The 56,973-nt window shown below is 56.5% G+C and carries 57 protein-coding genes and 3 pseudogenes (1 of these 60 only partly in view); 37 read left to right on the forward strand and 23 right to left on the reverse strand.

The features are described from left to right. From topA to tldD, 3 genes are all read right to left on the reverse strand, one after another. A partial coding sequence (gene topA, locus ABJF76_RS03440; RefSeq protein WP_413822509.1) for a type I DNA topoisomerase occupies positions 1-1,521 on the reverse strand: 1,521 nt, incomplete at its 3' end. A gap of 99 nt (positions 1,522-1,620) precedes the next feature. After that, positions 1,621-2,769: a DNA-processing protein DprA gene (gene dprA / locus ABJF76_RS03445; protein WP_413822325.1), complete on the reverse strand. Its 1,149-nt coding sequence runs from the start codon at positions 2,767-2,769 to the stop codon at positions 1,621-1,623. 257 nt (positions 2,770-3,026) lie between these two features. Continuing rightward, positions 3,027-4,448 carry a metalloprotease TldD gene (gene tldD / locus ABJF76_RS03450; protein WP_413822326.1) on the reverse strand — a complete coding sequence of 474 codons (1,422 nt, stop codon included), beginning with the start codon at positions 4,446-4,448 and terminating at the stop codon, positions 3,027-3,029. Positions 4,449-4,611: 163 nt separating this feature from the next. Here tldD and coxB point away from each other — a divergent pair, with 163 nt between their 5' ends. The 11 genes from coxB (at position 4,612) to ABJF76_RS03505 (ending at position 14,490) form a co-directional block, all read left to right on the forward strand. Further along, positions 4,612-5,514, forward strand: coding sequence for a cytochrome c oxidase subunit II (gene coxB / locus ABJF76_RS03455; RefSeq protein WP_413822327.1), 903 nt, complete (start codon positions 4,612-4,614; stop codon positions 5,512-5,514). Between the two features lie 57 nt (positions 5,515-5,571). Then, positions 5,572-6,510, forward strand: a complete 939-nt coding sequence (locus ABJF76_RS03460; RefSeq protein WP_413822328.1) for a heme o synthase — start codon at positions 5,572-5,574, stop codon at positions 6,508-6,510. Beyond that, the gene (locus ABJF76_RS03465) at positions 6,507-6,668 is read left to right on the forward strand and encodes a cytochrome C oxidase assembly protein (protein ID WP_413822329.1); all 162 of its coding nucleotides are present in this window, start codon (positions 6,507-6,509) and stop codon (positions 6,666-6,668) included. Before ABJF76_RS03460 ends, ABJF76_RS03465 begins: the two co-directional genes overlap by 4 nt. Next, complete coding sequence (locus tag ABJF76_RS03470) at positions 6,668-7,243, forward strand: cytochrome c oxidase assembly protein (protein WP_413822330.1); 576 nt, start codon at positions 6,668-6,670, stop codon at positions 7,241-7,243. The genes ABJF76_RS03465 and ABJF76_RS03470 overlap by 1 nt, the downstream gene beginning before the upstream one ends. A gap of 13 nt (positions 7,244-7,256) precedes the next feature. Then, entirely contained in the window at positions 7,257-8,111 is an 855-nt protein-coding gene (locus ABJF76_RS03475) for a cytochrome c oxidase subunit 3 (protein WP_413822331.1), read from the forward strand. Positions 8,112-8,186: 75 nt separating this feature from the next. After that, on the forward strand, positions 8,187-8,861 hold the full coding sequence (locus tag ABJF76_RS03480; RefSeq protein ID WP_413822332.1) for an SURF1 family protein: 675 nt from the start codon (positions 8,187-8,189) through the stop codon (positions 8,859-8,861). 6 nt (positions 8,862-8,867) lie between these two features. Beyond that, positions 8,868-10,256 (forward strand): threonine synthase, encoded by a 1,389-nt coding sequence (gene thrC / locus ABJF76_RS03485; RefSeq protein ID WP_413822333.1) that lies wholly within the window; start codon positions 8,868-8,870, stop codon positions 10,254-10,256. A 10-nt stretch (positions 10,257-10,266) separates the two neighbouring features. After that, positions 10,267-11,529: a M16 family metallopeptidase gene (locus ABJF76_RS03490; RefSeq protein ID WP_413822334.1), complete on the forward strand. Its 1,263-nt coding sequence runs from the start codon at positions 10,267-10,269 to the stop codon at positions 11,527-11,529. Further along, positions 11,529-12,113, forward strand: coding sequence for a GNAT family N-acetyltransferase (locus tag ABJF76_RS03495; RefSeq protein ID WP_413822335.1), 585 nt, complete (start codon positions 11,529-11,531; stop codon positions 12,111-12,113). Before ABJF76_RS03490 ends, ABJF76_RS03495 begins: the two co-directional genes overlap by 1 nt. A 64-nt stretch (positions 12,114-12,177) precedes the next feature. After that, positions 12,178-13,008 (forward strand): MBL fold metallo-hydrolase, encoded by an 831-nt coding sequence (locus ABJF76_RS03500; RefSeq protein ID WP_413822336.1) that lies wholly within the window; start codon positions 12,178-12,180, stop codon positions 13,006-13,008. A 66-nt stretch (positions 13,009-13,074) separates the two neighbouring features. Then, entirely contained in the window at positions 13,075-14,490 is a 1,416-nt protein-coding gene (locus tag ABJF76_RS03505; protein WP_413822337.1) for an FAD-binding oxidoreductase, read from the forward strand. A 4-nt stretch (positions 14,491-14,494) separates the two neighbouring features. On the opposite strand, the gene ABJF76_RS03510 is transcribed toward ABJF76_RS03505, so the two are convergent. The 6 genes from ABJF76_RS03510 to ABJF76_RS03535 form a co-directional block, all read right to left on the reverse strand. Beyond that, on the reverse strand, positions 14,495-15,337 hold the full coding sequence (locus ABJF76_RS03510; RefSeq protein ID WP_413822338.1) for a hypothetical protein: 843 nt from the start codon (positions 15,335-15,337) through the stop codon (positions 14,495-14,497). Beyond that, positions 15,334-15,864, reverse strand: a complete 531-nt coding sequence (locus ABJF76_RS03515; RefSeq protein ID WP_413822339.1) for an adenine phosphoribosyltransferase — start codon at positions 15,862-15,864, stop codon at positions 15,334-15,336. Before ABJF76_RS03515 ends, ABJF76_RS03510 begins: the two co-directional genes overlap by 4 nt. Then, positions 15,861-16,496, reverse strand: a complete 636-nt coding sequence (locus tag ABJF76_RS03520) for a LysE family translocator (protein WP_413822340.1) — start codon at positions 16,494-16,496, stop codon at positions 15,861-15,863. Before ABJF76_RS03520 ends, ABJF76_RS03515 begins: the two co-directional genes overlap by 4 nt. 3 nt (positions 16,497-16,499) lie before the next feature. Beyond that, a complete protein-coding gene (locus tag ABJF76_RS03525; protein ID WP_413822341.1) occupies positions 16,500-16,859 on the reverse strand; it encodes a hypothetical protein in 360 nt (119 codons plus the stop codon). Beyond that, on the reverse strand, positions 16,856-17,728 hold the full coding sequence (locus ABJF76_RS03530; RefSeq protein ID WP_413822342.1) for an S-methyl-5'-thioadenosine phosphorylase: 873 nt from the start codon (positions 17,726-17,728) through the stop codon (positions 16,856-16,858). Before ABJF76_RS03530 ends, ABJF76_RS03525 begins: the two co-directional genes overlap by 4 nt. A gap of 92 nt (positions 17,729-17,820) precedes the next feature. After that, positions 17,821-19,683: a hypothetical protein gene (locus ABJF76_RS03535; protein ID WP_413822343.1), complete on the reverse strand. Its 1,863-nt coding sequence runs from the start codon at positions 19,681-19,683 to the stop codon at positions 17,821-17,823. 238 nt (positions 19,684-19,921) lie between these two features. On the opposite strand from ABJF76_RS03535, the gene ABJF76_RS03540 reads away from it, so the two are divergent. Further along, entirely contained in the window at positions 19,922-21,529 is a 1,608-nt protein-coding gene (locus ABJF76_RS03540; RefSeq protein ID WP_413822385.1) for a SulP family inorganic anion transporter, read from the forward strand. A 132-nt stretch (positions 21,530-21,661) separates the two neighbouring features. Beyond that, positions 21,662-22,018: a hypothetical protein gene (locus ABJF76_RS03545; RefSeq protein ID WP_413822344.1), complete on the forward strand. Its 357-nt coding sequence runs from the start codon at positions 21,662-21,664 to the stop codon at positions 22,016-22,018. A gap of 41 nt (positions 22,019-22,059) precedes the next feature. Here the strand turns inward: ABJF76_RS03545 and ABJF76_RS03550 are convergent, their stop codons facing one another. Next, positions 22,060-22,665, reverse strand: coding sequence for a flavin reductase family protein (locus tag ABJF76_RS03550; RefSeq protein ID WP_413822345.1), 606 nt, complete (start codon positions 22,663-22,665; stop codon positions 22,060-22,062). 95 nt (positions 22,666-22,760) lie between these two features. On the opposite strand from ABJF76_RS03550, the gene ABJF76_RS03555 reads away from it, so the two are divergent. Together ABJF76_RS03555 and ABJF76_RS03560 are read left to right on the forward strand one after the other, a co-directional pair. Next, complete coding sequence (locus ABJF76_RS03555) at positions 22,761-23,246, forward strand: GNAT family N-acetyltransferase (RefSeq protein WP_413822346.1); 486 nt, start codon at positions 22,761-22,763, stop codon at positions 23,244-23,246. 43 nt (positions 23,247-23,289) lie between these two features. After that, positions 23,290-24,036 (forward strand): EcsC family protein, encoded by a 747-nt coding sequence (locus ABJF76_RS03560; protein WP_413822347.1) that lies wholly within the window; start codon positions 23,290-23,292, stop codon positions 24,034-24,036. Here ABJF76_RS03560 and modC read toward each other — a convergent pair. From modC to modA, 3 genes are read right to left on the reverse strand one after another with little or no spacing between them, the layout of a single operon-like run. Further along, positions 24,008-25,108, reverse strand: a complete 1,101-nt coding sequence (gene modC, locus ABJF76_RS03565) for a molybdenum ABC transporter ATP-binding protein (protein WP_413822348.1) — start codon at positions 25,106-25,108, stop codon at positions 24,008-24,010. The two genes, ABJF76_RS03560 and modC, sit on opposite strands and share 29 nt — an antisense overlap. Continuing rightward, positions 25,105-25,797, reverse strand: a complete 693-nt coding sequence (modB, locus tag ABJF76_RS03570; protein WP_413822349.1) for a molybdate ABC transporter permease subunit — start codon at positions 25,795-25,797, stop codon at positions 25,105-25,107. Before modB ends, modC begins: the two co-directional genes overlap by 4 nt. Next, complete coding sequence (modA, locus tag ABJF76_RS03575; RefSeq protein ID WP_413822350.1) at positions 25,794-26,525, reverse strand: molybdate ABC transporter substrate-binding protein; 732 nt, start codon at positions 26,523-26,525, stop codon at positions 25,794-25,796. Before modA ends, modB begins: the two co-directional genes overlap by 4 nt. A 180-nt stretch (positions 26,526-26,705) precedes the next feature. Here modA and ABJF76_RS03580 point away from each other — a divergent pair, with 180 nt between their 5' ends. The 5 genes from ABJF76_RS03580 (at position 26,706) to ptsP (ending at position 32,118) form a co-directional block, all read left to right on the forward strand. Continuing rightward, positions 26,706-27,179: an NUDIX hydrolase gene (locus ABJF76_RS03580; protein WP_413822351.1), complete on the forward strand. Its 474-nt coding sequence runs from the start codon at positions 26,706-26,708 to the stop codon at positions 27,177-27,179. A 47-nt stretch (positions 27,180-27,226) separates the two neighbouring features. After that, complete coding sequence (locus ABJF76_RS03585) at positions 27,227-27,664, forward strand: DUF1178 family protein (RefSeq protein ID WP_413822352.1); 438 nt, start codon at positions 27,227-27,229, stop codon at positions 27,662-27,664. Positions 27,665-27,668: 4 nt separating this feature from the next. Then, entirely contained in the window at positions 27,669-28,310 is a 642-nt protein-coding gene (locus tag ABJF76_RS03590; protein WP_413822353.1) for an SDR family NAD(P)-dependent oxidoreductase, read from the forward strand. A gap of 169 nt (positions 28,311-28,479) precedes the next feature. Further along, positions 28,480-29,718, forward strand: coding sequence for an aspartate kinase (locus tag ABJF76_RS03595; RefSeq protein WP_413822354.1), 1,239 nt, complete (start codon positions 28,480-28,482; stop codon positions 29,716-29,718). 159 nt (positions 29,719-29,877) lie between these two features. After that, entirely contained in the window at positions 29,878-32,118 is a 2,241-nt protein-coding gene (gene ptsP / locus ABJF76_RS03600) for a phosphoenolpyruvate--protein phosphotransferase (protein ID WP_413822355.1), read from the forward strand. 262 nt (positions 32,119-32,380) lie between these two features. On the opposite strand, the gene ABJF76_RS03605 is transcribed toward ptsP, so the two are convergent. Both ABJF76_RS03605 and ABJF76_RS03610 read right to left on the reverse strand, forming a co-directional pair. Further along, a complete protein-coding gene (locus ABJF76_RS03605) occupies positions 32,381-33,442 on the reverse strand; it encodes an ABC transporter ATP-binding protein (RefSeq protein WP_413822356.1) in 1,062 nt (353 codons plus the stop codon). A gap of 21 nt (positions 33,443-33,463) precedes the next feature. Beyond that, positions 33,464-34,252, reverse strand: a complete 789-nt coding sequence (locus ABJF76_RS03610; RefSeq protein ID WP_413822357.1) for an IclR family transcriptional regulator — start codon at positions 34,250-34,252, stop codon at positions 33,464-33,466. Between the two features lie 200 nt (positions 34,253-34,452). Between ABJF76_RS03610 and ABJF76_RS03615 the strand changes: the two genes are divergently transcribed. The 9 genes from ABJF76_RS03615 (at position 34,453) to ABJF76_RS03655 (ending at position 44,727) form a co-directional block, all read left to right on the forward strand. Beyond that, positions 34,453-35,685 carry an ABC transporter substrate-binding protein gene (locus ABJF76_RS03615; RefSeq protein ID WP_413822358.1) on the forward strand — a complete coding sequence of 411 codons (1,233 nt, stop codon included), beginning with the start codon at positions 34,453-34,455 and terminating at the stop codon, positions 35,683-35,685. Between the two features lie 101 nt (positions 35,686-35,786). Beyond that, positions 35,787-36,770: a carbohydrate ABC transporter permease gene (locus ABJF76_RS03620; RefSeq protein WP_413822359.1), complete on the forward strand. Its 984-nt coding sequence runs from the start codon at positions 35,787-35,789 to the stop codon at positions 36,768-36,770. Then, positions 36,770-37,618, forward strand: a complete 849-nt coding sequence (locus ABJF76_RS03625) for a carbohydrate ABC transporter permease (protein WP_413822360.1) — start codon at positions 36,770-36,772, stop codon at positions 37,616-37,618. Before ABJF76_RS03620 ends, ABJF76_RS03625 begins: the two co-directional genes overlap by 1 nt. Further along, positions 37,615-39,699, forward strand: a complete 2,085-nt coding sequence (locus tag ABJF76_RS03630) for an alpha-galactosidase (protein WP_413822361.1) — start codon at positions 37,615-37,617, stop codon at positions 39,697-39,699. The genes ABJF76_RS03625 and ABJF76_RS03630 overlap by 4 nt, the downstream gene beginning before the upstream one ends. Positions 39,700-39,721: 22 nt before the next feature. Further along, entirely contained in the window at positions 39,722-40,492 is a 771-nt protein-coding gene (locus ABJF76_RS03635) for an SDR family NAD(P)-dependent oxidoreductase (RefSeq protein ID WP_413822362.1), read from the forward strand. Next, entirely contained in the window at positions 40,492-41,376 is an 885-nt protein-coding gene (locus ABJF76_RS03640; protein ID WP_413822363.1) for a 2-dehydro-3-deoxygalactonokinase, read from the forward strand. The genes ABJF76_RS03635 and ABJF76_RS03640 overlap by 1 nt, the downstream gene beginning before the upstream one ends. Next, the gene (locus tag ABJF76_RS03645) at positions 41,373-41,975 is read left to right on the forward strand and encodes a 2-dehydro-3-deoxy-6-phosphogalactonate aldolase (RefSeq protein ID WP_413822364.1); all 603 of its coding nucleotides are present in this window, start codon (positions 41,373-41,375) and stop codon (positions 41,973-41,975) included. The genes ABJF76_RS03640 and ABJF76_RS03645 overlap by 4 nt, the downstream gene beginning before the upstream one ends. Continuing rightward, positions 41,975-42,802, forward strand: coding sequence for an SMP-30/gluconolactonase/LRE family protein (locus tag ABJF76_RS03650; RefSeq protein ID WP_413822365.1), 828 nt, complete (start codon positions 41,975-41,977; stop codon positions 42,800-42,802). The genes ABJF76_RS03645 and ABJF76_RS03650 overlap by 1 nt, the downstream gene beginning before the upstream one ends. After that, positions 42,799-44,727 carry a beta-galactosidase gene (locus ABJF76_RS03655; protein ID WP_413822366.1) on the forward strand — a complete coding sequence of 643 codons (1,929 nt, stop codon included), beginning with the start codon at positions 42,799-42,801 and terminating at the stop codon, positions 44,725-44,727. The genes ABJF76_RS03650 and ABJF76_RS03655 overlap by 4 nt, the downstream gene beginning before the upstream one ends. 189 nt (positions 44,728-44,916) lie before the next feature. Here ABJF76_RS03655 and ABJF76_RS03660 read toward each other — a convergent pair whose 3' ends face one another. Together ABJF76_RS03660 and ltnD are read right to left on the reverse strand one after the other, a co-directional pair. Next, the gene (locus ABJF76_RS03660; protein WP_413822367.1) at positions 44,917-45,666 is read right to left on the reverse strand and encodes a hydroxypyruvate isomerase family protein; all 750 of its coding nucleotides are present in this window, start codon (positions 45,664-45,666) and stop codon (positions 44,917-44,919) included. After that, entirely contained in the window at positions 45,663-46,568 is a 906-nt protein-coding gene (ltnD, locus tag ABJF76_RS03665; RefSeq protein ID WP_413822368.1) for an L-threonate dehydrogenase, read from the reverse strand. Before ltnD ends, ABJF76_RS03660 begins: the two co-directional genes overlap by 4 nt. A gap of 126 nt (positions 46,569-46,694) precedes the next feature. On the opposite strand from ltnD, the gene ABJF76_RS03670 reads away from it, so the two are divergent. Continuing rightward, the gene (locus ABJF76_RS03670) at positions 46,695-47,645 is read left to right on the forward strand and encodes a formylglycine-generating enzyme family protein (protein WP_413822369.1); all 951 of its coding nucleotides are present in this window, start codon (positions 46,695-46,697) and stop codon (positions 47,643-47,645) included. A gap of 8 nt (positions 47,646-47,653) precedes the next feature. Here ABJF76_RS03670 and ABJF76_RS03675 read toward each other — a convergent pair. The 6 genes and pseudogenes from ABJF76_RS03675 to ABJF76_RS03700 form a co-directional block, all read right to left on the reverse strand. Continuing rightward, positions 47,654-47,812: pseudogene (locus ABJF76_RS03675) on the reverse strand (tricarballylate dehydrogenase); the annotation flags it as partial. Positions 47,813-48,048: 236 nt separating this feature from the next. After that, positions 48,049-48,291, reverse strand: coding sequence for a hypothetical protein (locus ABJF76_RS03680; RefSeq protein WP_413822370.1), 243 nt, complete (start codon positions 48,289-48,291; stop codon positions 48,049-48,051). A 339-nt stretch (positions 48,292-48,630) separates the two neighbouring features. Continuing rightward, a complete protein-coding gene (locus tag ABJF76_RS03685; RefSeq protein WP_413822371.1) occupies positions 48,631-48,813 on the reverse strand; it encodes a hypothetical protein in 183 nt (60 codons plus the stop codon). Between the two features lie 29 nt (positions 48,814-48,842). After that, positions 48,843-49,937 (reverse strand): annotated as a pseudogene (locus ABJF76_RS03690) (tripartite tricarboxylate transporter permease). Between the two features lie 16 nt (positions 49,938-49,953). Further along, a pseudogene (locus tag ABJF76_RS03695) lies at positions 49,954-50,193 on the reverse strand (tripartite tricarboxylate transporter permease); the annotation flags it as partial. Between the two features lie 70 nt (positions 50,194-50,263). Beyond that, on the reverse strand, positions 50,264-50,623 hold the full coding sequence (locus ABJF76_RS03700) for a hypothetical protein (protein ID WP_413822372.1): 360 nt from the start codon (positions 50,621-50,623) through the stop codon (positions 50,264-50,266). A 136-nt stretch (positions 50,624-50,759) separates the two neighbouring features. Between ABJF76_RS03700 and ABJF76_RS03705 the strand changes: the two genes are divergently transcribed. The 7 genes from ABJF76_RS03705 to ABJF76_RS03735 all read left to right on the forward strand — a co-directional run. Next, complete coding sequence (locus ABJF76_RS03705; RefSeq protein ID WP_413822373.1) at positions 50,760-51,107, forward strand: histidine kinase dimerization/phospho-acceptor domain-containing protein; 348 nt, start codon at positions 50,760-50,762, stop codon at positions 51,105-51,107. A 6-nt stretch (positions 51,108-51,113) separates the two neighbouring features. Beyond that, positions 51,114-51,401, forward strand: coding sequence for an ATP-binding protein (locus ABJF76_RS03710; RefSeq protein WP_413822374.1), 288 nt, complete (start codon positions 51,114-51,116; stop codon positions 51,399-51,401). A 381-nt stretch (positions 51,402-51,782) separates the two neighbouring features. Further along, on the forward strand, positions 51,783-52,838 hold the full coding sequence (locus ABJF76_RS03715; protein WP_413822375.1) for a LacI family DNA-binding transcriptional regulator: 1,056 nt from the start codon (positions 51,783-51,785) through the stop codon (positions 52,836-52,838). A gap of 114 nt (positions 52,839-52,952) precedes the next feature. Next, a complete protein-coding gene (locus ABJF76_RS03720) occupies positions 52,953-54,236 on the forward strand; it encodes an ABC transporter substrate-binding protein (RefSeq protein WP_413822386.1) in 1,284 nt (427 codons plus the stop codon). Between the two features lie 411 nt (positions 54,237-54,647). Continuing rightward, the gene (locus ABJF76_RS03725; protein WP_413822376.1) at positions 54,648-55,355 is read left to right on the forward strand and encodes a carbohydrate ABC transporter permease; all 708 of its coding nucleotides are present in this window, start codon (positions 54,648-54,650) and stop codon (positions 55,353-55,355) included. 10 nt (positions 55,356-55,365) lie between these two features. Continuing rightward, the gene (locus tag ABJF76_RS03730; protein ID WP_413822377.1) at positions 55,366-56,199 is read left to right on the forward strand and encodes a carbohydrate ABC transporter permease; all 834 of its coding nucleotides are present in this window, start codon (positions 55,366-55,368) and stop codon (positions 56,197-56,199) included. 12 nt (positions 56,200-56,211) lie between these two features. Beyond that, on the forward strand, positions 56,212-56,973 hold the 5' portion of the coding sequence (locus ABJF76_RS03735) for an ABC transporter ATP-binding protein (protein ID WP_413822378.1). It continues 243 nt past the right edge of the window; 762 of the gene's 1,005 nt are visible here — the first part of the coding sequence; its start codon is at positions 56,212-56,214; its stop codon lies off the right edge, out of view.

Below are 56,973 nucleotides of genomic sequence, written 5' to 3' on the forward strand. Positions count from 1 at the left end.
CCCTTTGTCTTCGGGAATCAGACGGTTGCGGTCTTTGCGCACATATTCGCGGTCCTGAATAGTGGTCACGATGCTGGCATAGGTCGAGGGGCGGCCAATGCCCAGCTCTTCCATACGCTTCACCAACGTCGCTTCGGTGTAGCGCGGGGGCGGCTGGGTAAAGTGTTGTTCAGGTTTAACAATGCGTTTGTCGGCCGGTTCGCCTTGGCTCAATTGCGGCAGGCGTTTGTCGTCGTCATCGACCACAACATCGTCGCGACCTTCTTCATAGATCTTGAGGAAACCGTCGAACAAGACAACCTGGCCACTGGCGCGCAGGGTCACTTGGCCATCTTCGCTGCCGATTTCGACCGTTGTGCGTTCTAAACGTGCGCCTTCCATCTGGCTTGCCAGTGTGCGTTTCCAAATCAAATCATACAGCTTGCGCTGGTCAACATCCGTGACAGGCAGATCATCTGGTTTGATGGTCATGTCGGTTGGGCGCACACATTCGTGGGCTTCCTGCGCGTTTTTGGCTTTGTTTTTATAGATGCGCGGCTTGGCGGGCACATAGTCCGCACCATAAAACCCTTTGATCGCATCACGGGCGGCCGCGACGGCCTCGGGGGCCATATCGATGCCGTCGGTCCGCATATAAGTAATGTAGCCCGCTTCATAAAGCCGCTGCGCCGTGCTCATGGCGGCACGCGCGCCCATGCCAAACTTGCGGCTGGCCTCTTGTTGCAGGGTCGAGGTCATAAATGGCGCCGACGGGTTGCGAGAGGCGGGCTTGGCCTCGACCGACTGGACTTTCAGGTCGCGGCTGGTGATGGCTTGTTCGGCCATTTCAGCCTGCGTTTGATTTTCGAGGTCGTATTTGTCCAGCTTCTTGCCTGCAAGGCTGACAAGGCGTGCTTCGTATTCTTGCCCACGGGGGGAGGCGAGCACGGCTTTGACTGACCAATATTCGCGGTTGCGGAACGCTTCGATTTCCATTTCGCGTTCGGTCAGAATGCGCAGGCAAACCGATTGCACGCGGCCGGCGGATTTTGCACCGGGTAATTTGCGCCATAGGACTGGCGACAGGTTGAAGCCGACCAAATAATCCAACGCGCGGCGGGCCAGATAGGCCTCAACCAAGGGCATATCGACTTGGCGCGCGTTTGCCATGGCTTCGGTCACGGCTGATTTGGTGATGGCGTTAAAGGTGACGCGGCTGACGGGGGTGTCTTTTTTGATCGATTTGCGGGCCGTCAGCGCCTCTTGTAGGTGCCAACTGATCGCTTCGCCTTCGCGGTCGGGGTCAGTCGCGAGGATCAGTGCGTTGTCTTCTTTTAGCGCGTCTGCAATCGCCTTCATGTGCTTTTTGCTGGAGCTTGCGACCTCCCACAACATCTCGAATCCGTTGTCGGGGTCGACCGAACCGTCTTTGGGCGGCAGGTCGCGCACGTGGCCGTAGCTGGCTAAAACGGTATAATCATTCCCCAAATATTTGTTGATTGTCTTAGCTTTAGCGGGGGATTCGACAACGACGACAGGCATCTAACGGATCAACCTTATAACGGAAAAATTGCGTGCTCTATGGCGGTGCACAGATTGGGGCGCAAGGGGGGAATGTCAACCGACGCCATAATGGTGCGCCTAACTGGCGCGGGTCAGCAAGCCGCCGGGGCCGCGATTAATGCTTCCTTCGAGTTCTAGTTCGACAAGTAAGGGCATCACGGATTCGGATGGTGCATCAAGATCGCGGATCAGCTGATCCTCGGGCAAAGGGGCGGGACCAAGGCGGTTCAGGATCTGTCCATGAAGGTCTGCGGTTTCGCGCAAACTGCGTCGATCAGGCGGTGGGACCGGGGGGGCGGTCAATGGCAATTCGGGCGCGCGCGGTACAAATGGTGCGATGGCTTCAATAACGTCAGCAGAATTGCGCACCAGCACAGCACCATCGCGGATCAACATGTTGCAGCCCGACGCACGTGCATCCATCGGATGCCCGGGCACGGCCAACACATCACGCCCTAAATCAAGTGCGTCGCGCGCTGTGATTAAACTGCCTGACTTTGCCGCCGCTTCGACCACCACAGTTGCCTGTGCCAATCCAGAGATCAGGCGATTGCGCGCAGGAAAATGGCGCGCCATAGGTTGCAAGCCCATGGGCTGTTCGCTCAACCTTAGGCCTTGTTTGGCGATGTTAAGTGCCAATTCGGTATTTTCGGCCGGGTATATAGTATCAACTCCGCCAGCTTGCACCGCAATTGTTCCTGTGTCCAAAGCGGCAAGGTGCGCTGCCGCATCAACGCCGCGTGCCAGTCCGGACACCACGGTGTAACCCGCGTTTCCCAAATCGCGCGCCAGTCCGCGTGCCATGCGTGTTCCAAGTGAAGACGCATTTCGTGCCCCCACAAGCGCGATGGCGGGTTTGTGTAACAATGACGTGTCACCGATCACCCAAAGAAAGGGCGGGGCGTCGGGCAGGTCGTTTAACGGCGCGGGATAATCTGGTGTGCCTTGCGCAATCAATCGTGCGCTCGCAAGGCGGCCTGCCTTGAGTTCTGCGTGGATCACACCTTCGGGGCAAATCTCATAGCGTGAAACGCCGGCGGCACGCGCTACCTCTGGTAGCGCGGCCAGCGCGTTTTGCGCAGTGCCGTGTTCAATTAGCAAACGTTGATACGTCGATATGCCAACCCGGCGAGAACGCAACAGACGGAGACACGCAAAACGGTCATCTTCCGAGGTGGGTGGGAGTGGGGGGTGAGTGGAAGAAGGATGGGTATCCTTTTCAGTCATCCGTGGCTCCGTCCGTTGCTTGACTTGTTATAGATTCGGCAAGGTTAACAACGCATGAACGCGCGAGTTCCAATGCAATGCGAACTTGTTAGCTTCTGAAAAGACGCCATTTTTTGTTTCAAATTACGTGGATTGAAACGAAAGGGGAACAGGTGTTTGCGTTAAGCCTCCCCCCAAATAGCGAAGACGCGCGAGGGGGGTATCCCGCGCGCGCCTGTCTTTTTGGTTTGAGTGCCGAATCTAACCCGAAGCTGTATCTAGGAGGCAGAGCCGCCCACCGTGAGCCCGCCAATCATCAAAGTCGGTTGTCCGACTCCAACAGGCACCCATTGCCCGGCCTTGCCGCAATTTCCCATACCGGGATCCAACGCCATATCGTTTCCGATCGCCCGGATGTGTTTCAGCGCCGTTGCGCCATCACCGATAAGAGTGGCCCCTTTGACAGGCGCTCCGACACGGCCATTTTCGACGCGATAAGCTTCGGTACAGGAAAACACGAACTTACCATTGGTAATATCCACCTGTCCGCCGCCAAAACCGACGGCATAAATACCGTCCTTTAGGTCAGCGACGATGTCGCCGGGCGCGACGTCTCCGCCCAACATGTAGGTGTTGGTCATGCGTGGCATCGGCGTGTGCGCATAGCTTTCGCGCCGCCCATTGCCGGTCGCTTTGACGCCCATCAACCGTGCGTTTTGACGGTCTTGCATGTAGCCGACCAATACGCCGTCTTCGATCAGGACGTTCTTGGCGCTGGGTGTGCCTTCGTCATCCACTGTGATGGAGCCTCGACGATCCGGGATTGTGCCGTCATCCAGCACGGTCACGCCGCGCGCTGCGATTTGCTGCCCCATAAGCCCAGCAAAGGCCGAACTGCCTTTGCGATTAAAGTCGCCCTCAAGGCCATGGCCGATGGCTTCGTGTAACAAAATACCAGGCCAACCGGGGCCAAGCACCACATCCATCACGCCTGCAGGTGCCGGGACCGCATCAAGGTTCACAACAGCCACGCGCAACGCTTCGCGCGCCTTGGCCTGCCAGTCGGCGCGATCAATCAGCCCATCAAGGCCAACACGTCCGCCGCCACCCGCGCTTCCACTTTCGCGCCGCCCATTCTGTTCGACGATGACCGAGATGTTAAGGCGGCTCATCGGACGCACATCGCGCACAGAATGCCCGTCGGGGCGCAGGATTTCGATCTCTTGCAAGGACGCCGCAAGCGAAGCCGAGACTTGCACAACTCGCGAATCAAGATCGCGCAGGAAGGCGTCGACTTCTTTCAGTGTTTCAAGCTTGACCGGAAAACTGGCCCCTGCGATGGGATCGTTGTCGGTATAAAGCTGTTGGTTGGTGGCTTGGGGCGCATCTGCCAAGGTGCCTCCGCCGTCGCCCACGGCCAATCGCGCGGTTTCGGCGGCACGGCGCAACGCAGATTCGCTGATCTCGGTGGAATGCGCATACCCCGCCACTTCGCCGCGCACAGCGCGCAGGCCAAAGCCTGTTGAGGCGTCATAGCTTGCAGTTTTCAGGCGTCCATCGTCATAAACCAAGGCTTCAGAGCGGCGTTGTTCGAAAAACAGTTCTCCATCATCGGCCCCGGCAGTTGCAGCGCGCAACACGTCAAGGGCGGTGTCGCGGTCCACGCTGGTGTCCAGCGGGGCGAAGGGGGCGTCGGTCATGGTAGGCTCCTGTTCGTTTTTGGGGGTGAAGCGTCCGTTTGACGCGCCCCTTAAGTCTTTATCTTGCGTTCAAGATATGATTGTAAGCACGAGACAATACAACGGGCAGCAGTGCGCGGCCTTTCTACGCAGATCAATGATCCAACAAGATCAGGACGACATAATGAAAACGCTTTTCTCGATTTCGGGCGCTGCTGCTGCCCTTGCCGCTGTTCCAGCATGGGCCCAAGACGGGCTTGAAGTGATCGGGCGCCCGGTTAACGGCGCCACGGGCTTTCAGCCTGCCGCGACCGAAGTTGCGCGCCGCCTTCAGTGGCTTGATGGGATGATGTTGATCATCATTACGCTGATTACTTTGTTTGTAACGGGCCTGCTGGCGTGGGTCGTCATCCGCTACAACCGCAAGCGCAACCCCGAGCCTGCGACCTTCACGCACCATACGACTGTCGAAATCGCGTGGACCATCATTCCGGTTCTGATTTTGGTGTTCATTGGTGCGTTTTCGCTGCCAACTCTGTTCCACCAACAGGAAATTCCCGAAGCCGACGTTACGATTAAGGCGACAGGATACCAGTGGTTCTGGGGTTATGAATATGTGGATGAAGGGATTGAATTTGATTCCTACATGATCGGGTCCGCCGCCACGACGCCATTGGATTCGGACGAGGATTTTGTGAATGCTTTGACGCCAGGTGTGGAAAAAGCACTGGTTGACGCAGGTTACAGCCGTGAAGACTTCCTTTTGGCCACTGACAACGCTGTCGTGATCCCTGTAAACAAGACCGTTGTTGTTCAGGTGACAGGCGCGGACGTGATCCATGCTTGGACTGTGCCTGCCTTTGGTGTGAAGCAAGATGCAGTTCCGGGTCGTTTGACCGAGCTGTGGTTCGAGGCCGAAAAAGAAGGCATTTATTTTGGTCAGTGTTCTGAGCTGTGTGGCATTGCCCACGCTTACATGCCCATCACCGTAAAAGTGGTGAGCCAAGAAGCATACGACGCATGGCTTGTTGAGGCTAAAGAAGAATTTGCAGGCACGACTGCTCCTTTGACTGTCGCTTCTAACTAATCTGGTAGGGCGGAGGACACCTCCGCCTTACGATCTAACCAAACGGCAGGGGCTTTGATGACCGACGTCAGCTATCAAAACCAAACGCATGAGGCCGAGGCTTCATTGGGTGATTATTTCGCCCTGATGAAGCCGCGTGTCATGCAGCTGGTGGTATTCACTGCCGTGGTAGGTTTGCTGGCTGCACCCATCGGCGTGCACCCTGTCATCGCATTCGCGTCGATCCTATTTGTCGCGATCGGGGCAGGGGCGTCTGGGGCGCTGAACATGTGGTGGGATGCTGACATCGATGGCATCATGCATCGCACCGCCAAGCGCCCGATCCCCGCAGGTAAGGTGACCGCAGACGAGGCCAAAGTGCTGGGCTTTGCCCTGTCAGGCATGGCGGTGATCATGCTGGCGCTAAGCGCGAACCTTTTGGCCGCGGGCCTGCTGGCGTTTACGATTTTTTTCTACGTTGTGATCTATTCCATGTGGCTGAAACGTTCGACGCCGCAGAACATCGTTATTGGTGGTGCTGCTGGTGCCTTCCCTCCGGTGATCGGTTGGGCGGTTGCCACGGGTTCTATGGCGCTTGAGCCGTGGTTGATGTTTGCGCTGATCTTTATGTGGACTCCGCCGCACTTCTGGGCGCTGGCCCTGTTTATGAAGGCCGATTACCACGATGCAGGCGTGCCGATGTTGACGGTCACCCACGGGCGCACGTCGACGCGCAAACATATCCTTGCATATACTGTACCTTTGGCTTTGCTTGCTGTGGGAACGGCATTCACCAGCATTGGCGGCCCAGTCTATTTGGTCATTGCGCTGGTTCTGAATGCGCTGTTCCTTAAAGGCGCATACGACATCTGGAAACGCGAAGAGGCGCAAGCCGAAGCTGACGAATATAAGGTCGAGAAGTCCTTTTTCCGGCTGTCTTTGTGGTACTTGTTCCTGCACTTCGGTGCGATATTGGCCGAGGCTTTGTTGCCCGCCGCATGGGGGATTTGGGCATGAGCATTCGCGCTGAACATGAAATTCACCAACGCCGCAAAGGCCGCAACATGGGGGTGGGCCTGATGCTGGCCTCTTTTGTTGTGCTGGTATTGGCGCTGACATTTGTGAAAATCACCGGTGGTGAATTCGAATTGCCCCGCGCCGAGGAGAGCCAGTAATGGCGATGTCCGGACCCGCAAAAACTGTCACGCAGACTGTCAGCCTTGTGGTTGTGATGGGCGGACTGGCGTGGGCATCAGTGCCGTTTTATGACTGGTTTTGCCGGGTCACAGGCTTTGGTGGTACGCCGGGCATCAGCGAAGTGGCCAGTGATGAAATTCTAGATCAGACGATCAAAATTCGCTTCGACGCGTCCCAAGAACGCGGCATGCCATGGGAATTCAAGCCCGTGGTGCGCGAAATGGAATTGCGGATCGGCGAAACCGGTTTGGCCTTCTACGAGGCCTATAACCCAACAGATCGACCCATTGCAGGCTCTGCCAGCTATAATGTTGCCCCCTATGAAGCGGGCGGGTTCTTCAGCAAAATCGACTGTTTCTGCTTTGAAGAACAAGTGCTGGCACCGGGCGAACGCGTTCAGATGCCTGTGACTTTCTATGTTGATCCAGAAATAGTCACGGACCGAGACGCAAAATACGTGCACTCGATCACGCTCAGCTATACATTTTACCAAATCGACCTGCCCGAAGGCTATGCAGCCCTCGATACGGTTAACGATACAAACCTGAACTAAGGGACGTCACCAAATGGCCCACGTAAAAGACCACGACTATCACATTCTGTCGCCATCGACTTGGCCACTTCTGGGCGCGCTAGCGGGCTTTACCATGCTGTTTGGCGGCGTGGTTTGGATGTCTGGTGGGGTGACCATCATGTTCAAATCGATCGAGCTGACGGGACCTTGGATGTTCCTGATGGGCTTTGTCGGGGTGCTTTATGTTATGTTCGGCTGGTGGTCGGATGTGGTGGCCGAAAGCAAGGTTGGCGATCACACGCCGGTCGTCAGCATTGGTCTGCGTTATGGGTTTATTCTGTTTATCACATCCGAAGTGATGTTCTTTGCCGCGTGGTTCTGGGCGTTCTTCAAGGATGGCATTTACCCGATGAGCGAATATTTCGGAACGACATATGTCCGCCCTGAAATCTACCATGTGGATGCGTTCCACTTGCCGCTGATCAACACGTTGATCTTGCTGCTGTCTGGGTGTGCGGTCACTTGGGCGCACCATGCTTTGGTGCATGGCGGGCAGCGCAAAGATGTTATCAACGGTCTGGCAATCTCAGTGGTTCTTGGTCTGCTCTTCACGTTCTTCCAAGCTTACGAATATTCTTACCTGCTGTATCAGGGGTGGGAATTTGGCGGTGATACGTTCTATTCCGCATTCTTCATGGCGACGGGTTTCCACGGCGTACACGTTATCATCGGTACGATCTTTTTGTTTGTCTGCCTCATTCGCACAATCAAGGGTGACTTCACCGCCGAACGTCACATCGGGTTTGAAGCCGCGGCTTGGTACTGGCACTTTGTTGATGTGGTCTGGCTGTTCCTTTTCTTTGCCGTCTACATCTGGGGTGTAGCGCAGATGCCCGGCGCGCATTAAACGGCGCTCCTTGCACCAAAGATCAAAGCGCGCGGGTTCCGCGCGCTTTTCACGTTAAACGGGGACATTCAGCCGATGCGGCGCCTCTGGTTTCTTTTGACATTCGGGTTAATTGGCACGGCGATCCTGCTGGCCTTGGGCACATGGCAGGTGCAACGTTTGACGTGGAAACAAGACCTGCTGGGTAATATCGAAGCTCAAATCGGCGCGGACCCTGTCGCGTTATCCGACGCGCTGGAACCGCAATTTCGCCGTTATGCCCCGGTGGCCATCACTGGCAAGTTTGACCCGGGTCACATCCGCATGCTTGCCTCGCGCAAGACAACTGGCGCGGCCTATCGCATCATCCGCCCGTTCGAAACGTTGGCCGGAAGACGCATCTTAATCGACACAGGCTGGCAACCCGTTGGGGTCGAAGTGGCAGAACCGCCGCGCGAGGAAATGGACTTGATCGGCAATCTGGATAATCCGATTGAAGCCGACGGGTTCACCCCCGCGCCGGACATCGAAAAAAACATTTGGTTCGCCCGCGACGTGCCTGCGATGGCAGATCATCTAGGCACTGATCCCATACTTGTGGTGTTGCGGGACGGGCCGCAATCGGATCTTGGTGTCACGCCTTGGCCCGTAGACACGGCTGGCATTTCCAACGATCACCTGCAATACGCCATCACCTGGTTTTCATTGGCCGCCATATGGGCTGGCATGACATTCTATTTCCTGTGGCGCCCCCGCGCCAAGAAAGGCTGACGCAACATGCGCTATATCTCGACCCGTGGTCAGGCCCCCGCATTGACTTTCGAAGACACGATGCTGACTGGCCTTGCCCGTGACGGCGGCTTGTATGTGCCTGAAACCATCCCTCAGATTGATGCGCATACGATCGCTGCAATGGCCGGTCAGCCTTACGAAGAGATCGCCTATACGGTCATGCGCCCTTTTGTGGGTGACACGTTTTCAGACGCGGAATTTCGTGGTTGCATCAATCGCGCTTATGCGGGGTTTGGTCATGCGGCGCGCGCGCCTCTGGTGCAGTTGGATCAAGGGCACTTTTTGCTTGAACTGTTTCATGGTCCGACCTTGGCGTTCAAAGATTTTGCGATGCAACTGATTGGCCAATTGTTCCAAACCGCACTTGCGCGACGGGGCGAGCGGGTGACGATTGTCGGTGCCACATCGGGCGATACCGGATCGGCCGCGATCGAAGCGTTCCGCGGGCTTGAGAACGTCGATGTCTTTATTCTGTATCCGCATGGCCGCATCAGCGAAGTGCAACGCCGTCAAATGACAACACCAACCGAATCCAATGTGCATGCCCTTGCCATGGATGGTGATTTCGACGACTGCCAAGCGCGTCTAAAAGACATGTTTAACGATTTTGACTTTCGCGACGGGGTGAAACTGGCCGGGGTCAATTCAATCAACTGGGCGCGAGTGCTTGCGCAGGTGGTGTATTATTTCTCTTCCGCTGCGGCCCTTGGGGCGCCGACGCGGAAAGTCAGCTTTACAGTGCCCACAGGTAACTTCGGCGATGTCTTCGCGGGTTATATCGCCAAGCGTATGGGGCTACCGATTGACCGTCTTGTGGTTGCGACCAATCAGAACGACATTTTGCACCGCTGTCTTAGCGGGCAGGGCTATCACAAGGGCGAAACGATCCCGTCGATCAGCCCCTCTATGGACATTCAGGTTAGTTCCAACTTTGAACGCGCTCTGTTTGACGCCTATGGGCGGGATGGCAACGCCGTGACGCAGTTGATGGACGAACTTAAGGCCGGCGGTTTTGAGGTCAGCCAAGGGGCGATGCAAGACCTGCAAGATCATTACGAATCTGGCCGCGCATCCGAAAGCGACACGACCGCAACAATCACCCGCGCCTTGGCGGAAACGGGCGAATTGTTGTGCCCGCATTCGGCAGTCGGCGTGCATGTGGCACCCGACCACATTCACGCTGGCACGCCCATGGTGACCCTCGCCACTGCGCACCCTGCAAAATTCCCCGATGCCGTGGAAGCCGCTACAGGCGTGCATCCTGCTCTTCCCCCTCGGATGAGCGATCTATATGAACGCCCAGAACGGCTGACCCGCGTGCCCAACGATTTGGCGGCGCTAAAAGCACACATCAAGGAAAACCGCGCGACATGAGATCACTGTCTTGAGCACGCAAACACATACCCTGTCCAACGGGTTTCGCATCGTCACCGAACACATGCCAAGCCTCGCCTCGGCATCGATTGGCATCTGGGTCGGAGCAGGCGCGCGCCATGAAGCGTCTGACCAAAACGGTATCGCCCATTTTCTTGAGCATATGGCCTTTAAAGGCACCAAAAAACGCAGCGCGTTGCAAATCGCTGAAACAATCGAGGACGTCGGCGGGTACATTAATGCCTACACCAGCCGCGAGGTGACAGCATATTATGTGCGGGTTCTGGAAAACGATGTGCCTTTGGCGTTGGACGTCCTGTCAGATATCTTGCTGAACCCCGTGTTTGACGAAAACGAGATCGAGATCGAGCGCGGCGTGATTTTGCAGGAAATCGGTCAGGCGCTCGATACGCCTGACGATGTGATTTTCGACTGGCTGCAAGAACAAGCTTATCCAGAACAACCTCTTGGACGCACGATTTTGGGCCCAAGCGAGCGCGTCGAAGCGTTTGACCGTGCAGACCTTGCGCGTTTTGTCGGCCAACATTACGGCCCCGAACAGATGATCCTTTCGGCCGCTGGCGCTGTGGATCACGACGCACTGGTGCGCATGGCCGAAGAGTTTTTTGGCCATTTGCCCCGTCGTCCTGTGCTTACGGCTGATACCGCGCGCTTTGCGGGGGGCGAGGTGCGTCAAGGCAAAGATCTGGAACAAGCGCATTTCGCGTTGGCTTTTGAATCGCCAGGGTATCGCGATGATGCGATTTATACGGCGCAAGTCTATGCCAGTGCTTTGGGCGGGGGCATGTCGTCGCGGCTTTTTCAGGAAATACGGGAAAGCCGTGGGTTGTGTTATACGATCTTTGCTCAGGCCGGGGCCTATGCCGACACTGGGATGACAACGATCTATGCTGGCACATCTGCGGATCAGATCGCGGATTTGGCGACCATCACGGTGGACGAGATGAAGCGCGCAGTGGGGGATATTTCGCAAGCCGAGGTCGACCGCGCGCGTGCGCAGATGAAAGCAGGGCTGCTTATGGGGCTCGAAAGCCCGTCGAACCGGGCGGAACGTCTGGCGCGTCTTGTGCAAATCTGGGACCGAGTGCCGCCGCTTGAAGAAAGCGTGGCGCTGATCGATGCGATTACGGTGCGCGACGTGCGCGACTTTGCCGAACAAATGGCAAGCCGCGCGCCAATGGCTATGGCGTTGTACGGCCCTGTTGATGCGGCGCCCACGCGCGCCACCCTAGAGGAGCGTCGCGTCGCCTGATGCTGCTATCTAAAAAGAAAGTGCAAATCGAGACAGAGCGCATGTCACTGCGCCCGCCTGCACATTCTGACTTTCGCACCTGGAGCGCTTTGCGCGCCCACAGCGTTGATCACCTTACGCCTTGGGAACCCAGCTGGGCGGTAGACCACCTGACGCGTAAGGCGTTTACCAACCGCGTATATTGGGCCCAACGTTCGGTTTCGTCAGGGACGGCACTGCCTTTGTTTCTGTTTCGGCGCAATGACGATGCGCTGATGGGGGCAATCACCTTAGATAATATACGCCGCGGGCCTGCGCAGGCAGGCACGCTGGGGTACTGGACCGGTGCGCAGTTTGCGCGGCAAGGGTATATGCGCGAGGCCATCCTGGCTGTCGTGCACTATGCCTTCAACCGACTGGACCTCAGCCGAATTGAGGCCGCTTGCCTGCCAGAAAATGCGGCTTCGCGCGCGCTTTTGGAAACCTGTGGCTTTAAGTACGAAGGCGTGGCGCAAAGTTATCTGCAAATCGGTGGCCGCTGGCGCACCCATGTCCTTTACGCATCTTTGCGCGCTGACCGACGCGGAAAGACGGACGTCGGGTAAAATTCTCTGTGAGAATTTTGGAAAAGACTTTTGAAAAAGTCTTTCTCTGCTCTACCTTTCGATCATGCGACACATTTTACTGTTCTTCATGCTGTGCCTGACACCGGCGACACTTGCCGCACAAGAAAGTCGCACGCCGAGCCATTGCATAGCATTGGCAAATGGCATCGACGGTAGCCGTTTCATTCAGCTTGCCAGTTATGATGTAGATGTCGCGCCCGAGAACGTACGCATTCATTACATCGCTCATGCATCGTTCTTGATCCGTACTTCGGGCGGGTTAAACGTCGTCACGGATTTTACGGGCTTCACAGGTTCCGCCCCTTTGATCCCAGATGTGATTACTATGAACCACGCGCACGAGTCTCACTGGACAGCGTTTCCCGACCCCGCGATCCCCCATGCTTTGCCTGGCTGGGGCGAATTCGGGCGTGGCATAGATCACCATCTTGATCTGGGCGAAGTGCTTGTGCGCAATGTGTCAACCGATATCCGGTCTCAATTTTCTGGAACCGAGACAAACGGCAATTCCATTTTTGTCTTCGAGGTCGCAGGCCTGTGCATCGGGCATCTTGGCCATTTGCATCACGAACCAAACGACGAACAATACGCGGCGATCGGTCGTCTGGATGTGGTTATGGCGCCAGTCGATGGGGGTTTGACGGTTGATTTACCCACCATGATGCGCGTCATTGAACGTTTGCGCTCGTCCATCGTGATCCCGATGCACTGGTTCGGAGATATTTCCCTGAACGCCTTCCTAGGTGGGATGCGGGACAATTTTCAGGTGGTCGAAGTCGGAGGCCCGTCACTGGATGTGTCGCTGGATCGCTTGCCAAGTCGCCCCACGATTATGGTGTTACGCCCTGAATGGCTGCGTGCCACGCAGAACTAGGCACTGCGTTGCGCTCATGTGCTTTTTCGTGACAGACAAAGCACGTGAATACTGAAAGAGACCCCTATGCTCAATTCCTTGACGCCTGAACGCGCTGACGCTTTGCGTGCGACATTGCCGACCGACCGCTTTGCACAAGCTGATCCCGGTCACCTGCAAGAGCCGCGCGGGCGTTACAAAGGCAACGCGGGCCTTGTCGCGCGTCCACGCAGCACGGACGAAGTCGCAACCCTGATCCGCGCCGCGGCAGATGCGCGCGTGCCCGTGATCCCCTATGGCGGCGGCACGGGGTTGGTGGGCGGACAGGTGTCACCAAACGGCCCGTTGCCGCTGATTTTGTCACTCGAGCGATTGAATGGCATTCGAAACGTTTACGCCGAAGAGAACGTGCTGGTCGCTGAAGCGGGTGTCGTCCTTGCCGACGTTCAGGCTGCGGCGGATGACGTAAATCGATTGTTCCCGTTGACGCTTGCGGCGCAGGGCTCTGCCCGGATCGGCGGCAACCTTTCGACCAATGCGGGCGGCACGGGCGTGTTGCGCTATGGCAACGCGCGCGATCTGTGTTTGGGGATCGAAGCCGTGCTGCCTTCGGGTGAAATTTTTCATGGGTTATCGCGTTTGCGCAAAGACAACACAGGCTATGACCTGCGCCACCTTTTGATCGGGGCGGAAGGGACGTTGGGGGTTATTACTGCGGCCTCGCTTAAACTGTTTGCCAAGCCCAAACACGTGGGCACAGCCCTGTTCCAAGTCGCGTCCCCAGCCGCCGCCTTGTCATTGCTGGCCATGGCGCGCGACCATGTGGGCGAAAGTGTTACTGCATTTGAATTGATCCACCGGCAAGGCTTTGATTTTCTGGCTGAAACGCTGCCACAAATACGCAATCCATGGGAAAAAACACCTGAATGGAGCGTGTTGGTAGAACTGGGCCTGTCTGGCGGGGCGTCGCCTGCTGATATGCTGGAACGCCTTTTTCAAGAGGCGGCGACCGCTGGTTTGGTCGCCGACGGCATGATCGCGCAAAGCGAAAGCCAGCGCACCGATTTTTGGACCATCCGTGAAAGCATCCCCGAAGCGAACCGGTTGATTGGATCTGTGTCCTCGCATGACATTTCAGTGCCGCTTGGGGCTTTGGCGGACTTTATCGCCGAAGCGGGCAAACGGATTGCAGCGCTTGGAGATTTCCGCATCAATTGTTTTGGCCATGTGGGCGACGGCAATCTGCATTTTAACGTCTTTCCAGTGCCGGGAAAAACCCGCGCTGACCACGCCGATCAGCGTGAAGTTATCAAACGCACTTTGCATGATTTGGTTCACGAAATGGACGGCTCTGTCAGCGCCGAACACGGGATTGGGCGGCTGAAAGTGGATGACCTTGAACGTTATGGTGATCCGGCAAAAATGGCCGCGATGCGGGCGATAAAGGCAGCGCTTGATCCGTTGGGGATTATGAATCCGGGCGCAGTTTTACGGAGGGGGTGACCCGTTACTCAAAGGCGGCCCAATGGTCCTTGCGCCAGATTAACAACTGGTTTGAGATTGGATAACTGACGGTATCTTCTCTCTTCAACAGCACGTCGCGCAGCCTTGTCAGCGCGCCGTCCACACCCGTATCCGCCACCAAGACAAGATCGCGCGCAATAACCACAGCGACCACATCTTTCATCTGGGCATCAAGCTGTTGCCAGATTTCCGGCACCAGCATCAATGTCGCCTCGTGGTTTCCATCAAGGCGCAACACATACAAGCCGTCGCCGCCTAGGAATTCGGGCTGCCAGTTCTGTGCATAGATGTTTGCCATTGCCCTCTCAAACAGCGCACCCTGCGTCAAAGACAGGTGATCCAAATCGGCTTGGGTCAAAAAAGAAATGCCGTGTGGCATGTCCTCGATTACAAAAACCGAGACATCGCCAATAAACGGCACAGAGAGGAGCGGCCTGTCGCCAAACCGGGCAATCCCTTTGTGACGCAAGGCGGGAAAAAGGCGTTCGATATCCACGCCGTCGGATGTGATAGCCTCAAAAATCGACGCGAGCCGGTTGGTGACGTTTTCGTCGAGCAGGTCTTGACGCTGCTTGTCAGAATCTGCGTTTTGTAGCATGGCATGCAGATTGTCTGGATATGATGTGAAGGTCTCCCCAGTGTCGGTGACGAATGTCACTGATTTGTCGGAGTAGTCTATTTCGGCCTCTACGATCTGAGGTGAAGCCAGAAAGGCACGTGCCATCAGGCGCAACGTATCATTCAGGGTGTTGGCGCGGGTGATTGCGGCGATGCTGGCCCAGGTGCATATGACCAAAACGATACCAAAACAAATCGCGCGCTTCATTCACCCTCAAAGGCGCACAGCGCAGTCACGTCCATCCCCATGCCTTCAAGCCGTTTGCGCCCGCCAAGATCAGGCAAGTCGATGACAAAGGCGCAGGAAATGACCTCTCCGCCCAGTTGTTCGATCAGTTTAATCCCGGCTTCTGCGGTGCCGCCCGTGGCCAGTAAATCGTCAACGACAAGTATCTTTTCACCGGGTTGGATCGCATCGTCATGCAGTTCAACGACCGCCTCGCCGTATTCCAGCGTATAGGCCTGAGTAATCGTGGCACCCGGCAATTTGCCCTGTTTGCGCACTGGCACAAAACCGACGGACAGTTGGTGCGCGATAGCTCCGCCAAGGATAAAGCCGCGCGCCTCTAGCCCGACCACTTTGTCGATCTCAAGCCCGGCGTAAGGGTGCAGCATCAGATCAACCGCCAATCGGAACCCACGTGGGTCCGCAAACAATGTGGTCACATCGCGGAACATGATCCCTTCGTGCGGGAAGTCGGGAATGGTGCGGATGTAGTCTTGGACGGTTTTCATGTCGCTCTCCGAAGGGTGGCGGTCAAAAGGCCCATGCCGACCAACGTGGCCCCGCCAGCGCGGGTTAACCATGTTTGGACACGTGGGGTGGTGATGCGTGAACGCAATGAATTGGCCGTCAGGGCAAACACCAGTGCGTTGACGCCAGCGATGCCCACAAAGGTGGCGATTAGAATCGCAGCTTGGGGCGCAAAGGCGGCATCTGGGGTGATAAATTGCGGCACGAAGGCGATGAAGAAGGTGTTGGATTTAGGGTTCAACGCGGTGACGGTCGTCAGATCGCGAAAGACCTTGCCGGCCGTTTGGTCGCTGGGTTTGTCAAGCAACGTGGGGGCGGCACTGCTGGTGCGTGTGCTCAGCAACATCTTGGTGCCAAGATAGACCAGATAGGCCGCACCCACCCATTTCAAAACCGTGAACGCAAGCGCCGAGGTCAGGAACAGTGCACCCAGCCCAATCACCGACAATGTCATCGCGATCAAGTCTCCGGTTGCGACGCCAAGGGCCGAAGCCACAGCCACGCGCCGCCCTTGCGTCAACGCATAGCTTAGCACCATCATCAAGGTGGGGCCGGGAATGATAAGCAGGGCGGTGGAGGCGGCAACAAAGGTCAGCCAAAGTTCCAAAGTCATATCTTATTTACCCTGATAATTCACAAAGACATCCACCATCGCATAGGTCAGCCAAATGCACATCGCAAAGGCCCCGACGCAAATCATCATATTCACAATCAGGTTGCCAATCGTGGTCATGCGTCCCGATCCGCGAAACACGGTAATTTCACCACGCAGCAAGAACACCGCCATCAGAAAAATCAGCAACACCGCGCCAAGCGCATGAGAGACAGCCATCGACAAAGCGCTGTCGGTTTTGATCGCGATATACCGCGCGATCCCAACGGACATCATCCAGCGAAAGGCATCAAACACATCGTGGCTGAATTGCTCTAGCCGGGTTCCCAGCCGGGTTTTCCATGTTGGTTCTTGGGTGCTCACAACACGCGTCCTGCGACGGCGTCGAGTTTGGCCACAAGTGCCGCGTCGCGTTGTTCGGGGGCTGTCATCACCGCATATTCCAACGCGCGGTCACAGCCGTGTGGGCAGGGCGCGCGGTCGGGTCCCAATAGGGCGGGTAGGCGGGCGACAAGGTCGCGGGCTTTGCCTGCGTTACCCATCAAAGTTTTAATGATTTCAGTAACATCGACCTCGCCGTGATCAGGGTGCCAGCTGTCGTAATCCGTAATCATCGCAACGGACGCATAACATAATTCGGCCTCGCGGGCGAGCTTGGCTTCGGGCATATTTGTCATGCCGATCACATCGGCCCCCCACACTTCGCGATACATTTTGGATTCGGCTAAGGTTGAAAACTGCGGCCCCTCCATCGCCAGATACGTCCCCCCATCATGCACGTTGATCCCTGCATCGCGCGCTGCTGTCAGGCAAGCCGCAGACAGGCGCGGGCAGGTGGGGTGGGCAACGCTGACATGCGCCACGCACCCTGTGCCAAAGAACGACTTTTCACGCGAAAATGTGCGGTCAATGAACTGATCTACAATGACAAAATCGCCTGGCGCCATTTCTTCTCGAAAACTGCCGCAGGCGGACACGGATATCACATCGGTGCACCCAAGTCGCTTGAGCGCGTCGATATTGGCGCGATACGGAACCGTGGTCGGGGAATGCACATGGCCGCGCCCGTGGCGAGGCAGAAACGCCATGTCGACACCGCCAAGGCGGCCCGTCAAAATCTGATCCGAAGGCGCGCCCCACGGGCTGTCCACGTCCACCCACTGCGCCCCTTCGAGCCCCTCAATGTCATAGATACCAGAGCCGCCAATCACGGCGATTTTTGTAGCTGTCATGGGGGCCTCTTTGCGCAAGTTTTGACGGGACTAAAACAGGCAACGCCAAGATGCACAAGGTGGTGCACCGCCATGCACACCACTTTGGCGCATCACTCGCGGCGGATGATGCCCGTTATGGCAGCAGCGCCCAAGGCGGTGACGATCCAACCCGCAAGACCAAAGAACCATTTTGTCCACCACAACCACCATCCCAAATCTCCGCGTGTGGTCGATGGGGCCCAAGCCTCTGTTTGGCCAAAGTTGATAATAGGGATGACGACATCCATGGCATACGCGAAGGCACTGAAGCTTTCCCAATCGGCACCGCTGCCGCCTGTGTCGCTCCAGATTTCTGCGGGATTGTCCTGATCCTGTACATCCGCCCATCCTTGCGACACCTGAATTATCGCAGAATTGGGTGCGAATTGTCCAAGATGCCAAGTGAACGCGGTTGCGATCCAAAACACTCCGATGAGAGAGGTCATGGTGCGGATAACCCGAAACGGGGCGTGGCCGTACCCTATGACCCACTTCAGCGAAGGGTCTATACTGTATTCATCTGCCCAAGCGGCTAGTTTTTTCCAATGCCATTGCAGGTCGTTTAAGCCCGGTGTGTCGCGTGGGTCGCGCCAGCGACGACGGCGGTCTTGACGTAATAACCCTTCGGCGGTTTCCAGCACCCGACGTGCTTCACCGTCGTGTCCGGTTTCGCGTAGAAATTTGGCGTATTGAAAATAGGGCTGAGGGCGAAATTCCCGATTGAAAAAGCTGCCGCTTTCCAGCCATCCCATCCGCGCGGGCGAGGTGGATACCGTGCCTTTGATCCGATCATAGGTGAAGCCGTCCAGAAACAAATCGCCAGTCTTGGGCCAGTTGTCGGGATCATCATTCAATTCAGCCACATGCGCGCCATTAAGGCTGACGCCGCCAGATGTGTGTTCGACCTTTTTCCAGACAAAGGAATGTTCGACGCGCATGGCCTGCCCGTTAAAGGCGTGACCGTTTTCGTTGCCGATCTTGATCCGCTCGCACGTCAGCCGCCCCGAAATGCGTGCGCCGGCAAGCAGGATTTCGCCAGTGCTGTCGCAACCATCAAGGCGCACTGCTCCGTTCACAGTGGCCCCGCCCAAAGACAGCGTTTGGCCAGAAGAAGTCGCGACAAGTGTGACTTCCTGAGCATAAATCCCGCCTAGGGTCGCGCCGTTGAACCGCACCTCGCCCGTCGCATAGAAAGGAGTTTCGACGTGGTCTTTTTCTTTTTGGGTCCGTGGATGCAGAAACACTCCGCCTGATATGCGTGCGTTTGGGGCGGTGATGGCGTAATCATTCCCAGTTGTGATCTGCGCGCCAGTGCAGTCAAGTTGCCCGCCGATGGTCGCGCTGTTGAGGTCTACGGTTGCGGTTGCGGTCACTGAGCGAAGAAGGACGTGGCCTTTGATTTCGGCCCCTTGGACGAAGAGTGCTTCCCTTCCGGTTGGGTCTAGTTCTGCGCCCTCACAGTCAAGTTGCCCGCCGATGGTCGCGCCGTTGAGGGCGACGGTTGCGGTGGTGGTTATTGAGCGGAGAAAGACGTTACCTTTGATCTGGGCCCCTTGGGCGATGAACCCTTTGAGTGTACTTCCCAAAAGGTCGAGCAATTCAAATCGGGTTTGGATTGCGTCAAATTGGCTGTCAAAATTGCAGTGCCTGAGTTGGATGGCCCCTTTTGCCGTGCCCAAGTTAAGGTCCAGTATTCCGGTGATGTAACCGCCCCATAGGTTCACGCCGCGCCCGTCCACGGGGCATTCTTTGCAGCCGCCCAAGATAAGATAGCGCAGGATGTCGGCGCGGATCGTGCGCTTTGCGTTTGGCTCGGTGGGCACATCACCGCCTAGGTAGCAGAGTTCCCCGGCGTTGCAGGCGTCGATCAGTTGCTGTTCGGCGTCGGTTGGGTTCAGGTTCTGAACCTCTGCGTAGGTGCGTAAAATTGCCATATACCCTCGGGATGATGCGCGTTCGCGTCAGGGTAGCGATGTTTGTCGATTTGTTAACCCTGATCTGTCAAAGCGCGTTCAGAATTTGACGCGATTTTTGATCCGATCCGTGGCTCACGCGTCTGGGATGCGCGTTGGCATGGCCTTTCTGCGCATGATCCGTTAAGGGCGGGCGAAAGCGCGGGGTGATCGCGTGCAAGCAGACAGGAATTCCATGGCTCTTTTCGACTTCACAAACATGAGCACCAAAACCCGCTTTGGCGATTTCTCGATCTCGCCGGGAGAGGTCAAACTGACACCGGCGCAGGTGCGTACTGACTTGTTGTCGGGGCTGACCGTCGCATTGGCGCTGGTGCCCGAGGCCGTGGCCTTTGCCTTTGTGGCCGGGGTACACCCACTTGTTGGGCTTTATGCGGCCTTTATGGTGGGGCTGATTACGGCGGTGTTTGGCGGGCGTCCGGGTATGATTTCCGGGGCCACTGGGGCTTTGGCGGTTGTGATGGTTGCGCTGGTTGCGCAGCACGGGGTTGAATACCTGTTTGCGACGGTCGTCCTGATGGGACTGCTGCAGATTTTTGCGGGTGTCATGCAGTGGGGCAAGTTCATTCGCCTTGTGCCGCATCCGGTGATGTTGGGCTTTGTGAATGGTCTGGCGATTGTGATTTTTCTGGCGCAGTTGACGCAGTTCAAAGTGCCGGGCACGGTCGAGGCCGCAGGGCACGGTGCGGGCGGTGGTGAATGGCTGAGCGGTGTGGCGTTGGTGATGATGTTAGGCCTTGTGGGCTTGACGATGTTGATCACGTGGCTGGCGCCACGTGTGACACGGTTGATCCCGGCGCCGCTTGCGGGCATCGGGATTGTGGCCGCAATTGTAATTGGCTTTGGTCTTGATGTGCCGCGTGTTGGCGATTTGGCAAGCATCGAAGGCGGCTTGCCGACCTTCCATATCCCGTCGGTGCCGCTGAATTGGGAAACCTTTGAAATCATTCTGCCTTACGCGGTGATTCTGGCCGCGATTGGCCTGATCGAAAGCCTTTTGACGCTGAACCTTGTTGGTGATTTGACCAAGCAACGAGGCGGGGCATCACAGGAATGTATCGCCCAAGGCTTGGCCAACACTGCCACCGGTTTCTTTGGCGGCATGGGCGGATGTGCGATGATTGGTCAATCGATGATCAATGTAAAATCCGGCGGGCGCACGCGCATTGCCGGTATCTCGGCAGCGCTGTTTTTGCTGGCCTTTATCCTGATCGGATCAAGCGTGATCGAACTGATCCCACTGGCGGCACTGGTGGGTGTTATGTTCATGGTGGTGATCGGAACCTTTGCGTGGAATTCGTTTAAGATCTTGCGCAAAGTGCCGTTGATGGACGCGTTTGTGATCATCCTTGTGACGGTCGTCACCGTCATGGAAGACCTAGCCGTTGCGGTTGTTGTCGGTGTCATTGTTTCGGCGCTGGCCTATGCGTGGAACAACGCGCGCCGTATTCATGCCAAGTCTTATGTCACGCCTGAAGGCGCGCGGGTCTATCAGGTGCAAGGACCACTGTTCTTCGGATCAGCGTCCGGCTTCATTGAGATGTTCGACCTTGAGAGTGACCCAAGCGAAGTGATCGTCGACTTTGCGGACAGCCGCGTCGTGGATCAATCCGCATTGCAAGCGATCGAAGCCGTGGCGGCAAAGTACGAAGAGTTGGGCAAGCGCGTGCAGCTGCGCCACTTGACCCGCGATTGCCACCGTTTGCTGACCACTGCGGGCCACCTGATGGTCGATAGTGACGATGATCCGGACTATGAAATCGCGACCGATTACGGGGTGCGTACCGGAATTTTGGACGGGCACTGAGGGCGCGCGCTTAGCGCCTTAATTCGTGTGCAGGATTGGCGGTCGGGTCAGATGTGCAGACTTTTAGCCGACCTTAGATTTTCGGCCCCGCAACAGCTTTAACTCGACGCTTATTTCAGTCAAACACTGGATATGAGTTTAGAACGATATGATAAACTACCTCCGCAGGTTGGTGAAAGCAAACGGGACTATGCCCTTCGTTTGCAAGAGATCGGTCATGAAGAGATGTTCATGCGGAAGGCATTAGCTTATCATTTTCACGTCGAAATATCCGAATTTTCTGCGTTTTTTAATGCCTTCGAGTTAGCCTGCCTAAGACATATTTCCATGCTTCGGCTGCTATTTCCAAACCGCAACAACTATTCACTGATAAAGAAGGTCTCTAAGAAACTCGGTATCTCTGACGAACTCGCCGAACTATGGGTTGCTCGCCACAATGAAGTCGGTGAAGTCACATTCATCGGAATTGATGATCTTCGATCCAAGTAGGTCTGGGCTCGTTGCTGACTTTCGACGCACCGTTCCGTCCCTCATTCCCCCGGACGGTTCAAACTGAACTTATCGCGCACCACCGAATAGTCGCGATAGCCAAGTCGTGTCAGCGGTTTGTACGTCAGCACGTCAAATATGCCGTCTACGATGCAATTGTCGCGCAAATGCATACCGATGACTTCTCCGAACACGACCACGTTGAATTCGCCTTCGATCTTGACGATTTGCGTCACCTTGCATTCCATCGACGCAGGCGCTGTCGCGACGCGGGCGCAGTTGATCTCGGAACAGTCCGCTTTTTCGATATCGGCTAGTTCAAATTCGTCCGTTGTGGCCTCCCAAGGCCCTGAGGTCTGGTTCATGGCGTCCTTCATCGCCTCTTCGACGATGTTGACGCAAAACACACCAGTGTCGCGGATGTTGGCGACGGAATCTTTGGTGCCGTCGCGGTCATCTTTGGCCCCGGTTGAGGCGAACATGACTTGCGGCGGCGTATAGGCGACCCCGTTGAAAAACGAATAGGGGGCAAGGTTATCGGACCCATCTGCGCCGCGCGTCGACACCCACGCAATGGGGCGCGGTGTGACCACGGCGTTAAATGGGTTGTGGGGCAGGCCGTGGCCGTCGGCGGGGCGGTAGAACATAGTGTGCGTCCGATCTGTGCTGAGGTTTGCGCAAGGATTATCCCCATGTTAGGGCAGGGGCCACCCCTGACGAGCGACGGCGAACTTCACCCCTCATGTACCAACTGACCCAAGAAACTCCGGACGACTGGTGGGAAGTCGAGGCGCTATATGATTTGTGCTTTGCGCCCGGGCGCGAGCTGTTGTCGTCTTATCGCTTGCGCAGAGGCGTTGAAGCGGTGGCGGCGTTGAACCATGTGGCGCGTGATCGTGATGGCATTCTAGGGGGTGCGATCCGATATTGGCCGGTGCGCATCGGTGCTGTGCATTGCTTGTTGCTGGGCCCGGTTGCTGTGCACCCGACACGTCAAGGCGAAGGGCTGGGCGCATTGTTGATTGAGGGATCATTGCAAGCCGCTGTTGAGGCCGGGTGGGACCGGGTTTTGCTGGTTGGCGACGCACCGTACTATAAGCGCGTTGGTTTTACCTTGCTTGAGGGTGTCGTGATGCCCCCGCCGACCAACCCTGCACGCGTTTTGGGTCGTGCCTTGCGCGCCGGCGCATGGGACGGAATTTCAGGCAACGTTGTACGCGGCGATTGAAAACGCGGCGAATGATGCCAATTTATAGTTCATGAATGATATCATGATCGCCCCTGCACCCGTTGATCCCGAAGCCGAGCTGGACCGCATTGCGCGCCGTTATAAGGCGGCGGGCGGGCTTGGTATTCAGTTGTTAAATACGCTGGGTGCGCAGGCGGATGGGCTGTTGTCCCGTCTGCCGGATCCGGTGCGCAAGCAGCTTGATGGGGCGAGTAAGGCGGCGCTGCTTTATGCGCTGGATGCGGCCAGTCAATCGCGCAACGTGGTGCCGGATCAGGCTGAATGGTTGAACCGTGCGGTCAGTTCCGCGATGGGGGCTGCGGGCGGGTTTGGCGGATTACCAACGGCATTGGCCGAATTGCCGGTCACGACAACGCTTTTGTTGCGCGTCATCGAAGGCGTTGCGGTTGAACACGGCTTTGATCCCAACACAGAATCGGTGCGATTTGATTGTGTGCAAGTTTTCGCAGCGGCAGGACCGCTTGAACATGACGACAGCGCCGATCTTGCGTTTTTATCAGCCCGCGTCGCCTTGACGGGTGCTGCGATGCAAGCGGTCATTGCTCGCGTGGCCCCGCGTTTGGCCATCGTGATGGGGCAAAAGCTTGCCGCCCAAACGGTGCCTGTTTTGGGCGCTGTTGCGGGGGCTGCAACGAACTATGCCTATACCAGTTATTACACCGACATTGCGCATGTGCATTTTGGGTTGCGCCGTCTGGCAATCGAGGCTGATCAGCCCCATGATCAAATGGTGGCGCGCCTTAAGGATCAGGTGAAAAGGCTAAAGTAGTATCACCCGAAATGGCGTTTTGGGCCACAGATGTGGCTTTGATGATCGCAAACAGGCTTTGACCTTGGTGCAGGCCCATGGATGTGACGGCCCGTGCGGTGACGCGTGCCAGTAATGCGTCTCCGTTTGCGTCCAGCGATATCGCCGCCCCGTGGCCACCGCCGCTGCGGATCGCCTTGATGGTCACGGGCAGGATGTTTTGCGCGCTCAGACCTGTGGGCATCTCTAGCGATAGTAGAACATCTTGGGCCAGCACGCGCAGGCGGATTTCAGACCCGACCGGGGCGTGCACGCCCAGCAAATTAAGCGTACCTGCGGCCAATCGCAAAGTGCTTAGGCCGTCGTCCCCGTGCGCTTGGACGTGGGCGCGCATGACCGCGCCGGCCTCGCGCACGCCCAACAGGGGTACGGCCGCGGGGTCAGCCATGACGTCAAACAATGGGCCTGCGCGAGCAACGCGCCCGCCCTCAAGCAACACCATGGTATCAGCAAGCCGCGCAACTTCATCCACCGCGTGGCTGACATATAAAATGGGCACTCCGGTTTCGGATTTTAGGCGATCAAGATAGGGCAGAATTTCGGATTTGCGCGGGCCGTCGAGCGCGGCAAGCGGTTCATCCATCAGCAGCAACTCTGGTTCAGCAAGCAAGGCGCGGCCCAAGGCCACCCTTTGGCGTTCACCGCCAGACAAGGTTGCGGGACGCCGGGACAAGAGCGTGCCCAGCCCCAATAGCTCAATGATGTGGCTGCGGGTTTTGGGTTTCGCCCCAAACCGCGCGGCGTAGTCAAGATTTTGCGCCACACTGAGATGCGGGAACAGCCGCGCGTCTTGAAAGACATAGCCGATGCGCCGTTTGTGCGGGGGCAGGCAGGTGCGCATGTCATTGAAAACACTGCCATCCAACGTGATATCCGCGCGGTCTGGGCGTAACAAGCCGGCCACCGCGTTTACGATGGTCGATTTGCCTGCACCGGATCGCCCGAACAACGCGGTCACACCGGGCCCGGCTTCAAACGCCACGTCCAAAGCAAAATCGCCAAAGCGATGTGACAGATCAACCGATAGCGTCATACGCCTGCGATCCTTTTCGCCACGCGCCGGGCCAGCCACTCCGATACGACCACCGCACCAAGCGCAAGGGCACAAGCCCAAAGAACAAGGGCGATGGCGGCGTTTTCTCCGCCCGGCACCTGCAACAACGCATAGATGGCGGAGGGCATCGTTTGGGTTTCACCGGGGATATTGGCGACAAAGGTGATGGTCGCGCCAAATTCTCCGATGGCTTTGGCAAACCCCATGACCGCGCCAGCCAGCACGCCGGGCAGGATCAAGGGCAGGGTGATCGTCGCAAAGACGGCATAGCCCGGCGCGCCAAGGGTGCGGGCGGCGTCTTCGATTTTGGGGTCCACGGCCTCGATCGCAAGGCGGATGGCGCGCACCATCAATGGAAAGCCCATGACGATGGCGGCTAGCACAGCACCTGTCCAGCGGAACGCCAGCACAAGGCCAAAGCTTTGTTCAAGAAAACGCCCTATTGGCCCAGTCCGCCCAAACGCGATCAGCAACAGGTACCCCGTGACCACAGGCGGCAACACCAGCGGTAGGTGCACGGCGGCATTCAAGACGGCCTTGCCCCAAAAATCACGCCGCGCCAGCAGCCATGCGATCCAGATAGCCAGCGGCAAGGCCAAAACCGTGGCCACGACGCCGACAAGCAGCGACAGGCGCAGGGCCTCCCATCCTGCGGCATCAAGCATCATGGCAGGGCCACAAAACCCGCCGCTGTAAAGGGCGCGGTGTGCGTTGCAAGGTGATCAAGAAAGGCCGTTCCATTTGGGGTAAGTGCAAGGCCTGTATACAGAATTTGCGGGTGTTGATCGTCGGGAATGACATAGGCAACGCTGACCTGCGCGCTGGCTTGTGCGTCGCTTGCATAGACGATGCCCAAGGGCGCTTCGCCACGTGCCACAAGCGCGAGTGCGGCGCGCACGTTTTCTGTTTCTGCAAGGTGCGGGCGCAGGGTATCCCATGCGTCGATATGGGAAAGCCACGCTTTGGCATAGATTCCTGCGGGCACCGACATGTGTTGTCCCATAGCAAGGCGACCATCGAGCGCGGCGCGCAGGGTTGCAGCATCGATCTGCTCAAACGTCGCGCCCCCAAGGCGCGAGATGATCACAAGTCGGTTGGACAACAGCGCACGCACTGGCCCCGGCGCATGGCCGTTTTCAACGAGCCACTGCGACCAGGTGGGATTGGCAAGGATCACAGCATCCGCCGGCGCGCCAAGGCTGATCTGGCGCGCAATTGTGCCGCTGCCGCCATAGCTGACGGTGCTTGCGGTGTCCCAATCTTGCACGACATCATCCAGCGGGCCTTGTAGGCTGGCCGCGGCAAACAGGCGTACGGGGTCGGCCTGTGTTGCCGTTGTGAGGCACACAAAGCTGAATAGCAGCGCCAAGCCGTTGATCCATCGGGGTGATTTCATAGCCCGGGCACTATTGGGCAAGGGGTTTGTGGGCTCAAGAGATAAAAGTCTCACTTAGGTCAGTAAAACGTTAATTAAGTTTGGTCCAAAAGGAGCATATATTGTTTTGAATCAACGCGATTCTGGCAATCCGCGCCGATGTGCGGTAAGGTCAGACAATAATTACGGAGGGCAAGGGCAGTGAGCGCCCCACTTATTAAACAGCTTCCTTTGTCCTTCGGGACAGCGGGGAAAACAGATGTGCGCACGCAGTTTGCGGCACTTTGTTACCGTCTGAAAAAGGACAAGGTACAAGTGCTTTTGGTGACCTCGCGCGGGTCTGGTCGTTGGATCGTGCCCAAGGGCTGGCCGATGGACGGCAAGACGCCTGCGGACAGTGCGGCCACCGAAGCGTGGGAAGAAGCGGGCGTGACCGGCAAGGCTGATACGCGCCCTTTGGGGATGTTTTCCTATAGTAAGACCTATGAGGACGAAGATGATTTGGCCTGTGTGGCAATGGTCTATGCGATCCGAGTCAAAAAAACGGCCAGTGAATATCCCGAAGCAAAGCAGCGGCGCCGCAAATGGGTGTCGCGCAAAAAGGCGGCAGGCATGGTCGATGAACCAGAGCTGGCTCGTATCATCCGCGATTTCGATCCGCGGGTTCTTTATTGAACGAAGCCCATTGCGGCGCGCGGCATACTGCTTATCTTGAGGGCGAGATGATAAAGTACACCCTGAAATGCGACGATGGCCATGCGTTTGAAAGTTGGTTTGCAAATGCGGATGCCTACGACAGCTTGCTGAGCGCGGGGCATGTGTCTTGTGCTGTGTGCGGATCGTCGCAAGTGAGCAAGGCGATCATGGCGCCACGTGTGAATACGACCAAAGAGCGCCCGCCTGAAACCGAGGCCACGCCGCCGGCGGTGCCTGAAACAAGTGAAGCGCAGGCCGCCTTGGCGCAGATGCGCGAAGACGTTGAAAAGAACGCGACCTATGTTGGGGGCGACTTTGCCCGCAAGGCGCGTGACATGCACCTGGGCGATGCGCCGGATACCCCAATTTGGGGCGAGGCGAACTTGAAAGACGCCAAGGCGCTGATTGATGATGGTGTGCCTGTGGCCCCTTTGCCGTTTATTCCGACGCGGAAAGTGAACTGATCCAATGACTGTTTTGATTACGGGCACAACCCGCGGCATCGGCGCGGGCCTTGCCGCGCATTACAGCGCTGCGGGCCGTCCGGTGATTGGCACGGGGCGATCCAAGAGGGCCGAGATCACGCTAGATGTCACGCAACCATCCGATCATGCGGCCATGGCGGACCGCTTGCAAGGGCAGGCGATTGATCTGCTGATTTGCAACGCGGGCGTCTATCTGGACGAAGGTGATGACCTCGAAGACGGATTTGCTGCGGATATGTGGGCGCAGACGTTTGCGGCCAATGTGACGGGTGTGTTTTTGACTGTTCAGGCGATGTTGCCAAACCTGCGCGCTAGTGCTGCGCCTAAAATTGCGATCATTTCCTCGCAAATGGGGTCGGACACCACCGCACCAGGTGGCAGCTATATCTACCGCGCCTCCAAGGCGGCGGCGCTGAATTTGGGGCGTAATCTGGCCACAGACTTAAGCGGCGAAATACCTGTGGGTATTTATCATCCCGGCTGGGTGCAGACAGATATGGGCAGTGCTGCGGCCGACATAACGGTGGCGGAATCCGTGGCGGGGTTGGTGGCGCGCTTTGATGCATTGACCCACGCGAGCACGGGCTGCTTTGAAACATGGGACGGGCGGACCCATCCGTTTTGATGGCGATCCAAGTCGATTTGCGACGTCACGTCTGACGCACCCGCCTTTTGGCGAAATATGCGACCCACGGAAATTTTACGACCATGAAAAGCCGTTGATCGCGGGCCTTGCCTTGCAACTGGCCGGAGGGGGCGATATGGGCCACGGGAATGATTTTCGGGGCTGATCTATGCCTGTATTGGTGATGAAATTTGGTGGCACTTCGGTGGCCACGCTGGACCGGATCCGCCGCGCTGCAAAGCGTGTCGGTGTTGAGGTGGCCAAAGGCTATGACGTGATCGTCATTGTCTCGGCTATGTCGGGCAAGACCAACGAGTTGGTCGGCTGGGTGAATGAAACCTCGCCCATGTATGATGCGCGTGAATACGACGCGATCGTGTCCAGCGGCGAAAACGTGACCGCGGGTTTGATGGCGCTTACGTTGCAAGAAATGGACGTGCCTGCGCGCAGTTGGCAGGGCTGGCAAGTGCCGCTTTTGACCAATTCGGCGCATTCCAGTGCCCGGATCGAAGAAATCCCCACCGACAATTTGAATGCCAAGTTCGGCGAAGGCATGCGTGTCGCGGTTGTTGCCGGCTTTCAAGGCATCAGCCCCGAAGGGCGCATCACCACGCTGGGGCGCGGTGGGTCGGACACAACTGCCGTGGCCTTTGCCGCCGCCTTTGAGGCCGAGCGGTGCGACATCTATACGGATGTTGATGGGGTTTATACCACTGATCCACGCATTACCGACAAGGCGCGCAAATTGGATCGCATCGCCTTCGAAGAGATGCTGGAACTGGCCTCGCTTGGGGCCAAAGTGCTGCAAACGCGGTCTGTCGAACTGGCCATGCGCTATAAGGTGCGCCTGCGCGTTCTAAGCAGTTTCGAAGAACAATCCGACGAGGCCGGGACACTGGTCTGCGACGAGGAGGAAATCATGGAAAGCAATGTTGTGGCCGGTGTGGCCTATAGCCGGGATGAGGCCAAGATGACCTTGGTCAGTGTCGCGGATCGCCCCGGCATCGCCGCATCGATATTTGGCGCGCTCAGTGAGGGTGGCGTGAATGTGGACATGATCGTGCAGAATATCTCGGAAGAGGGGCGCACGGATATGACCTTTTCCTGCCCTACCGACCAAGTCAAACGCGCCGAAAAGGCGATGGCTGACGCGGCTGAGGCCGGGATCATCAATTTCCACGAACTGATTGCTGACACGGATGTCGCTAAAGTCAGCGTTGTGGGCATCGGTATGCGCAGCCACACAGGTGTTGCGGCCAAAATGTTCGATTGCCTAAGCGCCGAGGGCATCAATATCAAAGTCATCACCACCTCTGAAATCAAGATTTCAGTTTTGATTGATCGCAAGTACATGGAACTGGCCGTGCAGGCGCTTCATGATGCGTTCGAGCTGGAAAAAGCAGCTTAAGAGCATCGCGTTGGCGCAGTTGTGCCTACGTGATGTTCACGATTGTTGATTTTTCCCCTCTAAGTGGAAAAACCGCACTTGCGGCCTCCCTTTGTGATTTCGCTTTTGGCAGACCTGTGGTCTAAGCGTACCGCGCGATGTGACGGGGGACGCAGGCCAATGGCCGAACGGGTGGATACAGAAAGCCGCAAGCTGCTGGTGCGGTTGCGCGATGCAATGGCCGGGGATACCCCCGGACAGGCCCGTTTGGACAAGATCACATCGTTGATTGCGGACAGCATCGGCACTGAAGTGTGCTCAATTTACCTATTTCGCGACGTGGAAACGCTGGAATTGTGCGCCACCGAAGGGCTGAACCCCGAAGCGGTCCACCAAACCCGCATGCGGCTTGGCGAAGGCTTGGTTGGCCGTGTGGCGCGTCGCCGCGAAGTCGTGAACACCGCTGACGCACCCAGCGCCCCTGGGTTCCGCTATATGCCCGAGACAGGCGAAGAAGTGTTTTCAAGCTTTCTTGGCGTTCCGGTTCAACGCCTTGGCGAAGCGCTGGGCGTGTTGGTTGTACAGTCAAAAGACGCGCGCGAATATTCGGCAGACGAAATTTACGGGCTCGAAGTTGTGGCCATGGTTTTGGCCGAGATGACCGAACTTGGCGCATTTGTCGGCGAGGGCGGTGGCATGGGCCAACGCCACAGCCAGCCGTCAATGTTGCGCGGCACGGTTGCCCAAGAAGGCGTGGCCGAGGGCCATATCTGGCTGCATGAACCCCGCGTCGTGGTCGCCAACCCGATCGCAGATGATCCGCATCATGAATTGATCCGCCTCAACGAAGCGGTCGAAGAATTGCGCGTGGGCGTCGACAAAATGCTGACGTTGGCAAGCGCGGATAAAGAACAGGCCGAAGTGCTTGAAGCTTACCGGATGTTTGCCAATTCCAAAGGCTGGATGCGCCGGATGGAGGAAGACATCAGCCGTGGCCTAAGTGCCGAGGCTGCCGTCGAAAAAGAACAATCGCTGGCCCGTGCGCGCATGGGCAAGGCGGGCGACAATTATTTGCGCGAACGTCTGGCTGATCTGGATGATTTGTCCAACCGTTTATTACGCATTCTGACAGGCCAAGGGCAGGATACGGGGGCCGAAATGCCGGCCGACCCGATCCTTGTGGCGCGCAACATTGGCCCGGCGGAATTGCTGGATTACGGGCGCAGCTTGAAAGGGATTGTGCTTGAGGCGGGCTCGGTCGGGTCGCACGCGGCCATCGTGGCGCGCGCTTTGGCGATTCCTTTGATTGTGCACGCTGATCGCGCGACCTTGGAATCGTTGAACGGCGATCACGTGCTTGTGGATGGCGAACAGGGCATCGTGCACCTGCGACCCGACGATACCGTCGTCTCGGCGTTTCGTGATAAAATGGCGATGCAGGCCGCTGCGGCCGAACGCTATGTGTCGATCCGCGACAAATCTGCAAAGACGCTGTGCGGCGAGGTTGTGTCGCTGCATATGAACGCTGGGTTAATGGCTGACTTGCCCTCGCTTGAGGGGTCGGGTGCCGAAGGGGTGGGCCTGTTTCGCACAGAATTGCAGTTTCTGGTGCGCAACAAGATGCCCAAAAGGTCCGAACTTTCAGCGCTTTACACCCGTGTGTTGGACGCTGCTCAAGGCAAGCCTGTGGTGTTTCGCACGCTTGATATCGGGTCGGACAAGGTGCTGCCCTATATGAAGCCCAACGACGAACCGAACCCGGCGTTGGGATGGCGTGCGATCCGTGTCGGGCTGGACAAGCCCGGTGTGATGTTGATGCAATTACAGGCGTTGATCCGTGCCGCGAATGGGCGTCCGTTGACGATCATGTTCCCATTTGTGGCGCAGTTCGAAGAATATACCGATGCCCGCGCCCTGATGGACAAAGCGATGGAGCGCGAGCGGTCGTTGGGCCACGTTTTGCCCGAACGTGTGGATGTGGGGGCGATGTTGGAAACGCCAAGCCTAGCCTTTGCACCGCAGAAATTCTTTGAACAGGTCGGTTTTTTGTCGATTGGTGGCAACGATCTAAAGCAGTTCTTCTTTGCCGCGGATCGCGAAAATGAACGGGTGCGGCGGCGCTATGATTCGCTAAACGTGTCGTTCCTTAGCTTTCTGGAACGCATCGTTGAACGGTGTGACACGACGCAGACCAAACTGTCATTTTGTGGCGAGGATGCGGGGCGCCCCGTCGAGGCCCTGTGCCTTGCGGCCATTGGTTTGCGAACTTTGTCGATGCGTCCCGCATCCATTGGTCCGGTTAAATCATTGTTGCGGCGATCAAATTTGACAGAAGTGCGCAAAGTAATCGCTGACGCACGTCATCGCGGGGAAATGAACGTGCGCCCGGCCATTATGGAATATCTTAAAAAACAAGGATAACGGTCTGTTTTCAGCGCGTTGTGTGTTGAACTTCAGGGTGTTGGTCGCTTTGGAAAAAGCGACAGACTTCTGTTCGTGGTGTTTTAAGGTGCGTAAGGTCTTTCGGGAATAGAAAGTTTTTCGCGACTTACACAACAAAAACTTGTATTTAATTGACTAAATCGAACATTTGATGAATTTTATTCACCTTAAGTACACAGATACCCTCGCATAGAAAAAGCCGCCGGAACAAAGACCAGCGGCTTTAAATGTCATGCATGCGTCAGCGCAGGCGTGCTTCGGTTTCCGTGTCAAAAAACATCGCGCGGGCCTCGTCAAAGGCGACGGTGACTTGGGTGCCTGCCTGCATTGCCATGTCGCCGCGGCTTTCGATCACCAAGCGTTCGCCCGTCGCCGTGGCAAGGTAGTCGTAAGCCACGCCGCCAAGGCGTTCGCGGATATCTAGAACGATGGGCGATGGGGCAGCCGTCAATTCCATGTCCTGCGGACGGATGCCAACAGTAACCGAAGACCCGAGGCTGGGCAGGGCGACAGTTGTGGGAATCACACTGTCGGACAAGGCCGGGACACGCACGCCGCCTGCCTCGGCGATTCCGGTCACAAAATTCATCGCGGGCGAACCAATGAACCCGGCCACGAATTTGTTGTCGGGATTTTGGTATAATTCCATCGGACTGCCGACTTGTTCGATATGACCAGCGCGCAGCACTACGATTTTGTCCGCAAGCGTCATCGCCTCGACCTGATCGTGGGTCACGTAGATCATCGTCGTACCAAGTTCCTTGTGTAGCCGCGCGATTTCGACCCGCATGTCGACGCGCAATTCGGCATCAAGGTTCGACAACGGTTCGTCGAACAAGAACACCTCGGGCCCGCGTACAATCGAGCGACCAATGGCGACACGCTGGCGTTGCCCGCCGGACAAGGCTTTTGGCTTGCGGTTCAGATAATCGTCGAGTTTCAGGATCTTACTGGCTTCGTTCACTTTGCGTGTGATTTCGTCCTTGGGGACGTTGTTCATTTTCAATCCAAAACCCATGTTTTCGCGCACCGTCATATGCGGATAAAGCGCGTAGGTCTGGAACACCATCGCAATGCCACGCTCGGCTGGATCCATGTGGGTCACGTCGCGCGCACCGATATGGATTTGGCCATCGGTGGTTTCCTCAAGCCCCGCGATCATACGCAAAAGTGTGGATTTCCCGCAGCCTGACGGGCCGACAAAGACGCAGAATTCGCCGTCTTCAACGGTCAGGTCAACGCCATGGATGACTTGGGTTGCGCCATAGCGTTTGATGGTATGTTCAAGGGTCACGCCGCTCATTTTTGTGTCGTCCTTTTTGGGTTACGAGCCGGGGAACTGCCAGCTGGCCGCGGCCTGCGCGATCTGAAGGGCTGTGGATTTTAGGTGCGGGGCAAGCACAGCAAGGTCGTCAAGCGACTTGCGCGCGGTGGATGTGGTCACGCTAAGTGCGCCGATGCAGCGCTCGGTGTCCGTCAGAATGGGGGCCGCGATGCAGATGATACCGGGCTCGTGCTCTTCGCGATCAAAGGACACGCCGGTTGTGCGTACGGTTTCAAGCTCGGCCATTAGGCTGTCGCGCGTCGTGTGCGTAAAGGCCGTGTGGGCGTACCACGCTTGCTGCGACAACGCGTTGTCAAGCGCGTCGTCACGTAGAAACGCCAGCATCGCTTTGCCCACGCCTGTGCAGTAGCCGGGGCCGACTTTGCCGGCTTGGGAAAACATTTCGATCGGGTCCGCGGCGTTGCGTTTGTCGACATAAAGCACTTGGCCGCCGTCCAGTTGCGCAAGGTGTACGGTTTCGCCCAACGCCTCGCTGAGGGCGTCCATATGCGGGCGGGCGATGGGGGCCAGACTGCTTTGCCGCCACGCAGCATGGGCCAGCCGCACAAGGCGCAATCCCGGGGAATATGTTTGGCGATCAACGTCATAGCGCAACATGCCAAGGTTGGTCAGGGTCTGCACCAGGCGGTACAACGTCGCCTTGGGATGGGGTGATAGGCCAAGCAATTCGGAAAACCGCACAGGCCGTTCAGCTTGCGCCACAAGGTCCAGCACCTCAAGCGCCTTACCAATGGTGCCATCGCCAGAACGGGGGGCTGCGGTGTTCATGTGCTGTCCTTTCTGCTTGCACGCAGGAATCTGTTGACCTGCGAGATGTGTCCCCGCATAGTTCCAATAGTTGGACTTCGGTTTCACTATGTGGAACTTCCATGAAGCGAGACTGTAAGTCAAAAGAAATCTGACGTTCCGCAAACAAAGCTTTTTAACAAGCTGAGGCGTGGAAGAAATCGGAACTAAGGGAGGAAACCATGTTCCAGAATTTGAAAACCGCCACGGCGGCGATTGCACTGACGGCGATGGCCAGCGGCGCTTTTGCAGCTGACCTTGTCATCAACTTTGATGACCTGAATCCGGGCCCTAAAAAGGGTTTTGATGACGCCGTAGCGCAGTTCCAAAAAGAGAACCCCGACATCAACGTGATCGTTAACAACAACGACCGCGAAGCGCACAAAACAGCGATCCGCAACTTTCTGACGGCTGATGCGCCTGACGTGACCAGCTGGTACCCCGGCAACCGCATGGCGCCTTTCGTTGATGCGGGCCTGTTCCAACCTGTGGATGACGTGTGGGCCGACAACGGCTTCAACGAAGATCTATCGGCAATCAAAGCCACGATGAGCCGCGATGGCAAAATCTGGGGCGTGCCTTACAGCTATTACCAGTGGGGTATTTATTACCGCAAAGACGTCTTTGACCTACTGGAGCTGGAAGAGCCGCAGAATTGGGATGAGTTGTTGGCGGCCTGTGCCAAGATGAAAGACAACGGAGTCACACCTTTCACCATCGGAACCAAGTTCCTGTGGACGGCTGCGGGCGTGTTTGATTATCTGAACCTGCGCACCAATGGCTATGACGTGCACAACGACCTGACAGCGGGTAAAATCAAGTACACCGATCCTCGTATCAAAGCGACCTTTGCCAACTGGGAAACGCTGATCAACGAATGTGGCTTTGTCGACAACCACGCCAGCATGTCTTGGCAGGATGCGATCGCACCTTTCGCCAATGGCGATGCGGCGATGTACGTGATGGGCAACTTTTCGGTGGATGGCTACAAAAACGCCGGCCTGACTGACGAACAGATCGACTTTATGCCGTTCCCTGTCATCAACCCTGATGTGGCACCGGCCGAAGAAGCCCCTGCGGATGCGTTCTTTATTCCGACCAACGCCAAGAACGTCGAAGACGCCAAAAAATGGCTGGCTTTTGTGGCGCGTCCAGATGTGCAGACGCAATGGAACAAGACCATCGGTCAGCTGCCCATCAACGCCAAGGCCGAGATTTCTGAGGACAAGTTCATTCAGGAAGGCTTTAGCCTGCTGAACGGCGCGTCGGGTATTGCGCAGTTCTATGACCGCGATGCACCGGCTGAAATGGCCAAAGCGGGCATGGAAGGCTTCCAAGAGTTCATGCTGGACACGTCCAAAGTGGACGCGATTCTTGAGCGCCTAGATGGCGTGCAGGACGAGGTCTATAAATAAGACCTTTCGGGCGTGCGGCATCCCGCGCGCCCGTTTGAAACGTCGTAAGGTGCATAAATATGCACCTTACCTTTTGATATCCCCGAACAAAGGAGCGTGACATGGCTGACATTTCGCATGCGCCCACGTCCCCAAGCTGGCTGCGTCGCAACAAACTGGCCGTCGCCCCGTGGATATTCCTGATCCCCGCCCTGATCTTTTTTGCGATCTATGTGGTGATCCCGATTTTTCAATCGCTGTGGCTTAGCCTTTATGAGTGGAACGGCCTGTATACGGCTGATGGTCAAAGCACGGCCGAGTGGGTTGGCCTTGGCAACTATACAAAGTTGTGGAGAGATCCGAATTTTTGGACCTCGTTGCAAAACAACGTGGCATGGTTGGTTCTTTATATGGTGGCCGTGCCTGTGGGTCTGTTCATAGCGCTGTTCCTGAACCAGACTGTGACAGGCATGCGCTTTTATAAGTCTATGTTTTTCTTTCCCTTTGTGATCTCTCAGGTTGTCGTAGGTTTGATTTTTGGTTGGTTTTACAACCCCGATTTTGGGGTCGTTGGATCCTTGTGGAAACTGGCGTTCTGCGAAGAGACCACCAACATTCTTGGCAACATCACATCCAAATGCGCCAAACCCGTGCCTGATATCCTCAGCAGCCCTGAATGGGCGACCTATGGGATCATCGCCGCAGGTCTGTGGCCGCAGATTGCCTATTGCATGATCTTGTATCTGACGGGGCTGAACAATGTCGCCCCTGACCAGATTGAGGCCGCCCGTTTGGACGGCGCCAAGGGGTGGAAAATGCTGTGGTACGTCGTGGTGCCGCAACTGAAACCGGCCACCTTTATTGCCGTCGTTGTGACCGTCATCGGCGCGTTACGCAGCTTTGACATGATCGCGATCATGACCCAAGGCGGGCCGTTTGGGTCAACCAATGTGCTGTCTTACTACATGTACGAAGTCGCGATTTCTGAATATGGGGAGCGGTATGGATATGGGTCTGCAGTGGCCACCGTATTGTTCGGCATCATGCTGATATTTATCAGCTATTTCCTGTGGCGCATGTACCAAGACGAAAAGGGGCTGCGCTGATGTTTCCGCGTCCGATTGAAAAATCCGCACCTGCTGCGCGCGCGGCCTATCAAAGCCTTTTGCCGGTTGCGTTGATTGTCTGGCTGTTGCCATTACTTGCGATCTTTATGACGTCGATCCGTTCGGCCCAAGACATCAATTCGGGCAATGTGTTTGGTTGGCCGTCTGAATTTGCGATGATTGAAAACTATACAGCTGTTTTCACCCAATCGGCGGCGGCGCAATATATGCTGAACTCGGTGCTGATCACGGTGCCGACGGTCATCTTGTCTGTCGCATTGGCCTGTCTTGCGGGCTATGCGCTGGCAATCTATCGCTTTCGTGTCGCGTTGCCGTTGTTTTTCCTGTTTGTGGCGGGCAATTTTATTCCTTTCCAAATCTTAATGGTGCCAGTGCGCGATTTGTCTGTGCGCACCGGGCTTTATGATACGATTGCCGGGCAATTCCTGTTCCACGCCGCGTTCCAAACGGGGTTCTGCACCCTGTTTATGCGTAACTTTATCAAAGCCTTACCCTTTGATCTGATCGAATCTGCGCGCATCGAAGGCGTCAAGGAATGGAAGATTTTCTGGTATGTCGTCCTCCCCCTTGTACGCCCGGCGATTGCGGCGCTTTCGGTGCTGATCTTTACCTTTGTTTGGAATGATTTTTTCTGGGCCAATGTGCTGACCCAAGGCGAAAGCGCCAAACCGATCACCGCAGGTGTGCGCGCGCTCAACGGGCAATTTGTGAACAACTGGCATTTGGTGTCAGCGGCGTCTTTGTTGGCTGCATTGCCGCCCGTTGTGTGCTTTTTCTTGATGCAAAGACACTTTATCGCAGGCCTGACCATGGGGGCCGTCAAGTGACACAGTGCTGGCGTTTAGATGATGGGCGGCAAACGCTTGTTCTTGGCGCTGATCAGGGGCGGCTGGCCGAGGTTGCATATTGGGGTTCGCGCCTGCCAGACCAAGAGGACCTGACGACCCTTTATGCGGCCCATGCCATTGATGTTACTGGCGGAATGCTGGATAAAAACCCAGAACTCAGCATTTGCCCTGAGGCCGCGCGGTCTTTTCCCGGCCAGCCGGGGCTGATCATGCGGCACGGGGATGGCAGGCCCTATTTGCCAAAACTGTCATTGGAACAGGCGCAGCAGGACGGCAATTCATTAAGCCTGACCTATCTTGATCAGCACAAAATGCTGACCTACCGCGCGCGTTTTGCGATTGATCCGGCCACTCACATCATCAAGGCCAGCGCCGCGGTCGAAACATCCGAACCGATGTACCTGAATTGGCTGTCTGCCCCTGTGTTCCCCGCGCCGCAATTAAGCGACGAGATGATCGATTTTGCGGGGCGTTGGTGCGGTGAGTTTCAGATGAACCACACAGCGTGGACCCCCGGTGCGCGCTTGCGCGAAAGCCGCACGGGGCGCACAGGGCATGAGCATTTCCCCGGTCTGATCGTGCCCCTGCGCGGGGCAACCAACACCAGCGGGCAGGCCTATGGGTTTCATTATGGCTGGTCCGGTGGGCACCGCATGGTGGCCGAAGAACTGCCCGATGGCCGCCGCCAAATTCAATTTGGCAATGCCGCAGATACCGAAGGGCAGGCGCAGACGCAGTTTGAGACGGGCACGCTTTATGCAACGTTTTCGGATGACGGTCTGAATGGCTGTGCGATCGCGTTCCAACGCCATTTGCGTGACTGTATTGTCACGTTCCCACGCCCGAAAACTCCACGCCCCGTGCACTACAATTGTTGGGAGGCGGTCTATTTTGACCATGACCTCAATACTTTAAAGGACATCGCAGATCGCGCAGCAGCCCTTGGGGCTGAACGGTTTGTGCTGGATGATGGCTGGTTCGGCGTCCGCGACGACGACACCAGCAGCTTGGGTGATTGGCAGATTGATCCTCGCAAATATCCGGATGGGCTGACGCCTTTGATCGAGCATGTCAAAAATCTTGAGATGGGGTTTGGCCTGTGGTTCGAACCCGAGATGATAAACTCAGATTCCGATACGTTCCGCGCCCATCCCGATTGGGTGTTGGGCGATGATGATCAGATCATGGGGCGTCATCAGATGGTGCTCAATATGGCGCTGCCTGCAGTGCAAAGCTATCTGTTTGATAGCATTGCTGACATCCTGTCGCGCCACGACATTGAATACATCAAATGGGACCACAATCGCGTGCTGCCAACGCCGGACGCGGCGCAGACACGCGGCACCTATGCGTTGCTGGATCGGTTGCGCGCTGCCTCTCCGCAGGTCGAGATTGAAAGCTGTGCGTCGGGTGGTGGGCGCATTGATTTTGGCATTCTGGAACGCACACATCGGGTCTGGCTGAGCGACAGCAATGACGCGGTCGAGCGTTTGCGTATTCAACACAACGCAGCCTTATTCCTGCCCATGGCTGTGACCGGCAGCCACGTTGGCCCGCGGACGTGCCACACCTCTGGGCGCACGCTTGATATCCGCTTTCGCGCGTGGGTGGCAGCACAGCGGCACATGGGGTTCGAAATGGACCCGCGCGAATTGACGGCAGACGAGGCCGAGGTGCTAAAAGACGTCACCACGTGGTGGAAGGTCAACCGCGAGTGGATGCATAACGCTGATATCTTACGGCTCGATAGTGCGGACCCGGTGGTTATCGCCGAACAGCAATTGGCGGCAGATGGGGCACAATTTGCTGTGTTCGCAGGCAAAGCGGCCACCTCTAACCAGATCGTACCGCGCCCTTTGCGCTTGACGCGGCTTTGTCCTGACGCGCAATACCGCATCGAATTGGTCAACCGCGCTGATGTGCACACCTTATCGCGCGGGACTGTTGCGTTAACTTCTGGCCCAATGACCGTGAGCGGTGCGTACCTCATGTCTCATGGTCTGACCTTGCCATGGAGCTTTCCCGAGCGGATGTGGGTCATCAAAGGTGAATTGGCTTAGGCCACGTGTAAGGATGTAGAGAATGGAAAAAACAGCTACATATCATGATCTTGAAGGTCAGTCCGTTTTCATCACTGGCGGGGGTTCAGGCATTGGTGCGGCATTGACCGAAGGGTTCGTGCAACAAGGGGCCAAGGTCGCCTTTGTGCAACGTTCCGATGCGTCCGCGTTTTGTGATCGCATTGAACAGACCTATGGCGTGCGCCCTTTGTTTATCAAATGCGACATCACGAATGTGACCGCGCTTAAGGCCGCGATGGCGCAAGCTGCTGACGCGCATGGGCGCATTGAGTGTTTGGTGAACAACGCCGCCAACGATGACCGCCGCGACATGATGGACACGGACGAGGCGTTTTTTGATCAAATGATCGATATCAATCTCAAGGCATATTTCTTTGCCTGTCAGGCCGCACTCGAAGGCATGCTTGAGGCCGGGCAGGGCACAATCGTCAATTTCTCCTCCATCAGTTATATGATGGGGAACGGTAAATATCCGATTTACACCGGGTCGAACGCAGCGATCAACGCGATGACGCGATCGATTGCGCGCGACTATGGGGCGCGTGGCATTAGGGCCAATGCGTTGATGCCGGGCTGGGTATTGACGGACAAGCAAGTACGCGAACACGGCAAGCCCGAAGACCTTGCAGGCCACCTGGCGCGCCAATGTATTCCAGAACATTTGGTGGAATCCGACATCGTCGGCGGCACGCTGTTTTTGGCCTCCAAGGCTAGCCGGATGATGACGGGGCAGGCCCTTGTGATTGATGGCGGCGTGGTGGTGACAGGGTGATGGGGCAGGTGGCATGGATCGCTGTGGATTGGGGCACGTCGCACCTGCGTGCGTGGCTTATGCGCGCCGATGGGTCGATTATTGAACGCCGTCAGTCAGATGCAGGCATGGCGACGCTGGATCGCGATGGGTTTGACCCGGCCTTGCGCGCGCTGGTGGGCGACGCCTTGCCTGCACCTGTGATGGCCTGCGGCATGGTCGGTTCGCGCCAAGGCTGGGTTGAGGCGCCCTATGCCAGCGTCCCTTGTGCCCCACCCGGCGCCGCTGAGGCGGTACAAGTGCTCGGAACGGATGTGCGCATTCTTCCCGGCGTGAAACAGGCCCGTCCGACGGATGTGATGCGCGGCGAAGAAACTCAAATCGCCGGATATCTTGCCAAGTATCCCAGCTTTGACGGGGTGATTTGCCTGCCCGGCACCCATACAAAGTGGGTGCATATCAGCGCGGGCGAGATTGTCAGTTTCCGAACTGCGATGACGGGTGAAATGTTCGCGCTGCTGTCTCAGCATTCGGTCTTGCGCCATTCAGTTGGTACGGGGTGGGATACCGCCAGCTTTAGCGCCGGCGTTGATCAGGCCATTTCGCGTCCGGAGGGGCTCGCGGCATCGTTGTTTTCGTTGCGGGCCGAAGGACTGTTGGACGGGTTAGACCCTGACGCCGCGCGCGCGCGTCTGTCGGGGTTGTTGATTGGCGCGGAACTTGCCTCGATGCGGCCCTATTGGCTGGGCCAACAGGTCGCGATGATCGGGGCAGACGGTTTGGTTAACGCATATAGCGCAGCCCTTGCCGCGCAATCCGTCCCCTGCCACATCACAAACGTCGAAGAGATGACCTTGGCTGGCCTCACCGCTGCTTGGGCCCAAACATACGGAGAGGCCGCATGAGTCGCGAAATTATTGCCATTCTGCGTGGTCTCACACCGCCCGAAGCCGGCCCCATCGCGGACGCATTGGTCGAGGCTGGGATCAGCAAGATCGAAGTGCCGCTGAATTCCCCGCAGCCATTTGAAAGCATTGGAAATATCTTACTGGCCCATGGCGCAAATGCACTGGTCGGTGCGGGCACGGTTCTAGACGTAAACGACGTCGATAAACTGCACAAAATGGGCGCACATATGGTCGTTTCGCCCGACACCAATGCAGCAGTGATCATGGCCACCAAACAGGCGGGCATGCTGTCTTTTCCCGGTGTCATGACGCCGACGGAATGTTTTACGGCACTGCAAGCGGGTGCAGATGGGCTGAAGCTGTTTCCAGCGTCTTTGCTGGGGGTTTCCGGGTTGAAAGCGATCAGTGCAGTGCTGCCAAAAGGCACCAAGACCTATGCGGTGGGCGGTGTTGGGCCAAATGACTTTGCCGACTGGTTTGGCGCGGGGGTGACTGGGTTTGGCATCGGCTCAGCGCTATATAAACCGGGGATGTCGGCCGCCGACGTGGCCGCCCGAACGGCAGATATGGTCGCGGCGTATGATGAAAGCGTGTGATGAAGGTATTTGACGATTTGAAATGCGCGCTGGGCGAAGGGCCGCTGTGGCATCCCGAGCGTAAGGAACTGTTTTGGTTCGATATTACAGGCAAGACGCTGCACAACAAAGGCGAGACGCGCCAAAGTTGGAGCTTTGATGAACATGTCTCGGCCGCGGGATGGGTTGATCGTGACACGCTGTTGATGGCCTCGGCCAAGGGCCTTTGGCAGTTTGACATCCCAAGCGGTGCACGCACTCTTGTTGCGCCGCTTGAGGCAGACAATCCCCTGACACGTTCTAACGATGGGCGCGCGGATGCGCAGGGTGGTTTTTGGATTGGCACGATGGGCATCGATGCCGAGGATCACGCGGGCGCAATCTATCGTTATTATCGCGGCGAAGTGCGACGCTTATTTGATCGGATCACGATCCCCAATGCGATCTGTTTTGCCCCTGACGGGCGCACCGCCTATTTTGCGGACACGTTTTCACAACAAATTCAAAAGGTTGCGTTGGATGAACACGGTTGGCCAATGACCGCACCTGAACAATTTGTCGACTTGCGTGGCGAAGATTTGAACCCCGACGGCGCAGTTGTGGACGCAGACGGGAACCTATGGAATGCACAATGGGGCGCGGGTCGGGTCGCATGTTATGATCCGCAAGGTACATTTCTACGCAGCATCGCTGTGCCGGCAAATCGCACCACATGCCCGGCCTTTGGCCAAGGAACGACGCTTTATGTCACCTCTGCCAGCGATCTCGTCAAAGAAGAACAAGGCGGCATGACCTTTACCACCGACGCGGGGGTTACAGGACAACGCGAACATCAGGTGATCTTATGAAACGCAGCCTTGGTGTTTGCTATTACCCCGAACATTGGCCCGAAGCGCAGTGGGCTGAAGATGCCGCGCGCATGGCCGATCTTGGCCTCACGTGGGTGCGTATCGGCGAATTTGCGTGGAAGCGGATGGAACCGGTTGAAGGGCAATATGATTGGGGCTGGCTGGACCGCGCCATCGACACGCTGGGCGCTGCGGGCCTGCGCGTTGTTTTGGGCACGCCGACGGCAACGCCACCTGCTTGGGTCGTGGCCAAGCACCCCGATATGTTGCCTGTCGATGTCGAGGGGCGGGTGCGCGGCTATGGATCGCGTCGCCACTACTGCTTTTCCCACGCAGGATACTTGGAAGAGTGCCGCAAGATCGTGTCAGCGATGGCCAAAAGATACGGGCGCAACGCTCACATTGCCGCGTGGCAAACGGACAATGAATACAGCTGTCACGACACGGTGCTTAGCTATTCTGACTGCGCCTGTTCAGCGTTTCGCGACTGGCTACGCGGACAGTTTCCCGGCGCGGGAAATGACGGTGATATCGATGCGCTGAATGCGGCATGGGGCAATGTGTTTTGGTCAATGGATTACGATGACTTTGACCAAATCGTCTTACCCAACCTGACGGTGACCGAAACAAACCCCGCCCATGCGCACGCTTTTCGCCGGTTTGCGTCTGATCAGGTGGTGGCGTTCAACCGTGCACAGGTCGATATCTTGCGTGCGTATTCGGATGCGCCGATTGCGCATAACTATATGGGGCGGATCACCGATTTTGATCATTTCAAAGTCGGTGCAGATTTGGATATCGCGTCTTGGGACAGCTACCCTTTGGGCTTTCTCGAAGATCGCTCTGGCGCGACAGATGCCCATCAACGCGCCTATGCGCGCCAAGGTGACCCAGACTTTCAGGCCTTTCACCATGATTTGTACCGCGCTGTCGGTAAAGACGGGCGCTGGTGGATCATGGAACAACAACCGGGCCCCGTGAACTGGGCGCCGTATAACCCAGCACCGTTGCCCGGCATGGTGCGCCTGTGGACATGGGAGGCCTTCGCCCACGGAGCCGAAGCCGTGTGTTACTTTCGCTGGCGCCAAGCCCCGTTTGCCCAAGAACAGATGCACGCGGGCCTTCTGCGCCCCGATAGTGTTGAGGCCGAAGCCTTTGGTGAGGCCGCGGAGGTGATGGCCGAACTGGCAGATGCCCCCGATGTATCACCCGCGAAAGCGCCCGTGGCGATTATGTTCGATTACGACGCAGATGCCATGTGGGCAGTACAACCGCATGGGGCTGACCTTAGCTATTTTGGACTGGTTTTTGATTGGTATCGGGCCTGTCGCAAGTTGGGTCTGTCAGTCGATATCTTGCCGCCAGATACGCGGGATTTTGATGGCTACGCTTTGGTGATGGTGCCCGGCATGATGCACATGCCGGATGATCTAAAGGGCGCACTTAACGCCGCCGCCGGGCAGGTCATCCTTGGGCCACGTAGCGGGGCGCGCGATGCGCATTTCACGATCCCCACGCCGTTGCCGCCGGCATGGCCGGGCAGTGATCTGGTGGTCGAGCGGGTGCAATCCATCCGTCCAGATTTGCCGATGCCTGTTAAGGGCGGCGGGGCTGTGATCAGCTATTTGGAACAGCTTGGCGGTGGCGGGGCATGTATCCTGCACACAGACGACAACGCGCCATTGGCCGTGCGGTGTGCACCGCGCGTGACCTATATGGCAGGCTGGGGGGATGACGCTGTGCATATGCGTTTGATAAAGATGGTTGCGCCGGACCTTGTCACCCATAATTTGCCCGAAGGCCTGCGGCGACGAGAAACAGGTACAGAGGTTTTTTGGTTTAACTATGCAGATCATCCAGTTGAAATCGAAGGTGAAATACTGCATTTGGCCGGAGTTTTGCGACGCGTGGCCATGTTAGGTTAAAGAGAGGATATCGAATACGAGTGCAAAGTAAGCAGAGAGAGATTTTATATGTAATATCAGTGTGATATTGTCTTATGTTGATGTTTTTAGCCGTATTCTTAAAAAGGCGCTTCAAAAGCGCGGCGCTTTAATTATTTCTTTTTTATCAAGCGATTGCGTGTCGGTATTGAAGTATTTGTGTGTCGCGAATTAACCGCGAAAACGCATCAACCAACCCAAGGTTGCATCTGTATCTCCGCCGGGTTTGTATTCGGCACCCAAAGGCGTAGGCCAATCCGCAAGGGCTTCAAACACGTGGGAATAGTCGACTTCTCCGTGATCTGGCGCACCCCGACCTGGGACAGAGGCGAATTGGATATGCCCAATGATCGGGGCAAGGTCTGCAAGGCGGGTGGTCAAATCGCCTTCGGTGCGACCAACGTGATAGCAATCAAACATCAGTTTAAGGTTCGGCTTGTTAACCTCTGCGATGATCGCGCGGGCTTGGTCTGTGGTCTGCAAGAAATAGCCGGGCGCGTCGTGGCGGTTTAGCGGTTCGACCAAGATGGTTCTGTCGGTCGCCGCGCAGGCAAAGCGCAGGTTTGATACAAAGGTCGCGTGTGCGTCCGCACCGCTGGCAAAACCACACATTACATGGATTGCGCTTGCGTTGATTGTGTCTGCGTATTCGATGGCTTGCGTGATCGCGTCTTGGGCTTCGGTTTCTCGCCCCGACAAGGCTGCAAGCCCGTTTTCGCCGCCCACAACGTCACCGCGCCGCGTGTTCAAGCCCAACATCGACAGGCCCGTGGCGTCAAGCGCGGCTTTGACGTCGCTCGCGGGTGTGTCGTAGGGCCAGTGGCACTCGACCGCGTCAAATCCGGCGGCCTTGGCGGCATGGATGGCATCAGGCAAAGGCCGGTCTGCCCAAAGGAACCCAAGGTTGGCAGAGAACTTCATGTGCTTTCCCCCGGCAGCGTCAGCCCGGCATTGCGGGCATAGACTTTGGCAACGGCGGCGTCATCTTCGCCCCCCAATCCCATGCCTGCGGCGGCGATGAATTGTTGCAAGGCCGCGGCGGTTACGGGCGCGGAAAAATTGGCCGACTTGGCGATATCCAAAACGATGCCAAGGTCCTTGGGCCAGATGTTGACTGAACTGTGCGGCGTGTAATCCCCGGCCACGATGTGCGGCGCGCGGTTTTCCAACATCCAAGAAGAGCCAGCGCATTTGCTGATCACCTCGACAAATTGCGCGGGGTCCACGCCTTGGGTCATGCCAAAGGTCAATGCCTCGGCCATGGTGGCGATGTGCACGCCCGCCAGCAATTGGTTCACAGCCTTCATCGCAGATCCGGGGCCTGCTTGGTCGCCAAGTTCAAAAACGGTGGTGGCCGTTGCATCCAAAACGGGGCGGGCGGCGGCAAACGCGGCGGGTGTGCCCGCAGCCATGACAGACAACGCACCCTGAGCTGCCTTGGCTGAACCGCCCGAAATTGGCGCATCAAGGTAATGTACGCCGTGCGCTTGGCAACGTGCTTCCATGTCCTTTGCAAATTCCGGCGGAACGGTGGCGCAGGCCACAACAACAGACCCTTTGCGCATGTTGGGTACAACGCCGTCAGAGCCAAACAACACGGCCTCTGTTTGGGCGGCGTTGAGTACCACAACAAGGACGGCATCAAGGTCCGGCGCGATTTCGGCAAGTGCGCCCGGCGCCCCACCTTCGGCAGCAAAACGTGTCATCTGCGCCTGCGCGATGTCAAATCCATAGGTGGTATGCCCAGCGGCAAGACAGGATTGGGCAATGCCGTAGCCCATGGACCCAAGGCCGATAACGGCGCTGCAGTTGGGAGTGGTCATAGGGCGATCCTTTATTGTGTGACGCCGCAGTGTTGAGCAATGAAAGGCCAAAGCACAAGGGGGCGTGGTCTTGTCTTTCGGGCGCGTGCTGAGTCACGATAGGCAAAATGGACGCAAGAGGGCGGAATGGCAGAGACGAGTGTAAGTCCTAAGGCTGAAAAAGCCTGTTGTTTGCCAGCGCGGGTTGGCGGCGATGGGGCCGTTGCGATCCGTGTGAGGCTAAGGGAAAAGGCGCGACCTGAAACAGTCAACATTCCCGGTGGCACAGCTCTTGTCGGAACCAACACGCCGCATCTGCCTGTGGACGGCGAGGGGCCGCTTAAGTCCAAGAAAATCAAACCGTTCCGCATGGATATCACAGCCGTGACCAATGCGCGTTTTGCGGCCTTTGTGGAGGCGACGCATTACGTGACCGAGGCTGAGCGCCTTGGCGATTCCTTTGTCTTTATGAATTTCTTGCCCGATGATGCCCCCCCAACACAGGCGGTGGCAGGCACGGAGTGGTGGCGCGTTGTTCCGGGCGCGCATTGGCGTTGCATTCATGGCCCCGGTTCCGAAGACGCATGGCAGCCCGATCATCCGGTTGTGCATGTGTCATGGAATGACGCACGGGCCTTTGCCGCGTGGGCTGGCGGGCGATTGCCCACAGAGGTCGAATGGGAACACGCTGCGCGCGGCGGCCTTGGGGATGTGCCATTTCCATGGGGCGACGAGGCCCCCAATGACCGCGACTATTTCCCTTGCAACATTTGGCAGGGGCAGTTTCCGAACGCAGATCTTGGCCTTGATGGGTATCGCGGCACCGCACCTGCGCGGTCATTTCAACCTAATGGGTACGGGCTTTTTAATATGGTGGGCAATGTCTGGGAATGGACATCAGAGCCGTTCAAGGTGCGCTCGCTTAAGGCGTCAGCCAAACGTGCGCATGCAGGCAAGGCGGGGTATCGGTTGAACAAAGGCGGATCTTACCTTTGTCACATATCCTATTGCTTTCGATACAGAATTGCGGCGCGCAGTGGGTCTTCGCCTGATAGTTCCACTGGGCATCAGGGCTTTCGCCTAGTCTATGATGTTTGAGCGGCCCCTTAACCTGCGCGCCGGTCAAACACGGCCCTCAAGGCTTGCCTCGACCCACCGGGATATTCTGCAAAGAAGACACCGTCAGCAAGTTCTCCGCAGGCAAACAGGCTGGGAACTTTAGTCCCTTCGCGGTGCAACACGTTGCCAATTTCGTCGACTTTTAAGCCGTCATAGGTACGTCATAGGTAAAGGTGATGCCGCCCGTGACAGGGTAGGTGCGAAACGGGCCTTGAACGAGAGTTTCAAAAACGACCCATAGGTGCGTCAAGCAATAGTACTGCCCGTCAACAGCGACCCAAGGATCGCTGCGTTGAAAGATTTTGTCTCCCGCGCTGTAGCGGACGGCGTGGTCAAGGCACACTCGACCTTAGCCGTCCATATTTAGGGCGAAACGAACACCTCACCCGCCGCCAATGTGCGCGCTGTGAATGAGATCTGCGATTTTGATCACGATCCCCGTGTCGGTTTGGCCGTAATCCACCACCACCTCGATCTGCCCGGATGCATGTTTTAGCGTCGGTGTTGCAGGCACTACGTTCGGGATCGCGACCAACCCATCGGCCACGGTGCCGGGCGTTAATACGCACGAGGCCAAGCATTGCGCACCGGACACGGCCATGGTGGGATGGGTTTTCCACGGCATAAAGTAGGACGTCGCAATTGTGCCCCCGGCGGATGCCGGGGCGCGCGATGACCATCGGCATGGCGACGACTGTGCAGGTGGCGTCGATCTGCGCATCGTTGCCGTAATGGACGTGTCCGCCTGGGGTCTGAAGGTGGACGATCACGTGCGCCTCGGTGTTTACGGCGCGGATGTTGATGGTCGTTTCACCCTCTCGAAAGTCAATCAGCTCCATCGCGATCAGTACCTTTGCCAAGGTATCAAGGTCTTCTGGCAGGTCCGCGCGATTCAGGTAGGACCCGCGCGAGGTGCCGCCGCGCATCAAAAGATATGGGATTGCGGCCTGCGTCATGAGAAGGGTCACGGTAGGTTGATGTATTCCTGCAAAAGACCGGGCGGGAAATCGCGGTTCAGTAGCCACGCCATGCCATCGATAAACGCGATGCCCAGGCCCGAATAGGCGGTTGAGAACACCAGCCCGACCTTGGCGCGCAGCATCATGAAGACAAACAGGAACAGCGCGAGTGCGATGATGGAGCCCAAAATGGAAGTCAGCAGCAAAAGCCTGAGAACTATATTAATGTGGACCACATTCGATAGGCGGCATCCGCATACACGCTGTTCTTTTCAAGGTCGGTAAAGATCGTGTCGATTCCCGGATTTAACATCATGCGTGCGATCAAGAATGCGCAACCCAACAAACTGACGCTCGCCACAAACATCGGGAATACCCGGACGCGGCTAAAACTGGGGATCGAGACCGCGTCAAACAGTGCGAAGGTGATACCACCGGAGGCCGGGATGCAGATCAGCGTGCCAACCATATTGGCCAGTGCCAACAACCACACGACAGCATAGGTGATATAAAGGTTGTTTGTCAGCATGGCCGGGCCGATTTCGATTTGGCCTGACCCCAGCAGTGCAATCGCACCGATAAAGATGGCCATGGACCCCGGTCCGGGGATGCCGAACAGCAGGGTCGGGTCCAGCCCGCGGCCTTCTTTGGCGTTGTTCGCACTTTCTGGTCCGATCGCGCCGCGCACGTCGCCTTTACCGAAATTGGACCGATCCGACGTGGTTTGCACCGCGTGCCTATAGGTGATCCAGTCCACGACCGACCCGCCAAGGCCGGGATAACGCTTATGATAAAGCAACGCATCGACAAGCATGTGTTGGCGGCCCAATCCTTAACCCCGTCTATCCAGCCACCGCCCAGTTGCGGTGTGCCTGAAATTGCGCGGTCGCGGCGCAGTAATGAAGTGATTTCGGGGATAGCAAAGATGCCAAGGTCCACGATCACCAATTTTAGACCGTAGGTGAGATAAGGAAAGTCATAGGATGATATGCGCAGATCGCCTGAGGACGCACTTTCGCGGATGATGCCGACAAGCATGCTAAGGCCTGCGGCCACGATGCCCGTGATCGCGACGCGCCCTGCAAGTATGCCAACTATGGACAGACCGAAGATAGTGATCATCAATAGTCCTGGCGTGCGGAATTTCTGCACGATGGGGTCGACGATCAGGATAAAGATGGTCAGGAAACTGGCCCCGACGATCCCGCCAAACAGCGGCAGCAGACAACGCGCTCGCGGCCATGCCCTTCTTGGCCATAGGATAGCCATCCAACACTGTGGGTTGGGACGCAGACGATTCCGGTATTTCCATCAAAAACGGAAATAAAGATGTCAGAGGTCGGCACAACGGCCACCATCCCGATTATCAGGGCAAGGCCCAAAGCGTGTTCCATCCCGAACATGAAGGGCAAAAGCAACGATAGACCTGCGATGCCGCCCAGACCGGGAAAGACGCCGATGCACAGACCCATGACGACGCCCATGACCAGATAGCCCAAAACGACAGGTTGCAAGAAAAAGTTCCATGCATATTCGAACGCCGGCAGGGCCTCTAGGATAATTTCCATGATACGGAGACCCTCTTCGTTTGGTAAAACGCCACGCGAAAACCAGCAGGGTATTCCGAAAGCGAAAGGTTTAGTTCAACGAGACGCCGTATTTTTCCTGGAACCAATTCACAACGAACTCTTTGGCTTCGGGGCGCGCAGATGTGCGGCTTGCCATGGTTGTTGTCGCGGCTTCACCGGTCATCTGTGAATAGTTGCCCAAATATTGGCCCGAGATTTCGGCGAAGTCTGCGCGTGCTTTGATCCCTTGAAAGGCCTTTGTGTACGTTACGATTGCATCCTGCTGGCACCATTTGGCAGGAACACCATCTTTTGCACAGGGAACCGCGGGCGAATTCAATGCCACAGTCTGGCAAAGCGTGCAGGTGCGGGGCAGCTTTGTGGCCGATGCGGCGACGCGATCGTTTGCAATGATTGTGCTGTTGGTCATCAGCGTCGCGGTGGTGGTCTGGTTTGGGGTCGGGTAAGACCTGCACCCATTGTTAGACCTTGAAGATGCCATTGCCAAACGCTCTCCCGCGGAACTTGAGAGGATCCGCCGCCGCGTTCCGATTTAAGCCCAAGGGGTGGTTAACAAGCTTAACTCGCTGCTGGGTCGGACTTCGCGCAGGATCAGTTCTAAGGATGAATTCACTTCAAACGCGGCGCATCAGTTGCGCAACCCAGCGGCGGGGGTGTTGGCTTTGGTTGAGGCCGTTGAAAACACGCCTACGCCAGGAGGCGCAAAGGCACGCAGTGCCGAGTTGGTGCAAGCCGCGTGCGAAGCCAGCCACCTGACCGACAAATTGCTGCCGTTAGAGCGTGCAAGCGGTACAGATATGCGGCTGTCTGGTCGGGTTCTTGATTTCCAACATCTGATCCGTCAGGTGGGCGATGCCTATGTTGCCTCTGCTGTGACGGGGCATGTGCTGTGACGGGGCATGGGGGGCGTTATCTATGACATACCGACCAACCAGGTGTTGATCCGCGGTGAAGCGATCATTCTGCTCAAAACCATTTTGAACTTTTTGACCAACGCGGCAACTCATGGCGGGCCGGATCTAAGTATGATCACCCTAACGTTGCGGTGCGAAGGCGGGCAGGCTGTGTTGACGGTCATCGATGATGGTGTCGGTATTCCGGCAGAAAAGGACATCGATGCGATCAGCCGCTTTGGCCAAGCGGGCAGGGGGGCAGTGGGTTGGGGTTGCCAATTGTCGCGCGGGTAATCGAAAACTATGTTGGTTGGCTGGAGGTTTTGGATCACACAGCCGGGGCCTCGATCCGAATGTCATTACCTTTGGCGCAGAATGAGGCCAGCGCGTGTCCTTAACTGCGGTCAACGCCGTTTCTATAAGTCTTATCAACCGTAATCTAAAAAACAGTTGGCACCAAACGCGCTGGGCTGGCATAAACTGAGCTGGAGCAGCTGTGTTTCAGACTGTTCATACTGAAGACCGGACCTTGATCCGTCACTGCAACGGACTGCGATTTGGAGGCATTTCCATTTTCCATTCGTGCAGGATTTTACAAGTTCCACGGTTTTATTTGTCGCGCGTAAAGAAAACTCATGATTTTTTACGCAGCGGGGGAGTTTTGAGAGAGTGGCTATGTCGGAAACGCAAAAACCAGTGAAGCCGCGTATCGATACGATGGAGCATTTATCTGCTGCTATTGGTGTATCTCGTCCCACGTTATCACGCTATTTTCAGGATCCAGAGCGCGTCAGTCGCACATCCAGAGAGCGAATTGAGCAGGGCCTGGAGCGGGTTGAATACGTCCCGAACTTCTTTGCGACGCGGATGAACCGTGCATCGACCGGGATGATTGGGGTGATTATACCCTACCTGAATGACCTTTTCTTTTCGCGATTGCTGGAAGCGATTGAGTTGGCCGCCATGGAAGCTGGCTATAGTGTCATAACGAAATGCTCCCACTCAGACCCGGCGATCGAAGCGCGGGCGGCAGAGACATTTATGTCGATGAATGTGGATGGCGCGTTGGTGGCGCCACTGGGCAATCACAGCGATCTAACAGTGCACGAACGGCTGCGTTCGCGTCTACCATTTGTGATGGTCGACTCGCAGCCCGAGGTCATGACCGAAGTTGACTTTATTGGTACGGACCACATGCAAAGCACTGGTTTGGCGACTGAATATTTGGCACGTGTCGGCGGACCGCCTATTTTTTTGGCAATGCCTCGGGTGAACTTTAACGCGATGGCGCGCGAGCGCGCTTATGTCTCCAAGATGGAAGAGCTGGGCCTTGAGCCGGAAGTCATCGGCACGGAACTGATCAATGACCATTGGCATTTCGAGGCGCATGGCTTGGCCGTGTTAGATGCTGAGTTTTCCAAAGGGCGGTTTACGGATCGTTCCATCCTATGCGTGAACGACCGGGTTGCGATTGGCGCACTGAAGGCGGCGGCGGCCCATGGATTGGAGCCAGGCGCCATGCGCAAGGGTGGTTTGCGAATCGCTGGGCATGATGATTACCCGCTTTGCCCCTTTCTGACGCCGACTTTGACCACCGTGGCGCAGAACGTGGATGCGATAGGGGAGGCGGCCGTCACCTGTTTGATCGAAAACATCCGTGGCGAAAAATCGTCACCAGAACAGACTGTTAAGTTATTCGAAGGCGTAATGAAGATGCGCAATTCGGCATAGTTTGCCTAATAATGCTGCGTTGCAGCAACGAATTTCGATGTTTTGATTGACGAAACTGTCTTCCGCGTCGTAAATATGGACGCGTGTAAAAAAGGGAGGACATCAATGTCTATCATGAAAACACTGCTGACCACTGCGGTTGGTTTTGGCCTGACAGCGGGTATCGCCGCTGCTGACGGTCACGCGAAAGAATTGACAATTGCGATCGTGAACAACGGTCACATGATCAACATGCAAAAAGTTGCAGAAGCTTACACAGAAGAAACTGGTGTTGCTTTGAACTGGGTTTCGCTGGAAGAAGGCGTTCTGCGCGAGCAGGTCACATCTGACACAGCAACCGGTGGCGGCCAGTACGACATCATCAACATCGGCATGCAAGAAGCACCCATCTGGGGCGCAGCAGGCTGGATCGAACCACTTGAGTTCGGCGCAGACTATGACGTTGACGACATGCTGCCAGCAATGCGCAACGGTCTGTCCGCAGACGGCACACTCTACGCGGCACCTTTCTACGGTGAATCGTCGATGGTTATGTACCGCAAGGACCTGACCGACAAAGCCGGCGTAACAATCGCTGACAACGACAGCTGGGACAACATCAAAGCAGCAGCCGCTGCGATGCACGACCCAGACCACGGCGTCTACGGTGCCTGCCTGCGCGGTAAGCCAGGTTGGGGCGACAACATGGCGTTCATCACAACTGTTGTGAACTCCTTTGGTGGCGCATGGTTCGATGCTGACTTCAAACCGACGCTGGACAGCGACGAGTGGAAAGCAGCCATCAACTTCTACGTTGACCTGCTGGGCAACTACGGCCCTCCCGGCTCCGAAGGTAACTCCTTCAACGAGATCCTTGCTCTTTATAACGAAGGCAAGTGTGGCATGTGGATTGATGCGACAATCGCCGCTTCCTTCTTGGAAGTAGACGGTGTTGCATACGCTCAGTCGCCAAACGCTGGTAACCCAGTGGGCGCGAACTGGTTGTGGGCATGGGCAATGGCCGTACCTGCAGGCACCGAGAATGCTGAAGAAGCAAAAGCATTCATCGAGTGGGCAACGTCCAAAGAGTACATCAAAGCCGTTGGCAACCACCCAGACTTCGGTTGGGGTTCTGTTCCAACAGGTACTCGTGCGTCCACATATGAGATCCCTGAGTTCCAAGCAGTTGCTGGTTTTGCCGCTGCCGAGAAAGCAGCGATTGACTCTGCCGCACCTGAAGCGACTGACATCAAGCCATACGTAGGCGTTCAGTTTGCTGCGATCCCTGAGTTCCCAGAAGTGGGTTCCGCTGTTGCACAAGAAATGGCTGCTGCCCTTTCCGGTGCCAAGTCGGTTGACGATGCTCTGGCCGCTGCTCAAGCTGCAGCCGCTGCGATCATGACCGAAGCTGGCTACTAAGTCAGACTTTTAGGGGAAAGGCCCGGCTTGTCCGGGCCTTTCACTTTTCTAAACGCTAAAAACTACCATTAAGTTTTCGCATCACGCCCATCTGCTTTGGTTAATACCCAACTGACGGTGGTACGTGGTATATTGCGACTCTTCACTTAGTTCCGTTCACCCTGCTGAAAGTCTGAAATCATGGCAAATAGAACGATCCCCCGCTTACTCCAAACACCCGCGGTTTTACTGCTTTTAGTTTGGATGCTTGTGCCTTTAAGCATGACGCTTTTCTTTTCATTTATTCGCTACGTGTTGAACAGCACGCGTAGACCTGAATGGACCACACCCTCTTTTGATAACTGGAGGGGATTTGGGAACTTTCAGTTTGTCTGGAACAATGACAGCTTTTGGCTGGCTATCCAGAATAGCTTGATCATCGTTTGTAGCATTCTGTTCTTAACTGTTATTTTGGGTGTTCTGATCGCCGTGCTGGTCAACCGAACCTTTGTTGGGCTTGGTATCGTGCGCGTGCTCTTGATCTCACCCTTCTTTGTAATGCCAGCGGTGAACGCGGTTTTGTGGATCAACATGATCCTTGACCCCGTTCTGGGCCTTCAGGGTATTGCAGTTGGCAGTATCAATGATCTGATCTCAGGGCTTCAAAGCGCGCCTCTTGTCGGCGGCTTCTTCTCGCTCTGGCCTGAATTTAGCCCCGTGTCGTTCCGTGCAACGCAGACGTCTTCCATTGCCGTTATCATGATGGTGACATGGCAGTGGACCCCGTTCGCTGTACTGATCTTTATGACGTCGCTGCAATCAGAGGACCAACAACAAAAAGAGGCCGCCATTTTGGATGGTGCCAGCAAGTGGTCACAGTTCCGCTTTTTGACACTGCCTCACCTTGGGCGCCCGATTGCGATTGTTGTGATGATCCAAGCGATTTTCCACCTGTCTTTGTACGCGGAAATCGAAATCGTCAGCCGCGGTAACGGGAACAAAAACCTGCCGTATCTGATTGGGGAACTCTCCAACAACAACATCGGTGCTGCAAGTGCCACGGGCATTTTCGCCGTCATCCTCGCCAACATCGTTGCAATCTTCTTGCTGCGCATGGTTGGCAAGACACTCATGGAATAGGGGACGCATCATGGCAATTGTTGCAGAAACCACCAAATTCTCCAAAGTCGCATGGCCTGTATTGGCTTGGGTTGTGGCGCTGGTCTTTTTCTTCCCGATCCTCTGGATGGTTGTGACCAGCTTTAAAACCGACGCGGATGCGGTGAAGCCAGAATTCTTGATCTGGTTCACGCCGACGTTGGAAAACTACGTCAACATGACCGAAAACTATGACTATTTTCGCTTTGCGCGCAATTCGATCATCACCTCAGTCTCGGCCACTTTGCTGACGCTGATCGTGGGCGTACCCTGTGCTTATGCGATGGCGTTTGATCCCAGCCGTGGCACCAAGGACATTCTGATGTGGATGCTGTCCACCAAGATGCTTCCTGCGGCGGCTGTGCTGTATCCAATGATCTTTTTGGCCAAAAGCCTTAACTTGTTCGATACGCACTTTCTGATCATCATTGTGTTGACGCTGATCAACCTGCCAATCGTGATCTGGATGCTGTTCACCTACTTCAAGGATATCCCCAAGGACATCATCGAAGCCGGTAAAATGGACGGTCTGACCACATGGGGCGAAGTGCGCGAAATCCTCGTACCTCTGGCTTGGGGCGGAATTGCATCCACTGCTTTGCTGGCCTTTATCTTCTGCTGGAACGAAGCCTATTGGACTGTGCGTCTGACCACCATCGACGCTGCGACCTTGTCCAAGCTGATCGAAGGTAACCGTGCACCCGAAGGCCTGTTCTTTGGACGACTATCTGCGGTGTCTACCGCTGCCGTTGGCCCCATCGTCGTGTTGGGCTGGTTCTGTCAAAAACAACTTGTCCAAGGCTTGACCTTCGGCGCCGTGAAATAAGGAACAACGAGTATGGGACGTATCCAACTTGATAAAGTGAACAAGGTGTTTGGTGACGTTGAAGTCATCCCACCATTGGACCTATCCATCGAAGACGGCGAATTTGTCGTATTCGTTGGGCCATCGGGCTGCGGCAAGTCAACTTTGCTGCGGATGATTGCGGGTCTCGAAGATCTGTCAGCAGGCGCCATTCAAATCGACGACGAAGATGTCACCGAAGTGCCGCCATCTAAACGTGGTCTGGCGATGGTGTTCCAATCCTACGCTTTGTATCCACACATGACTGTTCGCAAGAACATCGCGTTTCCAATGCGGATGGCTGGGATCGCTCAAGACATTCAGGACGCCAAGATTGACGCGGCTGCCAAGTCGCTGAACCTTGCCGACTATCTGGATCGCAAACCGGGTCAATTGTCTGGTGGTCAACGCCAACGTGTGGCCATTGGCCGTGCCATTGTGCGTGAACCATCGGCGTTCTTGTTTGACGAACCTTTGTCGAACCTTGATGCCGCCCTGCGTGTTGGCATGCGCCTTGAGATCATGGAACTGCACAAGAAGCTTGCAACCACCATGATCTATGTGACCCACGACCAGGTTGAGGCTATGACCATGGCCGACAAGATCGTTGTGTTGCAGGCTGGTGTGATTGAACAGGTCGGCAGCCCGCTTGATCTGTACCATGCGCCACGCAACAAGTTTGTGGCTGGTTTCATTGGCTCGCCTAAAATGAACCTGATCGAAGGTCCAGAGGCTGCCAAGCATGATGCCACCACC

It is taken from the genome of Tateyamaria sp. (assembly GCF_039940735.1).
GTDB lineage: Bacteria > Pseudomonadota > Alphaproteobacteria > Rhodobacterales > Rhodobacteraceae > Tateyamaria.

Bases quoted from the DNA above. Each gene is read 5' to 3' on its own strand.
- ptsP (WP_413822355.1), top strand. From the start codon at position 29,878: ATGGCCGAACGGGTGGATACAGAAAGCCGCAAGCTGCTGGTGCGGTTG.
- ABJF76_RS03515 (WP_413822339.1), bottom strand. From the start codon at position 15,864: ATGAAAACCGTCCAAGACTACATCCGCACCATTCCCGACTTCCCGCAC.
- modB (WP_413822349.1), bottom strand. From the start codon at position 25,797: ATGATGCTTGATGCCGCAGGATGGGAGGCCCTGCGCCTGTCGCTGCTT.
- ABJF76_RS03465 (WP_413822329.1), top strand. From the start codon at position 6,507: ATGAGCATTCGCGCTGAACATGAAATTCACCAACGCCGCAAAGGCCGC.
- ABJF76_RS03680 (WP_413822370.1), bottom strand. From the start codon at position 48,291: ATGCCGTGGAAAACCCATCCCACCATGGCCGTGTCCGGTGCGCAATGC.
- ABJF76_RS03640 (WP_413822363.1), top strand. From the start codon at position 40,492: ATGGGGCAGGTGGCATGGATCGCTGTGGATTGGGGCACGTCGCACCTG.
- ABJF76_RS03620 (WP_413822359.1), top strand. From the start codon at position 35,787: ATGGCTGACATTTCGCATGCGCCCACGTCCCCAAGCTGGCTGCGTCGC.
- ABJF76_RS03670 (WP_413822369.1), top strand. From the start codon at position 46,695: ATGGCAGAGACGAGTGTAAGTCCTAAGGCTGAAAAAGCCTGTTGTTTG.
- tldD (WP_413822326.1), bottom strand. From the start codon at position 4,448: ATGACCGACGCCCCCTTCGCCCCGCTGGACACCAGCGTGGACCGCGAC.
- ltnD (WP_413822368.1), bottom strand. From the start codon at position 46,568: ATGACCACTCCCAACTGCAGCGCCGTTATCGGCCTTGGGTCCATGGGC.
- ABJF76_RS03475 (WP_413822331.1), top strand. From the start codon at position 7,257: ATGGCCCACGTAAAAGACCACGACTATCACATTCTGTCGCCATCGACT.
- ABJF76_RS03625 (WP_413822360.1), top strand. From the start codon at position 36,770: ATGTTTCCGCGTCCGATTGAAAAATCCGCACCTGCTGCGCGCGCGGCC.
- ABJF76_RS03545 (WP_413822344.1), top strand. From the start codon at position 21,662: ATGAGTTTAGAACGATATGATAAACTACCTCCGCAGGTTGGTGAAAGC.
- ABJF76_RS03730 (WP_413822377.1), top strand. From the start codon at position 55,366: ATGGCAATTGTTGCAGAAACCACCAAATTCTCCAAAGTCGCATGGCCT.
- ABJF76_RS03535 (WP_413822343.1), bottom strand. From the start codon at position 19,683: ATGGCAATTTTACGCACCTACGCAGAGGTTCAGAACCTGAACCCAACC.
- ABJF76_RS03470 (WP_413822330.1), top strand. From the start codon at position 6,668: ATGGCGATGTCCGGACCCGCAAAAACTGTCACGCAGACTGTCAGCCTT.
- ABJF76_RS03530 (WP_413822342.1), bottom strand. From the start codon at position 17,728: ATGACAGCTACAAAAATCGCCGTGATTGGCGGCTCTGGTATCTATGAC.
- ABJF76_RS03700 (WP_413822372.1), bottom strand. From the start codon at position 50,623: ATGACCAACAGCACAATCATTGCAAACGATCGCGTCGCCGCATCGGCC.
- ABJF76_RS03495 (WP_413822335.1), top strand. From the start codon at position 11,529: ATGCTGCTATCTAAAAAGAAAGTGCAAATCGAGACAGAGCGCATGTCA.
- ABJF76_RS03585 (WP_413822352.1), top strand. From the start codon at position 27,227: ATGATAAAGTACACCCTGAAATGCGACGATGGCCATGCGTTTGAAAGT.
- thrC (WP_413822333.1), top strand. From the start codon at position 8,868: ATGCGCTATATCTCGACCCGTGGTCAGGCCCCCGCATTGACTTTCGAA.
- ABJF76_RS03645 (WP_413822364.1), top strand. From the start codon at position 41,373: ATGAGTCGCGAAATTATTGCCATTCTGCGTGGTCTCACACCGCCCGAA.
- ABJF76_RS03560 (WP_413822347.1), top strand. From the start codon at position 23,290: ATGATCGCCCCTGCACCCGTTGATCCCGAAGCCGAGCTGGACCGCATT.
- ABJF76_RS03720 (WP_413822386.1), top strand. From the start codon at position 52,953: ATGAAAACACTGCTGACCACTGCGGTTGGTTTTGGCCTGACAGCGGGT.
- ABJF76_RS03610 (WP_413822357.1), bottom strand. From the start codon at position 34,252: ATGAACACCGCAGCCCCCCGTTCTGGCGATGGCACCATTGGTAAGGCG.
- ABJF76_RS03540 (WP_413822385.1), top strand. From the start codon at position 19,922: ATGAGCACCAAAACCCGCTTTGGCGATTTCTCGATCTCGCCGGGAGAG.
- modA (WP_413822350.1), bottom strand. From the start codon at position 26,525: ATGAAATCACCCCGATGGATCAACGGCTTGGCGCTGCTATTCAGCTTT.
- ABJF76_RS03550 (WP_413822345.1), bottom strand. From the start codon at position 22,665: ATGTTCTACCGCCCCGCCGACGGCCACGGCCTGCCCCACAACCCATTT.
- ABJF76_RS03715 (WP_413822375.1), top strand. From the start codon at position 51,783: ATGTCGGAAACGCAAAAACCAGTGAAGCCGCGTATCGATACGATGGAG.
- ABJF76_RS03615 (WP_413822358.1), top strand. From the start codon at position 34,453: ATGTTCCAGAATTTGAAAACCGCCACGGCGGCGATTGCACTGACGGCG.
- ABJF76_RS03480 (WP_413822332.1), top strand. From the start codon at position 8,187: ATGCGGCGCCTCTGGTTTCTTTTGACATTCGGGTTAATTGGCACGGCG.
- ABJF76_RS03660 (WP_413822367.1), bottom strand. From the start codon at position 45,666: ATGAAGTTCTCTGCCAACCTTGGGTTCCTTTGGGCAGACCGGCCTTTG.
- ABJF76_RS03505 (WP_413822337.1), top strand. From the start codon at position 13,075: ATGCTCAATTCCTTGACGCCTGAACGCGCTGACGCTTTGCGTGCGACA.
- ABJF76_RS03460 (WP_413822328.1), top strand. From the start codon at position 5,572: ATGACCGACGTCAGCTATCAAAACCAAACGCATGAGGCCGAGGCTTCA.
- coxB (WP_413822327.1), top strand. From the start codon at position 4,612: ATGAAAACGCTTTTCTCGATTTCGGGCGCTGCTGCTGCCCTTGCCGCT.
- ABJF76_RS03520 (WP_413822340.1), bottom strand. From the start codon at position 16,496: ATGACTTTGGAACTTTGGCTGACCTTTGTTGCCGCCTCCACCGCCCTG.
- ABJF76_RS03650 (WP_413822365.1), top strand. From the start codon at position 41,975: ATGAAGGTATTTGACGATTTGAAATGCGCGCTGGGCGAAGGGCCGCTG.
- ABJF76_RS03590 (WP_413822353.1), top strand. From the start codon at position 27,669: ATGACTGTTTTGATTACGGGCACAACCCGCGGCATCGGCGCGGGCCTT.
- ABJF76_RS03500 (WP_413822336.1), top strand. From the start codon at position 12,178: ATGCGACACATTTTACTGTTCTTCATGCTGTGCCTGACACCGGCGACA.
- ABJF76_RS03710 (WP_413822374.1), top strand. From the start codon at position 51,114: ATGGGGGGCGTTATCTATGACATACCGACCAACCAGGTGTTGATCCGC.
- ABJF76_RS03595 (WP_413822354.1), top strand. From the start codon at position 28,480: ATGCCTGTATTGGTGATGAAATTTGGTGGCACTTCGGTGGCCACGCTG.
- ABJF76_RS03605 (WP_413822356.1), bottom strand. From the start codon at position 33,442: ATGAGCGGCGTGACCCTTGAACATACCATCAAACGCTATGGCGCAACC.
- ABJF76_RS03555 (WP_413822346.1), top strand. From the start codon at position 22,761: ATGTACCAACTGACCCAAGAAACTCCGGACGACTGGTGGGAAGTCGAG.
- ABJF76_RS03510 (WP_413822338.1), bottom strand. From the start codon at position 15,337: ATGAAGCGCGCGATTTGTTTTGGTATCGTTTTGGTCATATGCACCTGG.
- modC (WP_413822348.1), bottom strand. From the start codon at position 25,108: ATGACGCTATCGGTTGATCTGTCACATCGCTTTGGCGATTTTGCTTTG.
- dprA (WP_413822325.1), bottom strand. From the start codon at position 2,769: ATGACTGAAAAGGATACCCATCCTTCTTCCACTCACCCCCCACTCCCA.
- ABJF76_RS03635 (WP_413822362.1), top strand. From the start codon at position 39,722: ATGGAAAAAACAGCTACATATCATGATCTTGAAGGTCAGTCCGTTTTC.
- ABJF76_RS03655 (WP_413822366.1), top strand. From the start codon at position 42,799: ATGAAACGCAGCCTTGGTGTTTGCTATTACCCCGAACATTGGCCCGAA.